General features: G+C 30.4%; 55 protein-coding genes and 2 pseudogenes (2 of these 57 only partly in view). 7 read left to right on the top strand and 50 right to left on the bottom strand.

Going from position 1 to position 57,671, the window contains the following annotated elements; translation table 11 throughout:
* The 9 genes from cas7i to DYE58_RS04455 all read right to left on the bottom strand — a co-directional run.
* Positions 1-32: the beginning of a type I-B CRISPR-associated protein Cas7/Cst2/DevR gene (gene cas7i / locus DYE58_RS04415; RefSeq protein WP_004820503.1), read on the bottom strand. The gene continues 853 nt to the left of window position 1, outside the view; 32 of the gene's 885 nt are visible here — the first part of the coding sequence; the start codon lies at positions 30-32; its stop codon lies beyond the left edge, outside the window.
* Positions 29-1,735, bottom strand: coding sequence for a type I-B CRISPR-associated protein Cas8b1/Cst1 (cas8a1, locus tag DYE58_RS04420; RefSeq protein WP_115312054.1), 1,707 nt, complete (start codon positions 1,733-1,735; stop codon positions 29-31). Before cas8a1 ends, cas7i begins: the two co-directional genes overlap by 4 nt.
* An 8-nt stretch (positions 1,736-1,743) precedes the next feature.
* Positions 1,744-2,463 carry a CRISPR-associated endoribonuclease Cas6 gene (cas6, locus tag DYE58_RS04425; RefSeq protein ID WP_040552280.1) on the bottom strand — a complete coding sequence of 240 codons (720 nt, stop codon included), beginning with the start codon at positions 2,461-2,463 and terminating at the stop codon, positions 1,744-1,746.
* A 272-nt stretch (positions 2,464-2,735) separates the two neighbouring features.
* Positions 2,736-3,923 (bottom strand): M20 metallopeptidase family protein, encoded by a 1,188-nt coding sequence (locus tag DYE58_RS04430; protein WP_115312055.1) that lies wholly within the window; start codon positions 3,921-3,923, stop codon positions 2,736-2,738.
* Positions 3,924-3,977: 54 nt separating this feature from the next.
* Positions 3,978-4,907: a glutaminase A gene (gene glsA, locus DYE58_RS04435; protein WP_172463318.1), complete on the bottom strand. Its 930-nt coding sequence runs from the start codon at positions 4,905-4,907 to the stop codon at positions 3,978-3,980.
* 20 nt (positions 4,908-4,927) lie between these two features.
* On the bottom strand, positions 4,928-5,638 hold the full coding sequence (locus tag DYE58_RS04440; protein WP_004820489.1) for a hypothetical protein: 711 nt from the start codon (positions 5,636-5,638) through the stop codon (positions 4,928-4,930).
* Between the two features lie 10 nt (positions 5,639-5,648).
* Positions 5,649-6,368, bottom strand: a complete 720-nt coding sequence (locus DYE58_RS04445; protein WP_040552278.1) for a DUF5058 family protein — start codon at positions 6,366-6,368, stop codon at positions 5,649-5,651.
* A gap of 168 nt (positions 6,369-6,536) precedes the next feature.
* Positions 6,537-7,934, bottom strand: coding sequence for an amidohydrolase (locus DYE58_RS04450; RefSeq protein WP_004820485.1), 1,398 nt, complete (start codon positions 7,932-7,934; stop codon positions 6,537-6,539).
* Between the two features lie 29 nt (positions 7,935-7,963).
* Positions 7,964-9,322 carry a sodium/glutamate symporter gene (locus tag DYE58_RS04455; RefSeq protein ID WP_115312057.1) on the bottom strand — a complete coding sequence of 453 codons (1,359 nt, stop codon included), beginning with the start codon at positions 9,320-9,322 and terminating at the stop codon, positions 7,964-7,966.
* 763 nt (positions 9,323-10,085) lie between these two features.
* Between DYE58_RS04455 and DYE58_RS04460 the strand changes: the two genes are divergently transcribed.
* Positions 10,086-10,763 (top strand): GntR family transcriptional regulator, encoded by a 678-nt coding sequence (locus DYE58_RS04460; RefSeq protein ID WP_115312058.1) that lies wholly within the window; start codon positions 10,086-10,088, stop codon positions 10,761-10,763.
* 243 nt (positions 10,764-11,006) lie between these two features.
* Here DYE58_RS04460 and DYE58_RS11325 read toward each other — a convergent pair.
* The 18 genes and pseudogenes from DYE58_RS11325 to DYE58_RS04545 form a co-directional block, all read right to left on the bottom strand.
* A pseudogene (locus DYE58_RS11325) lies at positions 11,007-11,168 on the bottom strand (LysM peptidoglycan-binding domain-containing protein); the annotation flags it as partial.
* Positions 11,169-11,466: 298 nt separating this feature from the next.
* A complete protein-coding gene (locus DYE58_RS04465; RefSeq protein ID WP_004820477.1) occupies positions 11,467-12,735 on the bottom strand; it encodes a TRAP transporter large permease in 1,269 nt (422 codons plus the stop codon).
* On the bottom strand, positions 12,732-13,202 hold the full coding sequence (locus tag DYE58_RS04470; RefSeq protein WP_004820475.1) for a TRAP transporter small permease: 471 nt from the start codon (positions 13,200-13,202) through the stop codon (positions 12,732-12,734). The genes DYE58_RS04465 and DYE58_RS04470 overlap by 4 nt, the downstream gene beginning before the upstream one ends.
* 9 nt (positions 13,203-13,211) lie before the next feature.
* Positions 13,212-14,249, bottom strand: a complete 1,038-nt coding sequence (locus tag DYE58_RS04475; RefSeq protein ID WP_004820473.1) for a DctP family TRAP transporter solute-binding subunit — start codon at positions 14,247-14,249, stop codon at positions 13,212-13,214.
* Between the two features lie 15 nt (positions 14,250-14,264).
* Complete coding sequence (locus DYE58_RS04480; protein WP_004820471.1) at positions 14,265-14,936, bottom strand: DUF2848 family protein; 672 nt, start codon at positions 14,934-14,936, stop codon at positions 14,265-14,267.
* A gap of 11 nt (positions 14,937-14,947) precedes the next feature.
* Positions 14,948-15,715: a carbon-nitrogen family hydrolase gene (locus DYE58_RS04485; protein ID WP_004820468.1), complete on the bottom strand. Its 768-nt coding sequence runs from the start codon at positions 15,713-15,715 to the stop codon at positions 14,948-14,950.
* Positions 15,716-16,966: 1,251 nt separating this feature from the next.
* Complete coding sequence (locus DYE58_RS04490) at positions 16,967-17,578, bottom strand: sortase (protein ID WP_115312059.1); 612 nt, start codon at positions 17,576-17,578, stop codon at positions 16,967-16,969.
* Positions 17,565-18,512 carry a Cna B-type domain-containing protein gene (locus DYE58_RS04495; RefSeq protein ID WP_115312060.1) on the bottom strand — a complete coding sequence of 316 codons (948 nt, stop codon included), beginning with the start codon at positions 18,510-18,512 and terminating at the stop codon, positions 17,565-17,567. The genes DYE58_RS04490 and DYE58_RS04495 overlap by 14 nt, the downstream gene beginning before the upstream one ends.
* Before the next feature lie 22 nt (positions 18,513-18,534).
* Positions 18,535-19,365 carry a class C sortase gene (locus DYE58_RS04500; protein ID WP_115312061.1) on the bottom strand — a complete coding sequence of 277 codons (831 nt, stop codon included), beginning with the start codon at positions 19,363-19,365 and terminating at the stop codon, positions 18,535-18,537.
* A 65-nt stretch (positions 19,366-19,430) separates the two neighbouring features.
* The gene (locus tag DYE58_RS04505) at positions 19,431-20,930 is read right to left on the bottom strand and encodes an isopeptide-forming domain-containing fimbrial protein (RefSeq protein ID WP_004820465.1); all 1,500 of its coding nucleotides are present in this window, start codon (positions 20,928-20,930) and stop codon (positions 19,431-19,433) included.
* Complete coding sequence (locus tag DYE58_RS04510; RefSeq protein ID WP_115312062.1) at positions 20,918-25,558, bottom strand: Cna B-type domain-containing protein; 4,641 nt, start codon at positions 25,556-25,558, stop codon at positions 20,918-20,920. The genes DYE58_RS04505 and DYE58_RS04510 overlap by 13 nt, the downstream gene beginning before the upstream one ends.
* Before the next feature lie 7 nt (positions 25,559-25,565).
* Positions 25,566-26,045: a signal peptidase I gene (gene lepB, locus DYE58_RS04515; protein WP_050794616.1), complete on the bottom strand. Its 480-nt coding sequence runs from the start codon at positions 26,043-26,045 to the stop codon at positions 25,566-25,568.
* 178 nt (positions 26,046-26,223) lie between these two features.
* Positions 26,224-27,678, bottom strand: coding sequence for a hypothetical protein (locus DYE58_RS04520; protein WP_115312063.1), 1,455 nt, complete (start codon positions 27,676-27,678; stop codon positions 26,224-26,226).
* Positions 27,679-28,420: 742 nt separating this feature from the next.
* Positions 28,421-29,419, bottom strand: a complete 999-nt coding sequence (gene tsaD, locus DYE58_RS04525) for a tRNA (adenosine(37)-N6)-threonylcarbamoyltransferase complex transferase subunit TsaD (protein WP_004820454.1) — start codon at positions 29,417-29,419, stop codon at positions 28,421-28,423.
* Positions 29,420-29,432: 13 nt separating this feature from the next.
* Positions 29,433-29,864, bottom strand: a complete 432-nt coding sequence (gene rimI, locus DYE58_RS04530; protein WP_004820452.1) for a ribosomal protein S18-alanine N-acetyltransferase — start codon at positions 29,862-29,864, stop codon at positions 29,433-29,435.
* Positions 29,845-30,504 (bottom strand): tRNA (adenosine(37)-N6)-threonylcarbamoyltransferase complex dimerization subunit type 1 TsaB, encoded by a 660-nt coding sequence (gene tsaB / locus DYE58_RS04535; protein ID WP_004820451.1) that lies wholly within the window; start codon positions 30,502-30,504, stop codon positions 29,845-29,847. Before tsaB ends, rimI begins: the two co-directional genes overlap by 20 nt.
* Complete coding sequence (gene tsaE / locus DYE58_RS04540) at positions 30,504-30,950, bottom strand: tRNA (adenosine(37)-N6)-threonylcarbamoyltransferase complex ATPase subunit type 1 TsaE (RefSeq protein WP_004820448.1); 447 nt, start codon at positions 30,948-30,950, stop codon at positions 30,504-30,506. The genes tsaB and tsaE overlap by 1 nt, the downstream gene beginning before the upstream one ends.
* The gene (locus DYE58_RS04545) at positions 30,928-31,449 is read right to left on the bottom strand and encodes a nitroreductase family protein (protein WP_004820447.1); all 522 of its coding nucleotides are present in this window, start codon (positions 31,447-31,449) and stop codon (positions 30,928-30,930) included. Before DYE58_RS04545 ends, tsaE begins: the two co-directional genes overlap by 23 nt.
* Positions 31,450-31,551: 102 nt before the next feature.
* On the opposite strand from DYE58_RS04545, the gene DYE58_RS04550 reads away from it, so the two are divergent.
* A complete protein-coding gene (locus DYE58_RS04550; RefSeq protein WP_004820445.1) occupies positions 31,552-32,127 on the top strand; it encodes a xanthine phosphoribosyltransferase in 576 nt (191 codons plus the stop codon).
* A 52-nt stretch (positions 32,128-32,179) separates the two neighbouring features.
* Here DYE58_RS04550 and DYE58_RS04555 read toward each other — a convergent pair whose 3' ends face one another.
* The 5 genes from DYE58_RS04555 to DYE58_RS04575 are packed head-to-tail and all read right to left on the bottom strand — an operon-like array spanning position 32,180 to position 37,009.
* On the bottom strand, positions 32,180-33,082 hold the full coding sequence (locus tag DYE58_RS04555) for a nucleoside hydrolase (protein ID WP_040552496.1): 903 nt from the start codon (positions 33,080-33,082) through the stop codon (positions 32,180-32,182).
* 10 nt (positions 33,083-33,092) lie between these two features.
* Entirely contained in the window at positions 33,093-34,094 is a 1,002-nt protein-coding gene (locus DYE58_RS04560; protein ID WP_004820439.1) for an ABC transporter ATP-binding protein, read from the bottom strand.
* A complete protein-coding gene (locus DYE58_RS04565) occupies positions 34,087-34,896 on the bottom strand; it encodes an ABC transporter permease (RefSeq protein ID WP_004820438.1) in 810 nt (269 codons plus the stop codon). The genes DYE58_RS04560 and DYE58_RS04565 overlap by 8 nt, the downstream gene beginning before the upstream one ends.
* 3 nt (positions 34,897-34,899) lie before the next feature.
* Positions 34,900-35,748 carry an ABC transporter permease gene (locus DYE58_RS04570; protein ID WP_004820436.1) on the bottom strand — a complete coding sequence of 283 codons (849 nt, stop codon included), beginning with the start codon at positions 35,746-35,748 and terminating at the stop codon, positions 34,900-34,902.
* 13 nt (positions 35,749-35,761) lie between these two features.
* A complete protein-coding gene (locus DYE58_RS04575) occupies positions 35,762-37,009 on the bottom strand; it encodes an ABC transporter substrate-binding protein (protein WP_040552273.1) in 1,248 nt (415 codons plus the stop codon).
* 289 nt (positions 37,010-37,298) lie between these two features.
* On the opposite strand from DYE58_RS04575, the pseudogene DYE58_RS11670 reads away from it, so the two are divergent.
* Positions 37,299-38,371 (top strand): annotated as a pseudogene (locus DYE58_RS11670) (ISL3 family transposase).
* A 213-nt stretch (positions 38,372-38,584) separates the two neighbouring features.
* Here DYE58_RS11670 and rplA read toward each other — a convergent pair.
* From rplA to DYE58_RS04630, 9 genes are all read right to left on the bottom strand, one after another.
* Positions 38,585-39,283 (bottom strand): 50S ribosomal protein L1, encoded by a 699-nt coding sequence (gene rplA / locus DYE58_RS04590; RefSeq protein WP_004820431.1) that lies wholly within the window; start codon positions 39,281-39,283, stop codon positions 38,585-38,587.
* A 39-nt stretch (positions 39,284-39,322) separates the two neighbouring features.
* The gene (gene rplK, locus DYE58_RS04595) at positions 39,323-39,748 is read right to left on the bottom strand and encodes a 50S ribosomal protein L11 (RefSeq protein WP_040552271.1); all 426 of its coding nucleotides are present in this window, start codon (positions 39,746-39,748) and stop codon (positions 39,323-39,325) included.
* Between the two features lie 57 nt (positions 39,749-39,805).
* On the bottom strand, positions 39,806-40,369 hold the full coding sequence (gene nusG, locus DYE58_RS04600; RefSeq protein WP_040552489.1) for a transcription termination/antitermination protein NusG: 564 nt from the start codon (positions 40,367-40,369) through the stop codon (positions 39,806-39,808).
* A gap of 20 nt (positions 40,370-40,389) precedes the next feature.
* The gene (gene secE / locus DYE58_RS04605) at positions 40,390-40,608 is read right to left on the bottom strand and encodes a preprotein translocase subunit SecE (RefSeq protein ID WP_004820425.1); all 219 of its coding nucleotides are present in this window, start codon (positions 40,606-40,608) and stop codon (positions 40,390-40,392) included.
* Between the two features lie 18 nt (positions 40,609-40,626).
* Entirely contained in the window at positions 40,627-40,776 is a 150-nt protein-coding gene (gene rpmG, locus DYE58_RS04610; protein ID WP_004820424.1) for a 50S ribosomal protein L33, read from the bottom strand.
* A gap of 172 nt (positions 40,777-40,948) precedes the next feature.
* Positions 40,949-41,731 (bottom strand): MerR family transcriptional regulator, encoded by a 783-nt coding sequence (locus DYE58_RS04615; RefSeq protein WP_004820422.1) that lies wholly within the window; start codon positions 41,729-41,731, stop codon positions 40,949-40,951.
* 268 nt (positions 41,732-41,999) lie between these two features.
* The gene (locus DYE58_RS04620; RefSeq protein WP_004820420.1) at positions 42,000-42,221 is read right to left on the bottom strand and encodes a hypothetical protein; all 222 of its coding nucleotides are present in this window, start codon (positions 42,219-42,221) and stop codon (positions 42,000-42,002) included.
* Positions 42,222-42,239: 18 nt separating this feature from the next.
* Positions 42,240-44,738: a bifunctional lysylphosphatidylglycerol flippase/synthetase MprF gene (gene mprF / locus DYE58_RS04625; RefSeq protein ID WP_004820418.1), complete on the bottom strand. Its 2,499-nt coding sequence runs from the start codon at positions 44,736-44,738 to the stop codon at positions 42,240-42,242.
* Between the two features lie 112 nt (positions 44,739-44,850).
* Positions 44,851-46,056: an MFS transporter gene (locus DYE58_RS04630; protein ID WP_004820417.1), complete on the bottom strand. Its 1,206-nt coding sequence runs from the start codon at positions 46,054-46,056 to the stop codon at positions 44,851-44,853.
* Positions 46,057-46,412: 356 nt separating this feature from the next.
* Here DYE58_RS04630 and thiM point away from each other — a divergent pair, with 356 nt between their 5' ends.
* Genes thiM through thiW form a run of 3 tightly spaced genes read left to right on the top strand, consistent with a single transcriptional unit; the run spans position 46,413 to position 48,337 of the window.
* Complete coding sequence (gene thiM, locus DYE58_RS04635) at positions 46,413-47,210, top strand: hydroxyethylthiazole kinase (RefSeq protein WP_115312066.1); 798 nt, start codon at positions 46,413-46,415, stop codon at positions 47,208-47,210.
* Positions 47,188-47,844 carry a thiamine phosphate synthase gene (thiE, locus tag DYE58_RS04640; protein WP_425452006.1) on the top strand — a complete coding sequence of 219 codons (657 nt, stop codon included), beginning with the start codon at positions 47,188-47,190 and terminating at the stop codon, positions 47,842-47,844. The genes thiM and thiE overlap by 23 nt, the downstream gene beginning before the upstream one ends.
* The gene (gene thiW, locus DYE58_RS04645; protein WP_004820409.1) at positions 47,834-48,337 is read left to right on the top strand and encodes an energy coupling factor transporter S component ThiW; all 504 of its coding nucleotides are present in this window, start codon (positions 47,834-47,836) and stop codon (positions 48,335-48,337) included. The genes thiE and thiW overlap by 11 nt, the downstream gene beginning before the upstream one ends.
* 242 nt (positions 48,338-48,579) lie before the next feature.
* Here the strand turns inward: thiW and DYE58_RS11335 are convergent, their stop codons facing one another.
* The 7 genes from DYE58_RS11335 to DYE58_RS04670 form a co-directional block, all read right to left on the bottom strand.
* Positions 48,580-48,792, bottom strand: coding sequence for a transposase (locus DYE58_RS11335; RefSeq protein ID WP_004820408.1), 213 nt, complete (start codon positions 48,790-48,792; stop codon positions 48,580-48,582).
* A gap of 437 nt (positions 48,793-49,229) precedes the next feature.
* A complete protein-coding gene (locus tag DYE58_RS11540) occupies positions 49,230-49,391 on the bottom strand; it encodes a hypothetical protein (RefSeq protein ID WP_004820407.1) in 162 nt (53 codons plus the stop codon).
* A 52-nt stretch (positions 49,392-49,443) separates the two neighbouring features.
* Positions 49,444-49,722: an IS110 family transposase gene (locus tag DYE58_RS11545; RefSeq protein WP_004820405.1), complete on the bottom strand. Its 279-nt coding sequence runs from the start codon at positions 49,720-49,722 to the stop codon at positions 49,444-49,446.
* 283 nt (positions 49,723-50,005) lie between these two features.
* Positions 50,006-51,154 (bottom strand): iron-containing alcohol dehydrogenase, encoded by a 1,149-nt coding sequence (locus DYE58_RS04655; RefSeq protein WP_004820404.1) that lies wholly within the window; start codon positions 51,152-51,154, stop codon positions 50,006-50,008.
* A 378-nt stretch (positions 51,155-51,532) separates the two neighbouring features.
* Positions 51,533-51,721 carry a transposon-encoded TnpW family protein gene (locus tag DYE58_RS11675; RefSeq protein WP_083827207.1) on the bottom strand — a complete coding sequence of 63 codons (189 nt, stop codon included), beginning with the start codon at positions 51,719-51,721 and terminating at the stop codon, positions 51,533-51,535.
* Positions 51,722-51,831: 110 nt separating this feature from the next.
* Positions 51,832-52,596: a class I SAM-dependent methyltransferase gene (locus DYE58_RS04665; protein WP_218563702.1), complete on the bottom strand. Its 765-nt coding sequence runs from the start codon at positions 52,594-52,596 to the stop codon at positions 51,832-51,834.
* A 579-nt stretch (positions 52,597-53,175) separates the two neighbouring features.
* Positions 53,176-53,682, bottom strand: coding sequence for a hypothetical protein (locus DYE58_RS04670; RefSeq protein WP_115312068.1), 507 nt, complete (start codon positions 53,680-53,682; stop codon positions 53,176-53,178).
* 445 nt (positions 53,683-54,127) lie between these two features.
* Between DYE58_RS04670 and rd the strand changes: the two genes are divergently transcribed.
* On the top strand, positions 54,128-54,292 hold the full coding sequence (rd, locus tag DYE58_RS04675) for a rubredoxin (protein WP_040552270.1): 165 nt from the start codon (positions 54,128-54,130) through the stop codon (positions 54,290-54,292).
* Between the two features lie 75 nt (positions 54,293-54,367).
* Here the strand turns inward: rd and murA are convergent, their stop codons facing one another.
* Positions 54,368-55,624, bottom strand: a complete 1,257-nt coding sequence (murA, locus tag DYE58_RS04680) for a UDP-N-acetylglucosamine 1-carboxyvinyltransferase (RefSeq protein WP_115312069.1) — start codon at positions 55,622-55,624, stop codon at positions 54,368-54,370.
* 52 nt (positions 55,625-55,676) lie between these two features.
* Positions 55,677-57,671, bottom strand: partial view of an FtsX-like permease family protein gene (locus DYE58_RS04685; protein WP_004820397.1) — the 3' end only. It continues 2,097 nt past the right edge of the window; only the last 1,995 of its 4,092 coding nucleotides appear in the window; the start codon falls outside the window, past its right edge — the gene reads right to left on this strand; the stop codon is at positions 55,677-55,679.

The following is a 57,671-nucleotide window of genomic DNA, read 5'->3' on the forward strand; positions in this document are numbered from 1 at the left end:
GTTAATCCCTTAGGATTTAATTGATTATTCATATTTCTCCTCCATTATCTTCAGAATCGTTCTTTGAATTATTTTGTTTTCCTAACATCCCCGCTATAAATGAATATCCTGCATTTTTAAACTTCAAATCATCTTCCATAGTATTTGAAAATACATCATCTATTTCTTCGTTTGCATACATACTCGCCTTAATCAAAGTATCCATGAATGCATGTTTATTAGAAGTTTTTAGTGCATTCAACATTCTATATGCTATTCCGTTCAACTTTTCTACAGCATTCATTTTTTTATATGAATCTCTTAATTTCTCTCCTGATAACCTGGAAAAATATAAATATTTTCCATTACTCTTGTCATTCATATATCCAACCTCCCTCAAATAACTATTATTAATTCTAATGACATTTTGAATATGTTCACTGCTATACCTAGTTTTATCTGTATTTGATATCTTATAATGAAGCATTTTATGAATAATTAAAAAATCATTTTGATTATTAAATAAATTGTTCATTACTTCATTATAAACATATACATTTTTCTTACCTTCTTCAAAGTAAGCCCCCCTGATAAATTTCAAACTGCCTGAACACTCATTAATAACTCTCTGAATTGGCCTATTCAAAATATTGAAAGAATACTTTACCTGGTCCGAATCAATATTTCTAAAAAATCTTACTATTTGAACATCGGATAACTCATACTTCATATCTTCATTTGACTTTTCATCCATATTTTTTTGAATTGCATAATAAATTGAAGTATTTTTATTGATTTCTTTGAATACATCCTCTTTGATATTATTATTTATTTCTATTAAGTTCTTAAAGTTGCTAGAATAATTTACAAATAGCCCTCTATTATAGGCGTAAGTAAATCCAGCTGGAATACAAGTGTACACAAGTTTACACATTGGACATATTCCTACATAATTATTAAAATCATATACGTGACTATTTTTTTTCTTTGTATCAAATCCTAATTCTCTTATAAAGCAAATATCATTATTCAAAGATGAAATCCTTGAACCACATGACATACATAAATATCTTGATTTATTTTTCTTTTCTTCATATTCATCTAAATATTCAATTGCCGGTTTTACAAAATAATTTGCAATTTCATCATACATATCAGGATTTTTATTTTGTCTATTAAGTATGCTAACATTGTCCCATGCATTACGAATTATATTATAAATTATATTTTGGGCTCCTATATATTTTTTAGTATCCTTAAACTTAAAATAATCTATAGTTTCTTTGAGTAGTGAAATTTGATATTTAATTTCTGACATCTTACTTTCTACAGTATCTTTTTTAGAGAGCTTAATCTTTTTTAATTCTTTTTCCTTAACTAATGGATTGAACTCACTATCTATCAATGAGTATGCTTTTTTATATGAATTACTTATCATGTATTTCTTTACATTATCTATTTGTATGTTAAGGTTTTCCAATGACTTATCATTAAAATTTTTAAAATCTTCTGACTCCCAATTTAAAATACTATTTTCAAATGACACTATCCTATTAATTGAAAGTGTTAAATAATATGTGTCAATCAAATACTTAAAATAATATTCTTCAAATTTTTCAAGTGCTTCAAGTTCAAAACTAATTCCCTCTTTTGATACTTCAACATACTCATCTTTATACTTTAATATATTATATAATCCGAGCAATCCTGTATTGTACAACCAATCTCCTGTTTTTAACTCAATTCTTTTCTCCATACCTCCTCCTATACTACTGTAAGCATTCCAAAACCACTATTTTTAAAATTCCCTGCTCCCGCATTCAACATATAACTTAATATGTATGGTTTTGCAGTTACTTTCAAAGTTGTCAAATTGGAAAGAACTTCTATTCCATAGTGTTTTACTTTTACCGTTTTATTGGATATCACTTTTACATCAATCTCATCTAAATCATAAATACTTTCTGGCAAATCTTCTAAAATTTGATTTTTTAAATTTTCAATAAACAACTCATAGCCTTTGTTATCACTTAATGAATGATACCAATCAGTATTATTTTCCTTGTGATGCTCTCTCACCACAATTGGAGAGCTAGTTTTAAAGACTACACACTCCCCAGTAAATAGCTTTTCATTCAATAAAGATATATTCACTATCTTTAATTCTAAATCTTTGTACGAAATCACATCTCCTTTTGACCTTACAAAGGCATTGTAAAATACAATCCCCAACTTCAAATCAGCCGCTGAGAAAAATAGACTCACCTTTTTCCCTGGAATAGTAATGCTTTCTCTATTAAATTTACATTTAGGCATGTTTAGCGAGAATGTAAACTTCTTTCTTTTAGCACCACTTTCATATAACTCACGATATACCTCTTCATCTGATTTTAATAATATTGTCTTAAATAAAGATATAAAAATTCTATTTTTATCTTTTGGAATTTCGTCTTTATTTAATAATAAATCTACTTTTAATCTCACTTCCCCACCTCCTCTTTTGATTAGCTTAAGCTTACTACTAACATTATTTTTTGTCAACCATATTTGGTATATAAATTCTTTGATTTAAATTATATATTTTTTAACTCATATTGTGCTATAATGAACAGTAAATATAATCAATGTGAAATGTAAATTATTTTGTATACAAAAACATTAATAGAATCAAATTGAAAACATAATTTAAAAACTTATTTAACTTAAAAATGGTATTGTGTAAAAATCAACTTCAAACACAATACCATTTTCTAATTTTATTTATTGCTTTCTGTAAACTCAAATGCCAACTTGGCTAGCATTGCACTTCCTCTATACAGCACTTCATCATTTGGTGAGAAGTGAGAATTGTGCAAAGGCCAATAGTCTTTATCTTGTTCCGCTGTTCCCAACCAAATAAATGATCCCGGTTTTTCTGCTAAATAAAATCCGAAATCTTCAGCTTTTAAAACAGGTTCTTTTACATCTTGAACATATTTTTCTCCAAATAAATCTAAAGCCACTTTTTTTGCATACTTTGTCATTTCAGAATCGTTTATTAAAGGAATGTACCCTCTTTGATAGTCTAGCTCACCTTTACAACCATATACCTTGCATATTCCTTCTAAAATTTCTTTTAACCTATTTTCAACTAAATCCCTAATTTCTGGAGATAGAGTTCTACAAGTTCCCTCAACCTTAAAATCTTCGGCTACGATATTATATCTAGTCCCTGCATTTATAGTTCCAACTGTTATAACAACATTGTCAATTGCTGAAATATTTCTACTCACTATATGTTGAATAGCGCCAACATATTCGCACCCTGCAACTATTGCGTCCACTCCGTTTTCAGGTCCAGCTGCGTGAGATGCTTTACCCTTTATATTTACATAAAAGTGATCTGATGCTGCCATCAAAGGACCTTCTTTAAATCCCATAACTCCAAATGGTAGCTCAGGCCATACATGGAACCCAAAAATAGCATCCACGTCCTTCAATGCACCTTCAAGTATCATAGACTTTGCTCCGCCTTCTGGAGAAAGTTCTTCTGCTGGTTGAAATATCAATCTTACACTACCTTTTAATTTATCTTTATTCTGATATATGATATTTGCCGCTCCAAGTACCATTGCAACATGATTATCATGTCCACAAGCGTGCATGTATCCTTTATTTTTAGAAGTACATTCTAAATCAGTTTCTTCTTCAATAGCTAAAGCGTCCATATCTGCTCTTAGGGCTACTTTTTTACCTGGCAAACCACCCGCTATGTTTGCTATAATTCCATGCTTTCCATTCCCTAAACCTGTTTGTATGTCTGTAATCCCAATATTTTTTAGTTCCTTTAATATTATCTGAGATGTAATTTCTTCAAAAGTTGAAGGCTCAGGATTACTGTGTAACTCTGCTCTTAAGCTCCTTAGATGATCAGATATTTTTTCTCCAAATTCTATATAATTCACATTTATCACCTACACATATTTAATCTTTAAATAAAAAATCAATTCTATAACTGTTTAATAAATACTAAATTCTAATTCATTTGATATTTTTTCTAATATTTTTATTCCGACTAAAGAATTCCCTTTAGAGTCTAAGCCTGGGCAATAAGTAGCTATACTCATTCCATTCTTTATAGTGGCTAATATGCCTCCTCCAACTCCACTTTTTGCCGGAATCCCTATATCCACTGCAAAATCTCCTGAATAATCATAAGTTCCACAAATTGCCATAAGAGTTCTTAAAATTCTTGAGTTTTTCTTAGATAGTATTTTTTCACCTTTTAAATTAACACCATCTCTTGCCAGTACACTTCCCATATATGCTAAATCTCTTGTATCTATCATAATAGTACAAGCTTTATTATATATCTCTAAAACATCTTTTACGTCAACTATTCCTGGAATTACTCTATTCTTTTGCATTGTGTACATTATTGCCAAGTTAGTATATCCTGTATCTTTGCTACTCTCATAAATTTCAACATTGTATTCTAAATTGTTATTATCGGTTAGTTTTTTGGTCATATCTATTACAGCTTTAAATGCCTCATCTTTGTTTCCATTAAATTTTTTTAATATAAAGTATGAAGTCATCAGAGCTCCAGCATTTATAAAAGGATTAATAGGTAATTTTCCTTCTGATTCTTCTAAATCTACAATACTGTTATATGCTTTTGAAGAACCCTTTACTCCAATATACTCCCTTATATAATCAAGTTCATAATTTTCTAACAAGACTGCATATAAAGAAATTTTAGCTATACTCATGATGCTAAATTGTATGTCCGTATCTCCTACTTCATATAGATTACCTTTATTGTCATAAACTGCTATTCCAACTTTACTCTTATCTACATTTGCTAAAGCAGGAATATAGTTTACCAAATTTCCATCATCAACAAATTCTTTGCCATAATCATATGCTTGTTTTAATATTTCTTTCACAAATATTCTCCTTACATAAATTATACTTTCTCTTTTTTTAACAGTTTTATTACATTAGATTTATATAAAATATACGCTATAAGAATGGAAACTCCAAGCATTACCAACATCGCATAACCTTCTTTCCCAGCTAAATTCATCACTAAAAAGTTAAATGCAAACACTAATACCAAATCTAATACTGCAACTAGAGGTTTCTTTGGAACGTTATAAGAACCCGCACTTGTATTTATAAATGCTGAAATCCCCATACTTCCATAAAGAGCTGGCATTATATATGATGTCGCTGTAGTTACTACTTCACTAGTTAGAATTGGCTCTAACGGAACTAACAGTATAAGTCCTATAAACACTACTATCATAGTCACCATACCTGAAATACATACTGCTATCATACCTATTACGTCTGCCATTTCAGACCCCGGAGTTGCATCAACTGAATTTATAGCTGATAAATAACAAGGAAACTTAATATTAGTTACATTTCCCATTATAGAATTTATATAACACGTATTCCCTCCCATAGGTATCATTGAAAGCTGTTCTGCCAACGCTGTTGGAACATATAATGCAAGTAAAGGTCCTGCTACAGCAACTATTGCGCTTCCATCAGGCCACATATTATAAAATGTACACATAATTGTAGGAATAATGAGCATTATTCCAAGAGCAATTATCGTTGCTATCTTTCCATATAAATAAGTTTTTTCCATATATTCACTATGTTTCATATAAATCCTCCTATCCTATTACTTTAGTCAATACAACAGCAATAAACATTCCTATTATTAAGGCAAATGACATTACATAATCATTAAGCCACTTCATATTTAATTTTTTAGCTAAAATTGTAAGTATAAATGTAGTTACTGCACTCACAATTAAAGTTATTGCATGTATCTTTGATTTAGTCATTTGTACTACAACAAATACACTCATCATACCTGTTATCAATACTGATAGAGCTAAATCTCTAAAAGGAGTTTCTTTTTTCCCCGAAGTTGATACACTAGTGTGTAATTTTTTCAAAAAGAACACATTAAAAACCATACCAGCCATAATAGCTATACTCATCACAAACATTATTACTCCAACAGCTTTTAAATCTCCCGCCGCTTGGAAATCTGTAAAGTCTGCATATCCAGCCCCCTTTACAGATAAATCCGCAGCTGTGAGTTCATATGGCAAAGACCCTACTACTGATAATCTAAACCAAGGCCAAGGAGCTCCCAGTAGAGGTTTTAAAGTTATTAATCCTATTATTATTGAGATTGATGGCACAATTGAAAATACTACAGAACTCTTTATTACCGAATTTAATTTCTCTTTTGAAACATTTAACTCAAGCGCCCTCTTATATGCTCTTCTAAAAAAGAATAAACACATTAAAAATATACAAATTAAACCTATCCCTACAAGTAAGTACAATAACTTCCCATTCAAAACTTTATAAATATCCATATTAACCTCCCACTCAATATACTTAAGCATTACGCTATCTAATTAATATTGTACCATATGATTTTTCATGATATAAATTAATTTATTTTAATAATTTTTTTAATGCAACTAAAAAGCTAAATAGCTTATTTGATTTATAATCTAACAAACTATTTAGCTTCTTTAAACTTAGTCTTTTATATTAGGTTTTTTATTGTCCGGTATAGGACTAATAAATTCTGCACCTCGACTTTTTTCTAATTCTTCTTTAGCTTTTAAAATTAAATCCGGATCTTTTAATAACTTTTTAGCTGCCGTATATAATACTTCTCCTGCCTTATGCATTCCTTTCATCGCTATTGAAGACTTTCCTTGAGCAACCTCTTCCCAAGAATGTCCTATTGTGCCAAATGCAAAACAAGCAACTGCTATCTGAGCTGTGGGTACAACATTTGAAACATCTCCAACATCAGAAGAACCCATCATTATTTTATCTGTACTTAAATACTTAGAAATTTTTTCATGAAGAGAATGGTCCTTCATATATTCCATTTCTTCATTTGGATCTAAAACCATAGGTAAAACAATTTGGTTAGCAAAATTTATTTCCGGGTAAGTTTCTTTAAATTTAAAAGCATACTCCTTCTCTTCTTCAGTATATTTTACCGGTCCCACTTCTAAAAAGGCTTCATATAATAATTTTTCTAAAACTTTATTTGATATCATATTAGAACAAGCTTTATCAAATTCTATTTCATAATCAACGCCTGACATAAGCGCTGCACCTTTTACAATATCTTCAAATCTTTTATATAATTCTATAACAGATTTATTATTTTTAGATCTTACTAAATATAATCCTTCCGCTTCAGCTTGAACAACATTTGGAGATTTACTTCCTCCATTTAATATGGAATAATGAATCCTATCAGTATCTTCCATATGCTCTCTTAAAAATTGAATACCTATGTTTGTTAATTCCAAAGCATCTAATGCCGAACGTCCAAGATGTGGACTTGAAGCAGCATGTGCACTAACTCCCTTAAATCTAACATAGCTTTGAATATTAGACAGCATAGAGCCTGTTATTACATGATTGTGATTAAATGGATGCCAAGAAAATGCCACATCAACATCATCAAATACACCATATTTAGCCATAAAAGCTTTACCTGAGCCGCCTTCTTCTCCAGGACAACCATAATATATGACAGTAGCATCTATTTCATTCTCGATAATATAATCCTTTAGTTTGAGTGCAGCTTCCATTGCACCTACACCTAATAAATGATGTCCGCATCCATGTCCTGAACCGCCACACGTTAATTCTTCTTTTTTCAAACTATCAGCTTTTTGGCTTAATCCGGATAGTGCATCAAATTCGCCTAAGAATGCAATTTTAGGACCTGTTTTTCCATAAGTTGCCGAAAAAGCTGTGGGCATATACGCTAAATTATCTACAACTTCAAATCCATTATTCCTCATAAACTCCATTTGCAACTTAGCAGATTCAACTTCGTTAAACTTTAATTCTGCCAATTCCCAAATTTCTTTAGACAGCTTTTCCAATTCTTCACTATAAGTCATTTTAATCCTTCCTTCTAAAAACTATAAATTTATTTTATTAATTTCCTAACTATTATAGCTCCAATTGTTGATATAATAGTTATTCCGGATGTTAATATTAATGCATACATGGTCCCTTTAGTCAAAATTATATTCAAAATTAATGGCATTATCGCAAATGTCACAGCTGACATTATTGAAAAAGATATTGAATAATTTCCTATTACAGGACTTTTATATTCCGGATCACAAACTCTTAACAATAATAAACCTGTTAAAAATACGCCTGTACTCATTCCAAAAGTTGCCACCATATGTTCTAACCAATATTCAGATAAATACTTCTTACACATAATCAACAAATAGAAAGTTGTAAAAATATATCCCAATATACATAGAATTAATATAGGAACTATATAGTCTAAAACAGCCTTAACAGGTAAAGAAGCTATAGCTGCAATTACTGCAAACTCTGTAAAAGGCCCTGTAATTTTTCCTTTAGCATTAGAGTCTATTAAAAACCCTAAATTAAGTTTATTTATAATACCCCAAATTACAAACATCACTATAATTCCATATGCCCAAACTGAAATTGACTTAAAAGCAGGAACTTCATATTTCTTAGCCAATCCAAGTAACATATATGCAAAAAAACAACCTAAAAATATAATTGCTGCATGAAATGAAATTGTATCAACTGATGAAGGCTTTGTTGTTTCACGACCCAATGATTGTTGTAAGTCTACGTTTTTTTCATATCCAAGAGCCATATTTTCAGGTATGTCAGATGGTTTTTCTAAAATTTCTGTATAACCTTTTCTAGCACCCCAGTTTATTACCACCATACCTATTAATATACCACCAACAATTCCAAATGTAGCAGTTGTTATTGCCACTCCTTGCGCAGTTTCCCAATATGGCAAATTCATCTCTTGTAACATATTACCTAAAATGCCAGCTGTTCCATGCCCTCCTGAGTAACCTATCGGCAATTCCCATCCAAATGTAGGATACATATTTCCTCCACTATTAAATATTAAATTTACAACAAAGCCTACTATGTGTTGTAAATAATAAACTCCTAACATTATTAAAAGAAGAGGTAGTATGTTAAATAATTCTTTTTTTGATTTTACCCCCAATTTTAATCCTAAAGGAGTTGCTGTTACAACAGGTACTATTAAAATCCCAGGCAATAAAGACCAAGTAGTTATCCAATCTTCAGGTATAGGTAATACTTTTAATCCTATCGGGCCTAAAATCAATAGTATAAATCCTCCTATTACACTAGCCGGCATAAACGTTTTTTGCAAAAATTTTAATTTTGCTCTTAAAGCAAATCCCATTAATAGGAAAAATCCCAATACTCCTAAACTTTTTAGCAATTCTCCCAACATTGCACTTGTCATAATATCATCACCCTTCTTTTTAGTATATTACTATAGTAATACAAAAAACATGTTATTTCAAATTCAAACTTAAAAAACTATTATTTATTAAACTAAAAAATGACAAGATTTAAAAACTGATAATGCCCATTTAAGTATGAAAAAAAGAAAAGGTTACTTACCCCCTCATAAACGGTATAATTTTTAAAATTAAATAAAAAACAAACAGGTGAATTTATTGGAACTAAGTCCAAAATATTTAAAAAAGGATCTCATTATCTTAGACGTGCTGTTTAGTCTACAGAAACGGTTGCTCCTTTTAATGATCTGTCTCTTTCTGTTTATTACCAAGATCTAAAAAGTAGAGGTGAGTTTCAAAACACCGCTGTCGGTGCTGTTGCCAGAAAATTAATCAACATAATTTTTGCTGTTTTAAGAGACAACAAAGCTTATATCCCACATATTTAATTTTCACTTTATTTAATTATTTTTTGACCTATTTTGATAGGTCTGTTTTCCATGTTATTGTTTACATATTTTAGTTTTTGGTTTATTATTTATTTGCAAGTAGAAGGATACAACGCTAATGCTAAATTCTTACATCTACTTGTGATTTACAGATATTAAGAGTGCAGATAGCTTCCTCTTTTTACACATTGTATCTACATGCGATACACTAAAGATATCTATTGCCATTTAATAGCTGGTCTTTTGTTTCTTATATTAAATTTAACTAATATTTAGTTTGATTTTTATGATATAATATATTGATAGGAGATTAAATATGTTAAACATAAAATCATTTAGTGATGCCGCTTATGATGAAATTAAAGAACGTATTTTAAATGGTTTTTATACACCTGGTATGTCTTTAAATGAAAGAACTTTATCGGAAGACTTCGGAGTTAGTAGGACTCCAATTCGTGCAGCGTTACAAAAATTATCTATTGAGGGTTGGATTATAAACGAACCTTATAAAAAAAACGTTGTTAAACAATTTAATTTAAATGAAATTCTAGAAGCTCAAAAAGTAAGAACTGCATTAGAACTTATAGCAATTGTTGATGCAAGTAAAAATATTACAGATGAGGATATCCTTTATTTAGAAACATTAGTTGATGAACAAGAATATACTAAAGACTATAGTAAATCATTTAGTATAGATAGAATTTTTCATACTTTTATTTATGAAAAAAGTGGTAATACAATCTTGCTATCTGTATTAAATAATATTAGCGATATTGTCAGATATTTTGGACTCATGGCAATGTATTTACCTGGAAGAGATTCACAAACTATTACTGAACATAGAAAAATTGTATCTGCTCTGAAGACTAAAAATTTAGATAAAATTAATGAGGCTATGGAATATCACATGTCTCAAACTACATCTGCTCTACTACAACGTTTAAACATTAAAGAAAATTTAACAAAAAAAAAGATAGTGCCAGAGAATGATTAAAAATTGTTTTAAGATGATAACTGGCTTCTAATATGATATTTTTGTCATTATTTTTGATATATAGATTTATATCTTAAAAAGAATATCCAAAAAACACCTTAGACATATTAACGTTTTTATCTAAGCAACTTTTTGTACTTAATAGGGTCTGTTTGATTTTTTAATAGTTTCCTATGTAATTAATTCAAATTTATATCTGGCGCAATTAATTAAATATATCACAAATTACTGCTCTTATACCTCTAAATGTCTACGGTACTCATCTTTAAGAGATTCTTTTGTCCCATCAAAATTTTTATTCCATCTCATTAAAGATGATTTAGAAAGTTTATATATTCTTAATATAAAGGATAGAGAATACCCTCTCATATAAGATTTAACAACATGATATCTTGTATCTAAAATATGCGGTAAATATCTTTATTTTTTTGTATAATTGTATTCCTATGGAGCGTACTTTCTTTTTTTAATTTTAGTTAATTTAATTATATAGGTACTCTCTCTATTTTTCTTTTATTTAGTCTCGCATCTATTGTAATGCTACATAAAGTTCTGTATTAAAATTCATTTTTACTTTTAACATTAAAATATTTAGTACAAGCTTTTTATGATTAATTAATGCACTGATCAAACATTTCAAAAAAACGGCTTTCTCATTACAAGTTAACCGTTTTTATTTGAACATTTTTCAGCAGCTCTCATTTTATTTTACTAAAATATTAGGTAGTATTAAAACTAAATCTGGTATATATGTTATCAATAATAAGACTACTAAAAGTACACATAACATAGGTAATAAATCTTTAAATTGGTCTTTTAAAGAAACTTTAGCTATTGATCCAGCTACAAATAAACATACCCCTAAAGGTGGTGTACACATTCCTATAGTTAAATTAACAGCCATTATTAAGCCAAAATGGACTAAATTAATTCCAAACATTTGAGCTAATGGTAAAAATAAAGGTGTAAATATTACTACAGCAGAAGTTGTATCAATAAAGGTTCCTGCTATTAATAATATTATATTTACTATTAGTAATAATACTATTTTAGATGATACATTAGCAGATAAAAATGCACCTACTGTTTGAGGAATGTTATTCACCGTAATAACCCAAGTAAATAGTGAAGCAAAAGCTATTACTATTAATACTTGTCCTGTAGATTTAGCTGCATCCAGTAATATTTGCGGTAAATCTTTTATCTTTAATTCTTTATAAACAAACATTCCTGTTATTAATGCATAAAATGTTGCAACTGTTGCAGATTCTGTAGGACTAAATACTCCACTCATAATTCCACCTATAATAATTATAGGCATCATTAATGCTAATATTGCATCCTTTCCTGCCCCAATAATTTCACTAAAACTAGCCTTTTTATCTCTGCCTATGTAATTTCTTTTTTTCCCTATATAGTAAGAATATGCTATAAGTGCAACTCCCATTATTATTCCTGGAATAAATCCTCCTATAAATAGTTTCGCAACACTGACATTAGCCATTACCCCATATATTAGTAATGGTATACTCGGTGGAATAATGGGGCCTATTGAGCCTCCTGTCGCTAATAACGGAGCACAAAACTCCCTATCATATCCTTTCTCTACCATTATTGGTGTCATAATACCCCCTATAGCTGCAGTTGCAGCAATAGCTGAGCCTGTTATTGCCGCAAAAAACATGCAGGCTAAAATACTTACCATTGCTAGTCCACTAGGATGATGTCCTAACAATAAATCAGCAAAGTTTACAAGTCTATTGCTCATTCCTCCCTTAAACATTAATCCTCCTGAAAGTATGAAAAGAGGTATAGCAGTGAGTGCAATACTGTCCATTCCAGTAAACATTCTTTGCACAACCACAACTAATGGATACCCATCACTTATTATTTGTCCAAGTGATACAATTCCTAAAGCAAATGATATTGGGATCCCAATTAAAAATGATAAAAATAATATAACTATAATCATTTATTGTCCTCCTCTTTTAAATCTTTTAATAATTTAAATATATTCTGTATGTTATACATTATTAAATATATAGCATTAAATTGTATTGCTGTATAATATATATACATAGGCCAATTAGTATATGGAGCTTTTTGTGTGGTGCCTGTTAGTGTAAATTGAACTCCATAAACGATTAAGAAAATAAAAAATATCATTAAAACTAAATTTATTAATATATATAATATCTTTTGCTTCTTTTCAGATATAAAGCTAAATATTAAATCTATATTTAAATGATCTCCAGTTTTTAAACAATATGCTCCACCTGTTAAACATAGCCAAATAAAACTTAATCTAATTACATCTTGTCCCCATGGAACAGGTAATTTAAGTATAAACCTCATAATAACTTGATAAAATGTTGTAATAGAGAGCACTATTGTGCTCACTATCATTATCAATTGTATTATCTTGTCTAAAATTTTCATATTTCCCTCTTATTTTATAAAATCTCGAACTTCATCAACAAATTTTGGATCTACCATTTTTGCTACTTCATCTTGTTCATAGATGTCTTTTGTAACTTCCTTAAATGCATCTTTATTTACTTCAGTGACTATCATACCTGTTGATTTTAAATCGTCTAAATACTTAGCTTCATTATCAGCAACTATTTTTCTTTGTTCAATAGCAGATTCTTTAGCAGCGGTTTTGATATTTTCTTGTTGTTCTGGAGTTAATTTATCAAAAAAATCTTTATTCATTACATAGCTTATAGCACCATAAGTATGACCATCTAGTGAAAGATATTTTTGTACCTCATTAAACTTCATTGTGGCAATTGAAGCAACAGGATTTTCTTGTCCATCTACCATCCCTTGTTGTAATGCTGTATATAGTTCATTAAATGCTACTGGAACAGCTGATGCATTTAATGATTTCATCAATTCAAACCAAATTGGAGCTTCTTGCACACGAATAGAAAGACCCTTTAAATCTTCAGGATTGGATATTTCTAATTTTGAATTTGTAAAATGTCTAAAACCTAATTCTCCATAAGCTAAGTGTTTAAATCCAGCAGCTTCAAACTCTGGATCTAATTTTTCTGTGATTATTCCATCTAAAGCTTTATATGCTTGTTCAGAATTTTCAAATAAATAGGGTATTGTTAAAACTTGAATTTTTGGAACCCATGCTGGAAGTGTTCCATCCGATGTAACTATTGTCATAGGAATTGTTCCTAATTTTACACCTTCTGCAGCTTCTCTTTCTCCCCCAAGTTGAGAATTAGGATAAATGTTAACTATAAAATCTTCAGAACTTGATTCTAACTTTTCTTTAAACAAGTTTGCTGCAATTGTAGATTGATGTTCTTCATTTCCAGTTACAGCTATTTTAATTTCAACCTTATCTCCTTTTACCTCAGTAGTTGAAGTATTAGAAGCCTTTGTTTCCGTTTTTTGCTTATCATTACTACCACAAGCTGTCATTAACAATAGTCCTAATAAAATAATTCCTATTAACGTTTTTTTCATAAATATCCTCCTAATTTATCTAGCTACCTCTGGAATAATATTCACAGAATACTCAGTTGTAATTTTTCTACCTAATACATTATCAATTAACTCTAAATAAAACTTTTCTCCATATACATAATCATCTACCAATGGAACAGTTCCCGAAAAAATTATACAATCTTGAAGTTCGCCTACTCTATCACTTAATTCTTTTATAATTTCTTCTAATGATAAAATATCCGCCAAAGTTCCTTTTTGATAATATTTTCCATCATATTTAGAATTTAACTCTATCTCTTTAATATGATCTTTTATTTCATCATACTCCCAAATTCTTTTTGCAATAGGTTTTAAACTAACTTGTTTAGCTTTTGTTATAGATACAGACTCTAAATCTCTATCGGTATGATCACTTCCTAAACCTATGTAGAACTTTCCATCTTTTTTTAGAATTACATATTCACATTCTCCAGATGTTTTTTCTCCTACAAAATATAAATCGCTATTACTTGTTACAATTTCTTTTGATACCTCAAAAATTGTTGGAATTTTTGCCGGTGGCTCAACACCCAATTTTTCTTCCAATTCTTTTATATGTTCCATTATTTTTTCCATATTACTTCCAGAATAACCTATTACAAAAACCCTACTTGGATTTATATCTATAGGATACTCTCCACTTTTTGTTTCAACGCAAAACTGCATCACATTCCTCCTTATAATTTATATAATTCTTTTTTCCTATCCCTAAACACATTTATATTTTTTCTTATATCTTCTATTATTGATAAATCAATTACTCCAGTTTTTATTTCATTTTTAGTATCAGGAGTTATTACATATTCTCCCCAAGGATCTATTATCGCTGAATGTCCCCCAAAGTCTCCTGTACTATTTACGCAAACTACATACATTTGATTTTCTATAGCTCTAGCTCTATTTAACGTATCCCAATGTAGTTGTCGTTTTTGTGGCCAGGCTGCCGGTATAAATAATATTTGTATATCCTCTAGTGCATTCATCCTAGTCCATTCTACAAACCTTATATCATAACAAATACAAAGCCCACATTTTATCCCGTCTAATTCAAATGTGCATAATTTATCTCCGGATTGAAAAACTTCATCCTCTCCTGATGGAGAAAACAAATGAACTTTATCATATGAATTTACTAAATTCCCTTTTCTGTCAAAAATATAAGATGTATTATATAAAGTATTATTTTTCTTTCTTGCAATACTACCTCCAACAATATTCACATTATTTATTATTGCAAAATCACTTAAAAATTTTTGCGTTCTTTTTCCGTCAATATCCGCTAAATCTAGAACATTTTTTGGAAAAAAAGAAGTATTCCACATTTCTGGTAAAACGATTACATCTGGGGTTTTTTTAATAGCTTTTTCAAGTTCACTCTTTATTAATTTAAAATTTTCATCCACATTTCCCAGAGTTAATGAGTTTTGAATAAGTGCTAATTTCATATAACTTTACCTCCTTGTATTTGGTATACCATATTTAACGGAAGTTTGTCAATAAATTTATTAAACGTTATCCTATTATTGTTTTTAATTTTAAAATTTATTTCTTCATATGTTTATTTATAATTTACTCTCATATTTTTAACTTTCTATTATTCTATATTTTAATCTTTATTTCTATTGACTATTTTTTAATTAAAGGATTGCTTTTATTATAAGTTTATTTGAAGATTTTTTAATAATCTACCTAAGAAATATATGTATAATCTAATTTATACAGTCATTATATAAACACATTAAACTAACTAAATTAATCCAATTGCACTTAACTGCAATTTATAATATATTCAATACAGCTCAAGCAATAATCTATCTAAAAGTTCTAATTCTTAAAAATAAGCCCTTGGTAAACCGAGGGGCAAAGTGAATACATCCCCAGAAAAAATCTCCTGAGTTTTCTAATATTATTAAATTTTTAATGAATAGCATTATATCCGGACTGTTTGTTCCTGTTTTCTTATACATTTTATCTTGAAATAATACTAATTTTTATATTCATACATGCAAATGTAAGAGTTGATTTTAATTCCATTTCTCAGACCTTTTATGTTTGTGTACTTAAAAGCATGGAATCCTTTGGCATTTCCAAATTATCTTTCTCCAGTTTCTTTTATTTGTTTATATTCTTTTTCCCTTAATTCTGTATATAGTCTTCTGCTATATCTACATATCCTTGCCATATCTTTCTTGTGATTATTTTTTTGTGATTTTTACTTATTATGCACCTATATAATTTACATTTTTGGTTATTAACTTTATATATTGTAACCTTCTCTATCTGTTATACTATATGTCTAATATTTAGTTTCCCCGGCAGACATAATAATTACAATATTAGACATGTGCAAATTCTCTTTTGTAAACGGATTTTCTAATTTTTGTTTTACTTTTGAGATTGTATATGTTAATACTTATATTATTCCATTTTCTAGTAGTTTTTTTTGCTATTGTTTAGTATATGATCCCATGGTACTGATTATTCAATTGATATCATTTTAAATTGTTTTATTGTTTTTATTTGGCATTTCCCCACCACTTATATTATATATTATACTATTAAATGGCTTCTTTTACTGATTCTTAAGTAATAGAAAAATCACTAGAGTTTTATTTATCTAGTGACTTTGTCTATATTCTATAATAAGCTTTAAAAAGCTTATCATTTTACCTTTGATTATTATTTTTAGTAATTCTTTATACTCCATTAATAATTTCTTTTAATCTAATTACAGTTCTCTCTTTCCCTGACAAGGTACAAGTAAATATGGTCAAATCCCATTCTGCATTTTCATTATTAATAAGCAATTCAATATTAGTAGGATCTAATTTCTCAATGTTAATAACTTCAAAATTAAAAATATTTTTATTTACATCCAAAAACTCAACCCGATCTCCTTTATTTAGTGTATATAACTTTCCAAAATGACTTTTGTAATTATGTCCGGCTATTACCATATTTTTATCATATATTGAACCACTATACCTGCACGGAGAAATTTTTAATCTGTCATAATCCCATTCTTCCATTACAGGTAATCTGGTATTTAATTTCTCAATTGATAATTCCCCTATATAATTATACTTTCCAATTTTTACTGTCGGCATTGGAATGCCATTTAAATTTCTATACACATCAGCCTCATCAAGATATCTATTAGTTTTGTTCTCTATTTCATTTATCACTTCACTTGACTTTTCTCCTGCTGAATAATCCTCATAAATATTGTAAAAAATTAATAATACAGCTAAAAAAAAGAAAATATATCCTATTACAAAATATTTATTTTTAAATTCATTTATTCTCATTTTTCTTATCAGACATCTTTCCTATTATAAAAAATACTGATGCTAAAATTAATAAAATAATCACCGGATACCATAGTTGTCCTGTTTGAGGAACTTTTTCTTCCATTATTTTAAATGGCTCTTCTTCTTTTTCATTTTCTTCTCTTGTTAAATACTCTCCTTCAATATTAGATAATGTATTACAAATTTTTATAACTTCTCCATCTCTGTTAACTGTAACATAGTAATTTTTAGGTACATCTTTTTCAATTACATCATATGTGAAATCCGGAGATAAATTCTTCCATTCTATACACCAGTTGTTATATTTACTTAATTTTTCTTCTTCAAGTACTTGTCCATTTCTCAGTAGCTGAACATCTATACTATTAGGTCTATCTATACTATCCCCATCATCCCAAATTTTATAGACAATTAATTTTATTTTTTTATCTATTTTATTTTTTTCATATTTTAAATCCATTACAATTTCTCTATTACTATTTTCAGTAACTTCAAATAAAACAGGGGTTGGGTAATATCTATAATCTTTATTTAATTTTGTTTCTCCCATTATTAAATACAAGCCTGAATCTAAGGCTGTAAAATTTACACTATTAAAGCTATCTGTCACACCTTTTCTTAACTCTTTTAATCCATCCCTTTTTATATACGATTCTAAGGTATTAGCTACAGCTGCCTTATCCATAGAGCTATAATTAGATAAATCTACCCTATAATTTATAAATTCATTTACTAAATTATACTTACCTTCTTTACTTTTTTCAGCAATCTTATATAATTTAAACTCTGTATTCTCCAATTTATATTTTACACTAACAGTAGATTTGTAATTTCCTGCTTCAACATTATCTACAAACAAGCTTATAATAAGTATTTGGAGCAATACGAAAGCAGAAAAAAAGTTAAGTATATTTTTTAATTTTTTATTCATATATTTATCCTTTATCTATAAATCATCTTTTAGAAAGTAGTAATTCAACTAAAATCATAATAAACTTAACAATGTAAAAAATTAGTATCAAAATAATTAAACACACTATATTTATAACAATAGAGTTAAGCTCTATAGCATCTGCTGTAACTTTTATATTTGATAAATCAGTATTAATTCTACTCCCTCTTACCAAAAGTCTATGAGTATTCACCCCATATGGAGTACAAGTTTGTAAAGTAACATAGTCTTTCCCCTTGTCAATATTTAAATCATCCACTTCTTGTGGCAGTACTACTCTTACTTGATCAACTTCGTAGATCAAAGTTTCATTTAAAGTATTTAGTGTAAAAGTATCTCCATTTAAGAGTTTTTCAATATCAGTAAATAGTTTAGCAGAAGTAAGCCCCGTATGGCCTGAAATAACACTATGCGTATCCTTACCTCCAACAGGCAAAGATGTTCCCGGGATATGTCCAATAGCAACTTGTAAAACAGCTTCATCCGTTCCATGATAAATTGGAAGTCTCAAATTAATTTTTGGAATACTAATAACAGAAATAATTTCAGAGTCTTCTATTTTAAGCATAGAATTATATTTATCTAATTCTTTTTTACTCAATCTCAATCTATCGAGTGACTTGTCAACTAAACTTTCATTATATTTCCTAGCCTCTTTTAAAATATCTATATACTCTGTTTCATCTGATTTTTCTACTTTAGATACATAACTTTCTATTGCTATTGACTGGTGTTTGGCATTCCACCAATTACTAACCGTTGGATACAGTAATAAAACTATACCCGCTAAAATCACTATAGATACTACAATTGTTGACTTTCTAATTCCCATTTACAACATTTCCTTAAAATTTAAATTACGGAGGGATTTCTCCCTCCTTCTATAATAATTATTTATTATCTATTAATTGATAGTTTTCTTTTTGTTACTAAGTATATAACTCCGCCTAAAACCAAAGCTGTTCCCACGGTATAGATAATTTTAGTTCCCATACCACCAGTTTCCGGAAGTTCAGGGCCTTGTTTGTTAACTATATCTGTTGATAAAGAACCTTCTTCTTTATTTGCTGCCATTACCAAATTAACAATTCCTTCAATTAGCTTACCATTAAGATCAGTCAGTGTTAAGCTATCATCATCATGACTTGCAACAACATTAAACTCTATTGGCTTAATTGTATTAAAGCCTTCTGGAGTTTTTGTTTCAGTCAATTTGTATTGTCCATCATCAAGACCTTTAAAAGTAAATTTTGTATCTGCTTCTTTTGTAAGTCTTGTGATTTCCTTCCATTTACCATCTTCCATTTTCTTTTCCAGCTTAAATTCTGCTCCTGCTAACGGTTTTGTTGTATTCTCTGTATCTCCCGGTTGAACTTTGTTCACAATTACTTTATAAGTAAATACAATTACTTTGTCCTTTGGAGTTTTCCCTGTGCCGTCTCCGCCTTTGTTAGGATTGTTTGAATATTCAAGATAGACTTCATTAGGATTTCCTTTTGAGCCAATAACTGCTCGTTCATTTAATGTAGCCGTATACTCTACAGTAATTACGCTATCTTTAGTTACTCCTGAAACATTTTTCAAGTTATCAAAAGTTACTGTAAATCCATTTGTTGTAGTTGCAACCTTAAAGTCAGTTTTTATTTCTTTGTCACCAACCAAAACTTTTACAGATTCTTGGTCAAATGTTAATCCTGTTGACATTTCATCATGGAATACATATTTGTATGTTTCATATTTATCAAAATTTGATGGTAATGTACCAGTTAACTTAAATGGAACTTTATCTCCAATATCATGGTCAGCTGTTTTTGCCCAATCTTTATAGTCTTTATCTTCTGAATCGTTAATATCTTTTACATGTTTTGTAACAGTTGGCACATCAAGTTTTGTTCTTGCTGTTACAGTTCCTACTACTTTTAATAAGTAAAGTGTATATGCTCCATTTTCTTTATCTTTAGCATCTTGTGAGGCATCAACGTCTTTTACTAAATAATATCCTGCTTCAAGATTATCAAATTTATGGGAATTATTTGGTTGCACTAATTCTGATTCTACTTCACTTTGTAACTTTGTACTAATTTCCTTTGCAAATTGCTCTACATTATCTCCTGTCAATGAATTCGCTATTTCAGAAGCGGTACTTTTCCCACTAAAACTAATATTTTTAGTATCCTTTACTCCATTTCCCCACTCAATATTTGATAATTTTAACTTTCCATTTTCGCCATTTGAAACTTCACCTTTAAAAATTTGATAGAGTTCAAATTTATGAGGTGTCTTCCCTGTATTTTCTACCGTTAAGCTACTAGTGCCCTGTGCAAAAGTAGGGTTTACTGTACTTATAATCATCAGTAAAGTTAACATCAATCCCATTAATTTTTTTAATTTTCCCATTTCTTATGTCCTTTCATTAATTGTATTTTTATTTTATATCTCTTTCTTTGATATAACATATATATGCAAGAAGAAAATAATAAAACTGTACCCATAGCATAAATTCTATTTGTGCCAATTCCCCCTGTTGCGGGGAGTTCAATTTCACTACTCTTTATTTTTTTATTAAATATATTTATCTCTCCCGATTGAATGCCGTCGTTATTAAAATAATATGTTTCATATCCATTAACTTCTACTTCTTTTACTTTATAGAAATATTCAGCCCCTTGCTCATCTCTTGCCGGTAATCCTGTCCAAGATTCTGTATACTTATTATCTTTTGTCAAAGTTTTGGAGTGATTTTCAAGCTTTTCAAAATTCCCATCTTTTCCTGTTTTTCTATAAAGATCTACTCTAACTTCTATATTTGGAATATTTTCATTTTCATATTCTAATCCATCATCATCCTGCCAAAACTTGTTAACTCTTATTTTTGTATAATCATTTTTTATATACATTATCCCGCCGGAATTTTTCAAAAATGATATTTTCCCCTTATCTACTTTTGATAAATCCGGTCTGTTGTCTGAACGATGGTACGAACTATACTCATCACTTCCCGCTTTCATCCAAATAAAGTAAACAGGTTCTGTTAATTTTGTATATCCATCGAGACTTTCGATTTCTGTTAACCTATAGAGTACATCTGCTTCAAGTCCCGGATTTGCACCTGATAAAGACCAGCTAATATACCCCGAGTCTGGAATTGTAATTTCGTCACTGTCCTTATACTTGACAATATGCCATGCATTACTTAAATCATTCCATTTACTAGAATCAAATTTTTCAAGTTTAAATTTTGTCCCCGGCAAGAATTTCTTTATATCTTTTGAATCTACCTTATATATTTTTATTTCTTTTACAGTAACTGTTGCAGATGATTGATTATCTCTTAAAATTGTAGTATCCTTAGAACTTGCAATCCCTGACAATTCCGCCTCATTTTTTATAGTGAGAGAGTCTGCAAAATTAGTAAATTCATATATATACTCAAATACACAGGCCAGTTCATCAGGTATTATAAGCGTTAGTTTCAATTCTTTTTCATCAAAAGTGATCTTATATCTGCCCTTTTCTATTTCCCTACCTTTGTTATCAGGTTGAGAATCATCGTATTCATATAGTTTCGCTTTATCTATATCAAATCTAGGGATTTTACCTTGGGAATTAAGTTTATCAACTAGAGTAACCTCATTTCCATTTTTGATTAAATCCTCTCCTTTTGGATTAATAACTAAGTTATACTTTACATTTCCTGTTGGATTACCAATAGGTTTGTTACTATCATTAATTTTTATAGGTTGTCCTTTATCATCTAGTTGCCAGCCTTTCTTAGTGAGTTTATCCAACTTCTTCTCAACTGTTACTTCATTTGATGTTTTTTCTGAATTCCAAGAGACTTCATTGATATAAGTCTTATTTACATTCTTGTTGTCTTTCCAAAATTCATCTTTACTTACATCAAGTTTGTAGAAAATTTGAACTATAGGGAAATAGTCATCGTATATATAATTATCTATTTTAATCGTAGCAACTTTTTTATTTCCTTCTTGATTTATAGTAATAGTAGGCTTACTATTCCCTTGAAAATTGGTTCCATATCTATTTGACCTGTCATATTTGGGATAAGCTAAATTATCTGCTCTAAAAAATGCTGCTTCAAGTGAACCGTCAACATACTCTGCTCCATCAGGAAGAGTATCATTGATAACTAGTGTTCCATTTTTAGTTTGATTTCCATCTACTTCTGATGTTGTGAGCATAATCCTATACTCAATCTGCCCCTTATCCTTTGAGTAATCTACTGCTGACTTACCATTTTTGTATATTGGAATATAGTTCTCAATCCCTGTTAGAACTCCTTTTTCTATCTTTCCTCTCTTTTCATATTCTGTTTCTGCTGTAGTTGTTTTATCTGCAACAGTTGCCTTATTTATAATCTTAATTTTTTCATTGTTAGAAATTTCACTTAAATCTGAATATGTGTGATATTCTCCAATAGCAAAGTCTTTCGGATTAAAGCTAGACTCATAATTTATATCAACTTTAAAGCTTTTTACTTTTCTTGTAGTATCAGTTTCCGGTATGTTTTTCCCTTTTGAGTCATAGTAGGTTACTTTTATACTTTTTACAGTTCTATTCTCAGCTCTATTCTCAGCTTCTCCACTATATTCAGGGTCTTTATCATTCCCCCTATACCTATAACTCTCACCACCATAGCTTCTAAAGAAAAGTTGACTTTGTAACTCTTTATCAATCTCACTTGCATAAGCATAGTGACTATCATTGCCCAAACTTTCTTTATTTGGTAATTTTTTTAGATTTTCAAATGTATCTGTGAATGTGAATGTATTTGAATTGTTCGTTCCAATATTCACACCTACTTGCCATCTGTTTTTAGTTCTATTTTTTTTATCATCAAGGTTTATTACCTTTGCAAATTTATTCAGAGCAAAGTCTTGAGTTGTTTTGATTGTTGTAGTATCTTCTTCATATTCGTTACCATATTTTTCAACTTTATTAGTTACGGAACTTTCTCCTCGTGAAACTAATGTCGTATATTCCAGTCTATATGTAGAATTTCTATTTTTAATCTTATAGTTATTAAAACTAAAATCTATTAACCAATTACTATCACTGTATTTAATTAACTCATTTTGTTCCAGTTGAATTATATCTCCCGAATCTAAATCTATAAGTCTTACAGAACCGTCTTTTATTTGATGATTTATTTGGTCTCTTATTCTCCAACTACTCAAGTCCTTTTTATCGGGGTTGACAGTAATTGTCCAATTCACTTCTCCATATCCTTGTCCATTAGGATTAAAGTAACCTGATTTTTTTACACTTTTACTCCATTTTATAACGTCATCTGTTCCATGTTGATCCGGACCACTTATAGTCCAAGCAGTATTATTAAGTCTAATTTCCGAGATATCTTTTGGTGTACTGTTAATTTTTACTTCATAAGTTACCTTATAGCTTTCATTAGCTTCTAGTTTTGGCAACTTTTGTAAATCAAATCCTATAGTCTTTCCATACCCATTAGTTTGTTTAACAAGATTTATTTCAGTGCTATAACTATGCCCATCGCTATATATCGTCGTATTCCCGTTCTTTTCAACTCTCAAAGTACTTAAATCAAATTCATAGTCCAAATTACTTGGTACCACCCAATCTATTCTGTCTGTAACTCTAATTTCTTTTTCAGTGCCTTTTTTCGTAGTTATATCTACAGTGTAAGTTACTTTCCTTTTATCAGGACTCAACTCCCCTTTTTTCTTAGAGCTTATATCTGTATTTCTCTCTTTTGGCACTAAAATTTCAACAGTTGTTCCACTCCCCGGGAAAGTAATTCTATCATTGTTATCTACAGAATTTTTTGAAACTGTTCCTAAAAATTGCACTGTTCCATCGAATCCGTTTACTATTCCATTATGATCTTTATTCTTATTTAAAAACTCTTGATCAAATGTTATACTTATGAATCCATCAGTAGATATATTGTATCGACCTGCATCTTCCCCGCTCAATGTTTTTACCGTGCCTTCAAGTGTTCCCTCAAGTTTTATAGATTTTGGAACTTGATATGTCACCGTTGAATTTTCAGAAGAAACAAACCCTCTAGGTATAGCATATTCTATATTTACTTTTACTTGCTCTTTATCATAAACTTGATCTGTAGGAATCCATTCTTGATTTCTTCTTGTTAAAACTTCAACTTTTCTTACATATTGTGTAAAATCATTGCTGATATATTGCGCCATCATAGGTAGTGCTCTAAGCTCTTTATCTACACTCATTTCAACAGTATCTTGACTGCCGACTTCAATTAGTGCAAATTTAGAAAGTTTATTTGTAAAAAAAGAAACACTTGATAAAACACCATCTTCGTTATAATTTATTTTTGTTCTTTCATCATTAGAGATATCCCTTAATTGTATATTTAAATTTATATCTAATGCATCTAAATAAAAACTTCCTTCTTCTACCATCTCAACTAATATAAACTTGCTTTGCTCAGCTTTTTTTATATTTTCTTTTAATACTACATCAACATAAAAATCACCTTGAGTTTCAAAATCATCTAACAATTGAAGATTATATCCATGTATATCTATTATTTTTTCTGCAGAATATGCATTTTGAATTTCAAAAGTTCTAGCTATTTGAGATTTATCTAACTCATCAATTTTATGCACTCTTAATTCTGGATTATTTGCAGTTTTTTTAGTTTTATATCTTACAAAAATATCTGCATTATCTATGCTGCTTTTTAATACTTTTAATTCTTCTCTATCTTCTAAAAACTTGTCTTTTTCTTCTCTAAGCTCCACTTCATCATCATTATTATCTCTATTAACCAATTCCGTCTTGTTGTTTAATGTTTGATTCATCATATTTGAAATGTCGGATGTAGGCAAATTTTCATATGTTCTCTTTATATTTGTTTCATCATCTATTGCAGAACCCATTACCGGACCACTATTAGATGTAAAAAGAATGGTAATTACCAATAAAAACATAATAACTCTATGACTTAATATATTTTTTAAAACAAACTTTTTCTCCAGCTTTTTCTTCATAATTTACTTATAATATCCCTTCTATATTAAATACTACTTTCCCCAATATTTCTTGAATTTTTATATCTTTAATTTCATTAATCCTTGAATCATAAGATTCCGCCCTATTATCTCCCATAACAAAAAATTCATTTTTTGTTATTTTATGTGGTAATTTTATATTGTATGGTTCCAGACTTTTTTTATTGGCATACGATTCTCTCTTAAAATCTCCATTTACAAAAACATTTCCATCTTTATCTATGTCCACGGATTCTCCTGTTTCTGCAATTATCCTCTTAACTAAAATTTTATTATCTCTTTTAAATACCACTATGTCCCCTTTTTTATATTTATTTAATTTTACTGCTACTATATATTCACCTTTCTTTAGTGCCGGGTGCATTGAATCATTAAAAACTCTATAGTATGAGAAATGTTTAAAAATCCCTAAATAAATTATTAATAAACAAAAACTTAAAAATATTATTTTATTTTTTATTTTCATCGTTTCATCCATTCTAAAAATATCCTATATTTTGTCCTTACTTATATTTACCGTATGATTATAGTATACTTTTTTCTATGTTCTTAATTTTGTCCATTTTTTGTCATTTTTATCTACTTCTCATCAAAAAAGAACTTATAGTAGCTTCAAATAAAAGTCTATTATAAGTTCTTTCTCTTCATTTTATTAGTGATTCTAAATAATTTATTACTTCTATTTTCCCTTTAATTCTAGCATTTTTGATTTTATTAAATGTATATTTAACAAATTGTTTATTTAAATTATGATCTGTAATTTGTATAAGCTTGTTTGAACTATTATAACTTTCAATAATCAATCCACAATTTTCATTAATAGTTATTGATACATTTTCTCTTAAATTTTCAGATCCATATAACTCATAGTTATCATATTTTTTTAGTAATCTTATTATTTCTAATATATGTTTTTTAAAATCTTCTTTTGTATACTCTATTACTCTACCGGAAAACAAGATATTGTATTTTTGTACGTTTTGTATTTGAAATATCTCTATTCCACCTTTGCTTTCCAGCATAAATATAAATCCTTTTCTAGCTTTTACATATATCTTCCAAAAATTTAAATTTGGATTTTCTCTATCTATTTTTAATGCTGTTTCCTCAGGTAATGTATAAAACGAAAAATAACCTTCTATCAAAAAATATCTTCCTTCATTATCGTAAATACTACTATATATATTGTCATAATTTTCAAAATCTTCATAATTCACTACATTTATAAGCAATACGCTATCTCTTATATAATTATCCAATAAACCTTTATTATATTCTATAATTCCCTTTTCATTAGTTAATATACTCACTCTATTATCTAAATCATCATAATTAGAAAATTCTAAAGCTGTCATTTCACCATCAACTACAACCATGGTATTTACAGTATTAATTTTTTTATTTTTGCATAAATATGGAGTAATACTTCTTGTCATAAATAAAGTTAACATATTATATAGTAAAATTATTAATTGTATATGGTAATCTTTATCAGAAAAAATAAGTTTTATATCTCTACCATTTTTTACTAATTCTCTAGTTAACTCACTATATTTGAAATAATAATTTTCTATTTCAAAATTTGAACTGTCTGATTGCGCTAAATTCCAATATACATTGCTATCCGTTTTAGAACTCAACACAGCCTTGATTACATCCTCTATACAATTTTTATTTCCTTGACTACCATAATAATATTTTGTTTCTACATTCTCTATACTTTTATCTAATATCTTGTGCTCTTCTATTTTGTATGTATTAAAATTCTCCTCAGAAATATCTCCTATTAATTTATTTATAATTTCTGCTACTGAATTTTTTAATATTAGCCATTCATACATATTCATAGAAATTTCTTCCAAATTTTTTTCTTCCTTACAAGCTAGCAATTCTTTAACTAAATTCAATCTATTCTTTTCTATAGCTACAGATACTAAATAATCGCATATATCAAATAAAAATTCACTGTTTCTTGGTAATTTTCTTTCTCCTTTTCTAAATTTAGAAATATATGATGGATCTATATATACAACTTTTGCAAGTTCTACATTGGAAACGTTTAATAATTTCATCAAAACATCTAATTTTTTACCAAACAATCTTTATACCTCCTATTCATCATTAATAAATCTTTTAAATCTATAATAAAATCATTCAAAATAGGTTAATTATAAAATATTAAAAATAAATTAAATATTTTTCATTTCATTCTCTTATTCTTTAATTTAAGTCTTTAATTAACTTATCATTATATATAAAAAGACCCAAGTATTTTAAAATACTTGAGTCTTTAGTAATAACTTATAATTATAAAACTTTAATATATTATATGACAGTATATTCCTGTTTGTTTGTTTGTTTGTTTGTTTGTTTGTTTGTTTGTTTGTTTGTTTGTTTGTTTGTTTGTTTGTTTGTTTGTTTGTTTGTTTGTTTGTTTGTTTGTTTGTTTGTTGCGATTATCATCTATTTTTGCCTCATTGTCAAACATTTACTTTTTATAATTATATCATAATTTTAACTAAATTTCTATTATTAATGTTAAAAAAATTGAATCACCACACACAAAAATAGAAATCTATTGAACATAATAAAACAGTAAAAATAGAAATGTTACATTTAATGTTTAGGAACAAATACAAAAATCGTCATACAAATAATCATGGAGAAAGAAGGGATAAACTTATAATAAGTAACTTATACAGTTAATCTAGTCCAGAGGGTGTGTTGGACATTGGGAAGCTGATACTATTTTATGACAAACAAGTACTGCGTTTACTGATCAATGACATTGTGCTTGATTCCACGATTCAAGTTATAAAAAAAGAGAGCTATCTAACTCCCTTATGTCAACCCCAAATTAGGTGTCGCATATGCTTTTTTATCGTAATTACCTGAAAGGTATGTGAAATATCCGGCTGATGCTATCATGGCTGCGTTATCTGTGCAGAGTTTAAGGTCCGGATAATATATTTTTATTCCTTCTTCTTCACCTCGTTTTTCTAGTGCATTTCGAAGCCCTGAGTTAGCTGCAACACCACCAGCTAAAACTATTTTATCCATATTTTCTTCTATAGCTAGTTTAAAAGATTTTTCCACCAGCACATCTATTACGGCTGTTTGGAATGACGCTGCAACATCTTCAACTTTATATTCTTCGTTTTTTTGTTCACATTGGTGTAAGTAGTTTATAACTGCTGTCTTGAGTCCACTAAATGAAAAATCATAGCTATCTTCTTCAAGCATTACTCTTGGAAAATTTAATACATCCTTTCCTTCTTTTGCAAGTTTGTCTATTATAGGCCCGCCTGGGTATCCTATCCCCATCTTTCTTGCAACTTTGTCAAAAGCCTCTCCGGCTGCATCGTCACGAGTTCTTCCAAATAATTCAAAATCTACATAGTCCTTTACTTTTACAAGATAAGTGTGCCCACCTGAGACTATAAGCCCAATAAATGGCGGTTTTAAATCTTTATGAGCTATATAATTTGCACATACGTGTCCAAATATATGGTTTACTCCGACAAATGGCACGCCTAAAGAATATGCAACTGCTTTTGCTCCCGAAAGACCAACCAATAGAGCTCCTACAAGTCCCGGGCCTCTCGTTCCAACTACTAAATCTATATCCGAAAACTCAAGTCCACTTTCTTTCATTGCTGTTTCAAGCACTCCATTAAATGCCTCAACGTGTTTTCTTGAGGCAACTTCCGGTACAACTCCTCCAAACTTTTGGTGAGTTGATATTTGAGATGAAATTATGTTTGAATAAACCTCTCTGCCATCTTTCACAACGGCAACTGATGTTTCATCACATGAACTTTCAATCCCCAATACGTTCATTATTTTCCTCCAATTATCTTCTTCTCCACATTATATAGGCATGTCGTCCCTTACCATAGTAATTCTCCCTCATACCCTCTATTTTAAAACCTAACTTTTGATATATTCTCTTTGCCACTTCGTTGTCGTGTTCAACTTCTAAGGTTATGTCCTTTTCTTCTGCAAAGTCTATAAGCTTTTCTAATAATTTGACTCCAAGTCCATGCCCTCTATAATCTCTTAATATAGCTATATTATCTAGACTGGCTTCAAATAATTTTGAACATATCATAAATCCAACTATTTTATCTATTTCTACAACCCAAACTTCTGTCAAAGAATCTGTCAACGCAATCTTAATCAAACTCTTAGACCATGGGTCGGTAAATGATTCTTCTTCAACTTTGTGAATCCCATCTAAATCTGAGAATTCAGCTCGTCTTATTTTAATGTCCATTTCTTTCATTAAATTGCGCCTCTGCTTGAGAAACTGCTAAATAATTTGGAAGCACTTCTTCTAAATTATCTGCGCCTCTTTCTAAGTAAAGCATTTCTCCAAGTTTAGCTATGTTGACTCCTCTTATATTTCGAGTCACTATATCATCTTCGTTCAATTTTTCTTCAAATACCTTTGTACCTGTTCCCGTAACTTTAAAAGGCTTTTCCATATTTGCAAGAATTTCATCTATATCCTTGATTCCATCTTCTATGATTACTTCTTCGCCATTGTTAGAATAAAGACCATAATATGCTCGCTTTCTCTTTGCATCAACCAAAACTAAGACATCTTCTTTAGAGTCTATCATACTCATAGCTCTTAGCGAAGAAACTCCTATAACTGGTTTTTTTAAAATTTGAGCAAAAGTTCGCGCCATTGTCACAGCAATTCTTGTTCCGGTAAAAGAGCCGGGTCCAACTCCAACTGCAAATAGCTCAATATCTTTAATTGTGTATTTAACGTGAGAAAACATATCATCAATCATATCTGTAAGTTCTTCAGAATTAAATACTCCTTCTGTAATTTCATAAGATACTATTTCCTTTTGACCATCTGAAAGACCAACAGTTGCCGTCATAGTAGATGTATCTATACCAAGTGTCAACATTATATATTCTCCAATAAATTTTTAAATCTCTCTCCATGAGCTATTAACTCAGCATTTCTATCCTCAGCAATATTGATTTCTAAATATTCTTCAGGCAAAAAGGCCGCTATCCTATCTGCCCATTCTATTACACAAACTCCATCTCCATAAAAATACTCATCAAATCCAAGGTAAGAAACCTCTTCAACATTTTCAAGACGGTATGTATCAAAATGGTACAAGTTCAATTTTCCATAGTATTCATTGATTATGCTAAATGTCGGAGATGTCACGTAGTCTTCTATCCCCATACCCTTAGCTATGCTCTTTGTAAGAGTGGTCTTTCCAGCTCCAAGTTCTCCATTCAAACAAATTACATCTCCTGCTTGAAGTAAACTGCCTAAGTTTTCTCCAAACTTTTCCATAATTTCTAAATTATCTAATTTAATATTTTTCGTAGTGCACATCTTCTTTAAAATTCTTTTCCTTTTTATTCTTAGGCTCTTCAGCCTTATATCCCAATGCTATCACACACTCTACATTATATTTTTTAGGAATGTGTAGTATCTCTCTTATTCTCTCATCAGCAGGTTTGCCTGTTTTGTCAAATTTGTTATATACATTCACCCAACAAGCTCCTATATCCAAATCTTCAGCTTGTAACAATATAAAAGTTGCCGCAATGCAAGCGTCTTGTCTGTTGTGTTCAGGAGATATTTCTGTATTGGATATAACTGCTATCCCACAGCTTGCTCCTTTTAAATGCCCCGCAGCAGTTTCTCTAAAATCAGATAAATCAGACAATGTATCTTTATTTTCTACAACTATCAATTCAACTGTATCTAAATTTTTTGCAGTTGGCGCTTTTAGTCCCGCCGCCACTAAACACTCTATCTCTTCAGCTTTTAAAGGTTCATCTATATATTTTCTAATAGTTCTTCTCTTATTGACTAAATCCTTAAACATACCTACCTCCTATAAATTATTATAACAGAAATATTATAAATGTTATTAAACCTCTTTTAAAATAGTAAATTTTCTGTAATAATATAACTTTAGGAGGATTCAATGAAACTATTAGAAGACAGAATTGAAAAAGATGGATACATACTTGGCGAAAATATCATAAAGGTGGATTCTTTTTTAAACCACCAACTTGATATAAAGTTTTTATCCGAGTTGAGTGAAGAAGTTTACAACCACTTTAAAGACAGAGGAATTAACAAAATTTTGACAATTGAAGCTTCAGGTATAGCTTTAGCTACTGTAGTTTCAGAAAAATTCGGCTATTTGCCAGTTGTTTTTGCTAAAAAACAAAAGACAAAAAATATCGGTGGCGATGTTTACGAATCAAAGGTTCAATCTTTCACAACTGATAAAGAATATACTGTTACAGTATCTAAAAAGTTTTTAAATGAAGGCGATAAATTACTTTTAATAGATGACTTCTTAGCTGAAGGTAATGCACTTAATGGATTGATATCCATTGCTGAACAAAGTGGAGCTAAAGTTGAAGGAGTTTCTGTAGCTGTAGAAAAGGGATTCCAAGAAGGCGGAAAAATCATAAGAGAAGAAGGATATGACTTACTATCTCTTGCCATAATCGAAAGCATTGACAATGGAGAATTTACTTTTAGAAAGTAGATAAACTAAAAAATGTAGTGTGTCCGAAATCGCTCTCGGATATACTACATTTTTATTTAAACACAACTTCTATAAGCTTTTTATTTACTTGCGATGAATTTTTTGCACTTGGAATATTTATCTTTATTCCCAAGCTATTATCTACTAATACCAACTTACCTGTATTTAAATCTTCTAAAGTCGAATTAATATAGGTTGTATTATCTTTAAACAAATCTGAATCAGTTAAATATATAGCTGCTATAACATCCCACAACACTATTGAATCATATCCATACATCTCTTTAAATTCATCCATCCAAACACATAATTTTTCAAATACAAATTTATTTTTAAACTCACCAATGTTTTCAATCTCTTTTAAATCACTCTGAGTAAACTCAATCTCCATACAACTATTTCCCGTTAAGATAGATAAATTTTTAAATTCATTTATAACGCACTCAGCAGCCCTACTACATACAGAAAAATTAAGTTCATTCATAACCTTATTATTAAAATATAATGGCTCAGTTATTCCGCCCATTACTACAACTTCTTTTATTTTTTCCACAATAGATTTATCAATTTGCCAAGCATCATATAAATTCTGTAGAGAACCCGTTGCCAATATAGATATTTCATTTGGATATCTATTTACCATTTCTACAATAAATTTTGCTGCGTCATTATCTAGATAATTCTTAGTTTCTTCAGTTTTAAATTCACACTTGACATAATCTATCATATCATAATTACCATTGCCTTTAAAAACCGGGATTTCTAAACTTAAATCATCTATCAATTTAACTGTTTGAGTAAAAACTTTATCCAATCTATCATTTCCGTAAGTGCAAGTTACACCTTTTAATTCAACATCCAAATTATTTATCAAATACAAAAGTGCCAATCCATCATCTATATCTCGATTTTTTATTCCCATTGTGTTATCACAATCAAAAATAACTTTCTTCATTACACACATCCTAAAAAACTATATAATTTTTAATCTCCATGCCAACTTCCGAACCAATTTCCAAATCATTTTTTCTATAATCATCTACTATAAGTTCCATACCGTTTATTAATAATTCATATTTTATTTTCGCCATAGAATATTTTTTGTCTAATATTTTTGCTACTATACCATTTTTCAAATCAGTTTTTATACAAATATCTTCAGGTTTAATTAATACAACTTTATTCGTATCTAATTCTTCCTCAATTAGTCCATTTGCCATTGCTTGATCTGTAGTTATAAAATTTTCACTAATTAAAAATTTAGCAACATCCAGAGATTTAGGAGATTCATAAATTTTTTTAGGAAAATCTAACTGTTCAATTTCTCCATTTAACATAACTCCTATTCTATCACTAAACATCATCGCCTCTTCTTTGTCATGTGTAACTAAAATTGTAGTTATATTGTGTTTTTTCTGCAATTCAACTGTTAGCTCTCTCATTTTAAACCTCATATTTGTGTCTAAACTTGAGTAAGCTTCATCTAAGAGCAACACTTCAGGGGTGGCCGCCAATGCCCTTGCAAGTGCAATTCGTTGCTTTTCACCACCCGACAACTGATTTACTTTTTTAGTTTCATAGCCATTTAAATTTATATCATTTAATAATTCTCTAACTCTATTTTGAATCTCGCTATTTTCAAGCTTTCTAACTCTCATTGGAAAAGCTATGTTTTCATAGACATTCATATGTGGGAATAGATGATTTTCTTGACTTACCATAACTATATTTCTCTTATTCGCCGCTTTATTAGTAATATCAATTCCATCTAAAAATATAATTCCCTCAAAGTCTATCAACCCAACTATTGTATTTAATAAAGTACTCTTGCCACAACCTGATGGACCCAACAAACTTATTCTCTCTCCATCATAAACTTTTAATCCCAAATTATTTATAACTATCTTTTTACCATATGATTTTTGTATTCCAACCAATTCTAATTTGACTAAATTTTCTTTAGACATAATAATCTTCTATCCCCCCTTTATAAAATTTTCTCAATATATATTCCATTAATATTAGTGAAACCATTGTACTCATTATAAATATAACACTATACACAGCGCCCATCATCCTATCCCCTGATTGTATAAATGGAAACATCTCCATTGTAAAAGTTATTATCTTACCTCCTCCTATTAAATACACTAAAAAATATTGGCTAAATGAAATTATATAACACATCATTCCAGCTGATATTATCCCTGGCAACAACAAAGGCATAACTACTTTTCTAAATGTATAGGTCTTGCTCGCTCCCAAAACCATTGCCTGTTCTGCATATCCATTCCCAACTATTATAAAAATTTCCTTTAATAACCTAACAGCATACGGAATACAAGGCACTATACTAACCAATACAACACCTGTGAAAGTTCTTGCAAGACCAAACTTAATAAACTGTATATTAAGTCCCATTCCAAGAGATACTGGTGGAATAACCAATGGAGAAAGCACTAGTAACTCCACAAAAGTTTTGCCTTTAAATTTTTCAAATGCCAATGCTTTTGCACATGGCACTGAAATTATCAAAGTTATTAGCGTTGTGAAAAATGATATATACAAGCTGTTTTTTAAAGAAGTTAAAACTCTATTTGAATTTTGAAAAACATACTCCCAACCTCTAAATCCATAATTTTTAGGTAAAATATCGGGCCATAGATAGTTATTTGTAAAAGACCAAATAATTAAAGTGCAGAGTGGAATTAATATTGCAAAAATAGTCAATACAAGAAATGCTTTAGAAATAAAATTAAATTTTTTCATATTCTATCTCTCCACTACCTTCTTCAAAATCCAATTGAATATAGCTACAAAACCTACACAAAATAAAATCATGACAATATTCATTGCCATTGCATAAGGTCTATTTTCTAAATTAGGGTTTTGATATTCTATAAATGATTGTACAGACAATGCTCTAGGTTGAGTTGCCCCAAGTAACATTGGTATCTCATAAGCTCCAAATGAAAATGAAAATATTATTGTAAATGTTGATATTATTGTCGGCATTAACATAGGTAATGTAACATGCCAAAAGGCATATATTCTACTTGCACCTAAGTTAATTGCAACATCTTCATATCTCATCTTCACTCTCTTTAAAACTGCCAACACTGTCAGAGCAACATAAGGAGTCTCTTTCCAAATGTATGACAATATGACTCCAATTCCATTTTTATTAAATAAGATTTTTGAAAACATCTCCTGTGCATTTTGTATTCCTAAAAAATATAACACCCTTGCAAAAACTCCGGTATCTGACAAAAATGTCACGGCAAATAAAACCACAATAATATGCGGAATAATGATTGGTATCTTATAAAAACTTTCCATCTTGCCATTGCTCTTTAACAAACTTCTTGCTATTAATACACCTAAAACTATTGATACAAAAGATGAAATAAATGTCGTGTACAATGTATAATTTAAACTTTTAAAAAATGTCTTTGATTGAAAAATTTGAATATAATATCTCGGTGTAAATTCTTTTAGCCCAATAATAGGAAAATATCCGAAACTTTGTACTAAAGCTCCGATTATTCCCATTATCAAAATGAATAATAAAACAATCACAATTGGCACTACTTCCAAATATGGTTTTAATTTTTTATTCATCGTCTTATCCTATTTAGTTAGGTATTTCTTCTGCCCATATCTCTTCAATTACAGGCACCATAGCTGCTGGAAGTTCTGGTTGTCTCTTTGAAAGCAATTCATCTTGTAGAAGAGTCGCAACACCTTGCTTTACTTCTCCTATAGCTTTCTTTTCTTCATCAGAAAGTTTTGAATTATCTATTACAGGCAAATCTCCCCAAACTTCTGGTTTGTATTTTTCCATTTGAGGTTCAAAGTTTAAAATCTCATTTATAACTACCATTGCCCCTTCTTTATTTGGCGCATTTTTTGCAATCGCTAGGAAATGAGTATTACCTATTGTACCTTTATCAAATACAGAAGTTCTTGTTGTATTTGCGAATACACCTTTTTCTACCATGTTTGAAGCAAAGTTTGTATTATAACTTACATTAAAATAAACAGTACCATCTGCAAACATATTGTCTAACTGAGTTGAATCAGCCGGATAAGTCTTTCCTTCTTGCCATAGATATGGTTTTAATTCTTTTAAATAATCTAGGGCAGGCTTCATAGCTTTTCTTATCTCTTCTTTATTATTTGGTTCTATATTTTTTAAATTATCATATCCAACTTTTTCATACACAAGATTTCTGACAAAAGCTGATCCAGTAAAATCCGGAGGTGCAGGATATGTCAACTTTCCAGGGTTTGCCTTTGCAGCTTCCATAAATTCATCTGCACTAGTTATCGGACTTAATTTATCTGAGTTGTATATCATAACTAATTGTGCCTTTCCGTAAGGTGCTTCATATCCATTAGTTTCATATCCAAAATCAAATTTTATATCATCTGATTCTGTGTCTATATATTTTTCAAAATTCGGCAATTTGTTTACAAATGGTCCAAATAGTAAGTTACCTTCCATGGCTGTATAGAAATTTTCTCCATTAATCCAAATTACATCAATATTACCTTTTTCTTCTTTGGCTTGAACACTATTTTGAAGATTGTTTAATATCTCATCTATGTTCATTCCAGTTCTTTTTAGGTTTATATTGTATTCTTTCTTTAACTTATCTGCTAAATAATGGTCAATCCAATTATTTGTTTGGTCTGAACCACCCCATCCATAGAATGTAACATCAGTTCCATTAGCATCTTTTAAATAATCATCAAAACTTAAACTTAAAATTTCATTTTGAGTTTCTTCTTTACTTGTATTTACTTCTTTCTTAGAAGCACATGCCGTTAAAAGTAAAACCATAAAAAAAACAATAAAATACTTTGAAAACTTTTTCATATTTCCTCCTATTACTTTAACTAATTGCATCTTGTTCAGTGTATCATAAATAACATGAATTTTAGGTTCTAAAATATCTGTTGGGGAGTAAATCTCTAACAGATATTTTTGTAAAAAAATTGCACTTATATGCATTTAGTCCTAAACTTTAATTAGTAACACCAAAGATTGGAGGTACATATAAGTGTAAAATAATAATATCATGAATTTGTTTGGTTTTAAAGATGTAGTTTTTGATAGTTTTAATGAGGATAATGAATTTGTCCATTTTCATGTTTCTGTTTCTAAGATGTCTGTCTGTCCTCATTGTGGTTCTAAAAGGATTTGGGTTCATGGTCATAGGACTCAAAGGATTAAAGATACTCATATTCGTGGTAAGAAGTCTTTAATTCATTTAAGGAAAACTAGGTATGATTGTAAGTCTTGTGGGTGTCGTTTTGAAAGGAATCTTGATTTTATCGCTAATGTTCATACTATGACTAAGAGGCTTGTTTTTGCTATTGTTCATGAGTTTGATGTGGTTTATTCTATTTCTTCTATTGCTAATAGGTATAATGTTTCTTCTAATACTGTTCTTCGTATTTTAAATTGTTTAAGTGTTCCTAGGGGTAAGTTTTCTGAGGTTTTGTGTATTGATGAGTTTAAGGGTGATAGTGGCAATAACAAGTATCAGACTTCTCTTCTTAATGGTGATACTCATAGTGTTATTGATATTTTACTTTCTAGGAGTAAGGATTGTTTGTTTGAGTATTTTAAAAGGATTTCTAATATAGAGAGGATGAGTGTTAAGTTTTTTGTAAGTGATATGTCTAATTTTTTTAAATCTGTTAGGGATAGGTTCTTTAGAAGTTCGATTCATATTATTGATAGGTATCATTTCATAAGACAGGTTTCTTGGGCTTTGGAGAATGTTAGAAAGAGGATTCAAAGGGATGTTTCTTCTAAGCTTAGGGTGTTTTTAAGAGAAGTAAGAGTTTAGTTACAAAGCCTTCTTCTATGCTTAGTTCTATGCAGGCTAGTGAGGTTTCTTTAATGCTTGGGTTAAGTGAGGATTTAAGGTTAGCTTATCAATTAAAGGAGTTGTTCTACCAATATGTTCTTACTCAGCCTAATAAAAAGATGGCTAGTATATGTTTGAGTGAGTGGATAAGAAGGGCTAAGGAGTCCGGTTTAAAGGAATTTAGTTCTTGTATTACTGCTTTTAATAATTGGTTTGATGAGATATGTAATTCTTTTGATTATCCTTGGTCTAATGGTCCTCTTGAGGGTACGCATACTAAGATAAAGACTTTAAAGAGAAATTGTTTTGGTATGAGGAATTTTGATTTATTTAGAAAACGAATTATGTTTTCGTGTAAATAGTTGGTAAAAGGGTATTAAATTTTCTGAAAACTCCTAGGAGTTTTGTTTGCTATGCTTATTTTTAGTGGTTTTTGTTTTATTTTAGTTTTGGACTTATTTTAGCTGCTATGTGTTGATTTTTACATATAATGAGAGGCTCGATTTTATGAGCCTCCCCAATGTTTGACATAGAGCCTTAAAAAAAGAAGCGGAATTCCGCTTCTTAAGATGTTTTTATTCAGCTAATTTTTGTCCGTTTACTTTGATTCCAGGACCCATTGTAGTTGCAAGAGTTACTGATTTTAAGTATCTTCCCTTTGCAGCAGCTGGTTTAGCTTTGATTATAGCTTGCATAATAGAGTTGAAGTTGTCAGTAAGTTTTTCTGTTCCGAAAGAAACTTTACCAATAGCAACGTTGATTATAGCAGCTTTGTCTACTCTATATTCAACCTTACCAGCTTTAGTTTCTTCTACAGCTTTTTGTACATCAAATGTAACTGTTCCTGACTTAGGGTTTGGCATAAGACCTTTAGGTCCTAAAACTCTACCTATTTTACCAACTACACCCATCATATCAGGTGTTGCTATCATTACATCAAATTCAAACCAGTTTTCTTGTTGAATTTTTTCAACAAGTTCTTCTCCACCTGCATAGTCTGCACCAGCAGCTTCAGCTTCTTTTACTTTATCTCCCTTTGCAAGTACAAGTACTCTAACACTTTTACCTGTTCCGTGAGGAAGTACTGTAGTACCTCTAACTTGTTGGTCTGCATGTCTAGGGTCTACACCAAGTCTTACTGCAAGTTCAACAGTTGAGTCAAATTTTGTAGTTGGAGTCTTTGTTACAAGTTCCATAGCTTCAGCTACATCATAAAGTTTAGTTCTATCTACAAGTTTAGCACTTTCTAAATATTTTTTACCTCTTTTTGGCATTAATTCCCTCCTTGTGGTATTAACGGAATACTCCTCCCACTAATCTATTACTTCTACACCCATACTTCTTGCTGTACCAGCTATCATGCTCATAGCTGCTTCAACACTTGCTGCGTTTAAGTCAGGTAATTTAGTTTCAGCTATTTCTTTAATTTGAGCCTTAGTTATCTTGCCTACTTTTTTCTTGTTAGGTTCTCCACTTCCTGAGTTTAAATTAATTGCTTTTTTAATTAAAACTGCAGCTGGTGGAGTCTTTGTTACGAATGTAAAAGATCTATCTTGATATACTGTTAAAACTACCGGAATTATAAGACCAGCTTGATCAGCAGTTTTTGCGTTAAATTCTTTTGTAAACTGCATAATATTTACACCGTGAGGTCCTAATGCAGTACCTACTGGTGGTGCCGGTGTTGCCTTCCCGGCAGGAATTTGTAATTTTACAAGTGCGATTACTTTCTTTGCCATTTTATTTCCTCCTTGTGGTAAATCGGGATTACCCTCCCACTTCATAGAATTCTTATTCTACTTCTTAATAATTTGATTGAAGCCCAATTCGACTAAAGTATCTCGACCAAACATTGATATAGAAACTTTAACTTTACCTTTTTCATAATTTAAAGAGTCTATCTTCCCCATAAAATCATTGAAAGGTCCATCAATCACTTTGACTTCTTCTCCAACTTCATAGTTCCCATATAACTCTTTGTCATCAGTTACTCCAAGAACTCGTACTTCTTCATCTAAAAGAGGGACAGGTTTAGATCCGGGACCTACAAACCCTGTTACTCCCCTAGTGTTTCTAACAAGGTACCAAGATTCATCATTCATAATCATCTTCACCAAGACATATGAAGGGAACATTTTTCTCTCTTTGACTTTTCTATGTCCATCTTTACTTTCTACATATTCTTCAAGTGGAACTTGGATGTCTAAGATATAGTCCTGCATATTTCTATTTTGGACCATTGCTTCCATATTGTCTTTTACCTTATTTTCGTGCCCTGAGTAAGTATGAATTACATACCATTTTGCCTTATCTTCTTTCTGATATGATTGTTCTTCCCCGTTAGTTTTTGGTTCGCATATTTCTTGATCCAAAATATCACCTATCCTATGATTAGGTTTAATAAGAACATAACAATCTTATCGTATATTGTAAGAAGAATAGAAAAAGCTATAACTGCTGTTATTACAATCATAGATAAGTTAACTATTTCTTTCTTTGTAGGCCAAACAACTTTTTTGAATTCTGATTTCACGCCTCTGAAATATTTTCCTAGGCTCTTGTCTTCTACTTTTTGAACAGATTCCTTGCTAGTTGCCATTTCGTCCTCCTATTAAAGTTACTTAGTCTCCTTATGAGTTGTATGCTCCTTACAGAACTTACAATACTTCTTTAGTTCTAACCTTTCAGTAGTATTCTTCTTGTTCTTATAAGTGACATAATTTCTTTGTTTACATTGTGTACACTCTAAAACCACTCTATCAGCCATAAAAACACCTCCTATAAAAAAGGGCCTCTTGAGAGCCCTTGCTGGTCAATGACCTTCGTGTTAAATTTACTCATGTATATTATCACAAAGCCGTTACTTTGTAAAGATTATTACACGATTTTTTGCTATTTTTAGATGAATATATGCTTTTTCTCACTCTCAAATTTATAGTTTAAATTTTAGCATTATTTTTCAAGTCTAAATATTTTTCATCGGCTATAAGTAAATTTTTATAATATTCATTATAACTTGGACTAATCTTTCTGAGTAGATCAACAGCCACTGTATAATAGTTGTTGTCTTGCATATATCTTTTTAATTTATCATCAATGGATTTTAAATAGCTATTTTTATACTCATCACTTGCCTTATACGCTTCATACTCTTCGATTTTACTTTGTTTATCCGACAGCCAACTTTCCACATTGTTTATAGCTTCTACTTTATTTCGATTGACTTCGTCTAACATATATACTGTTATTTCACTTGATACTTTCTCGATATACTCTATCTCTTGTTCTGATAAATCAAGTGTTGGCAAGCTATCCATAAATGAGATATATTCTTCAAAATATTTTGTATTCTCTTCATTTAAAGACTCTTCTAAAAATGGTTTATACGCACTAAAAAACACCTGACCTAAATAACCTGGAAATGCTCGCTCAAGTTTGTCATAAATAGAATCTGTTATCTCTAAAATAGCTATCTCATCTTCTATTTCTTCAATCTTAACTCCACTCGCCAATTTATTTAAGAGTTCGTTTTTCTTATTTTGCTTTCTCAGCTTCATTTCTTTTTCTATAGCTAATGAACCAATTGAATGACCACTGTCTAAACTTTTTATTTCAGAAATACTAAGTCCCAATTTTCTATAGACAGCTATCTTTTGCAGTTTCTCTACATCACTCTCTGAATAATCTCTATATCCATTTTCAATCTTACTTGGATTTATCAAACCCTTTTTCTCGTAATATTCTATAGCCTTTCTGGTAAGTTTGTTATCTTTTCAACTTCATTTCTAAGCATACTACCACCCCTTAACAAGAGAATAGCATTGTCCCCAGAGGACAGGTCAACCTCGACTTAAAACTTTAATTTTCTTCTACAAAATTAAATCCATACTTTGCAAATATGTCTGCTGATTTTAAGGCAAAATTTGAGTTAGCACCCCAACTAATATTAAAAACGCCCTCTCACCCGGGAGATCCTATTATATCCACCTCTTACATATCTTTTCTTTCAGTAAACAATATGGTTAAATTTGCATAGCTACTGGTTCTAAAGTAAAATTTTTCAAAAGTAGCCATTGTGACAGTTGAGTCGTCAAAATTTTTTACAATTTTATATAGCATTTCCTCTCCTAACTCTTTTTCTAACACTGCACAAATTTCTTCGAAGTCAGCTCTGCTGCTCTTGTTAGTCATAGATGCCAATTTTGAACTCATATTTTCTCCTAATAAACATCAATCTCTTGGCACATGACAAAGTTTAAATAAGTCGATCAACACTTTTGTTATCACCTTATTGTCCTTATACGCCAAGTACACATTCGACCAATTAGGTCTAAATTTTTCTTTATATGAACGAAGTCCTTTAAAACTATATATTTTATTTCCAAATTTATACGCCAAATTTAACAACTTTTCATATCCATCAGAATATGGTTTCTCTCCCAAATTAGAAAGTGGTGAAATACCTATATTAAAATACTCATAACCCTCTTGTTTAGCCCAAATCATTATACTTACAAATAAAATATCCATAATTCCATTTATGCTATCTCTTTTGTGGCGCATTAAATCTATGGCGATGCCACTAGTGTTTAAAACTTCAATAAGGTTTGAAAAAGCGACTATATCTCCATTTTTGTCTTTTATAACAAAAACTTTATTTCTATTCAGATACTCCTCGTCGAAGACTCCAATAGAAAAGCCCATTTCCTTTCGCCCGTTTAGCCACTCATCTGACACTTGTTTTAATCTTTGGAATGTCTCATTTGAAAGCGGCGGTTCCAAAACCTCAAATGTGCATTGTTCAGTTGCCATCTTATTTAATGTGCTTCTATTATTTCTTCCCTTCTTACCCTCTGTTGTAAGTTCACTGAGATCAACCTTTGCCTCTTCGCCCAACTTTAAAAGTCTAAATCCATTGGCAATATATGAATCTAAATATTTATTACTAACTTCATAAAAGCTCACTAGCATATCAATTGAAGTTCCCCAAGCTACAAACTCATCTATGGCATGAACAAAATACTCTGAATCTCCAATCGGATCACCGAGTGCAAATAAATTGTTTCCATAAGGTGTGTAAATTATTGCCACATTCTTTTCTTGATTAAAGAATAGATATTTATCTCCTGAATAGAAAATTTGTGAATACATGGTATTAGGATACTCCTTTTTTAAATCCTCATACAATTCCATCTGTTCTTCGGTCAATTCAAACATATTGCTATTATCTCTGCTAATATAGATTACAATTAGAGAACTGATTGTAGTAATAAATAGAAAACATAGTATCCAATACCAATTTTCCATAATAAAACTTAAAGAATACTTACCTTTTGAAGTAAAGAAATTAATTTTATGGAAGATGTTGTAAATCACTCCGTATACTACCATTCCAAAAACTGTTATAAATAGAGCATTTTTTAAATTTTCCACTTTAAATTTTATAAACTTATTTTCAAATGCCTTCTTGTTTAACACGAGAGACATTGCTATTAACAGTAGTAATGTGGACATCAATATACTATATCCCTCGATAAAGTAATATATGCTCGTTGCAGCCATAATAATGATGACTATATAGTAGCCCTTTTTTATTCCTGTGAATATAGTCTTTGAAATAACAGCTAACACCAAACCTATGTAAAGTGAAATTATAGGTACATTTCTCTCTATCAACACACCGGCAAAACTATACCTTAAAAATTCTAACCAAACTGGCAGATGAGCACTTAGCATCATCATAATCCCTGAAATTAAAGTCAACGTTCCAAGTAAATTACGAGTCATTTTTAGATATAGTGCATAGTTTTTATTTTCTGTTTTGAATTTATATTCCGTCAATCCAAATAATACTATTCCTATCAGCCAAGGCACTATATAATATCCCAATCTGAAAATTATAAGCACAGGAAAAAACACATCCGTACTTACACCATACAATCTTCCAAGCATTAAAACAGTTCCTTCAAAAGAACCAAATCCACCAGGTATCATTGATATTATTCCCGCCATTGTAGAAACGGAGTATATAAGAGCCAAGTCAACTATGGACAAATCACGTCCTAGCAGTTTGAACAGTATTGAAAAATAAAGTGATGCAAAAATCCATTCTACAGCTGATATTAGAATAAGCGGTAATTTAGTTTTAAAATCTAAAAATTCAAAGCTTACAAGTTCTCGTTTAAAAAAACGCTGCAACTTATCTATAAAGAGATATACCATTAAAAACAAAATATCTACCAAAATAAAAAGTGCTTTGTAGTTGGTTCCTATCTCTTTAAAGTTTATTATAGAAAGCAAACTCAACACAAACAGTCCCGAAGCCGAATATATTATTACCGCTATAGAAACTTTGTCAGCTTTCTTAGAATCTTGCCCCTCTTGTGCATACAGTGATTTTCTGATAGAGAATCCGGCTATCCCTGCCATTCCAACTGTATAATTAAAAGACTGACATATCCAGCCTATATTTATGATATTTTTCAAACTCAATTTCATATCCAACTTTCGAGCCATAAAAATATCATATACAATACTAAAACTAAACAAGAACACACCCAATAAAATCATTATAACTAAATTGTCTACGCCTATATTGTCTATTATATTTTTAATATCTGACCTTTGAATGTGACCAACTTCATTTTTTAACGTGATTATAGAAAAAATAAATATAGTGAGTATTAGTAAATTTTTTAAATTCTTTTTTATCTTATCATTAACAAACATCTTTCGCCCTCCACTATATATTATAGTATCTTTTTCTATGAATATTTTTAGTTTTAGGTTTATTTTTTATAACAATTTGTCTAAGAAATAATTTATTTACAGTTCACTTACTTCAATAATCTTCTCTTCTCACAAATATACATATCCCATAAGAAACTATCACCAATATTTGAGCTACTATTGAAACCACTACCAAGTAAGTTATATTTACATCGTAGAGGTATCCCAGTAACCAACTTCCCAAAAACCAAGCCACTCCAAATCCCGTTTCAAAAATCCCAAAACCCATACTCCTTGAAGATCTTGGAATTATCTTGCTGACCTCTGCTTTCATAATACTTTCTTGAGTTCCCATTCCAATTCCCCATAGAACAATACCTGTTATTATCATAGACTTGCTTTCTGTCAAAAATATAAATGCAGAGAAAAACGCACTCAAAAAAGTTGATAACATAAGAGCCTTGAGACCAACTTTGTCAAATAGCCAACCAAAAAACAGAGCTGCAATTGCATCCACTGCCATTGCCAATGCATACAGCAAACTCAAATTTGAAATATCAAACACATTTACCCTTGCAACATGAAATGTTATAATTGTGAAATCGGCAAATCCAAATGCAAATAGACAAATTGCAACCATATATAATACAAATGACTTTTGAAAGCTAAACTCCTTATGTTGCTCAACTTCCTTTTCAAATATTTCCGGATTAGGGTATTTTAATTTTGCCAATAGAACCAAACTTATAGTTATAACAGCCGGAATTCCCAAAACTATAAAACACAATCTATAAGTTGATATCAAATCATCTGTTCCCTTTATAATATTTATTAAAAATAAAATCACAGGCCCTATAAAAGCACCCAATTGATCTAAAAATTCTTGATATGCAAATCCCTTTCCAACTCCAATTTCACTTGCAGCAAAACTTACCAAAGTATTCTTAGCCGGCTTTTTAATTGCCTTTCCTATTCGTTCAAGCGCTATTAATACACAAGCTATTATCCATCCTTGTTCCGGCACAAATGCAAGAGCCGGTATAGCTAAAACTTGCAACGAATATCCAACTATAATTATCGTCCAATACTTTTTTGTCTTATCAGCAATAAATCCCGAAACTATCCTAAGAGAATAACCTAGTAGCTCTCCTATCCCAGATACAAAACCTATAGTGGTTGCAGACGCACCTGTTAAATTTAAAAATTCTCCCAATATACTTCTTGCACCTTCGTGTGTCATATCCGAAAACAAACTGACTATTCCCATTAAGAAAATAAATGCCATTGCACCTGAAACAACTTTTTTATTACCTTTCATACACAACCCTCTTTTTGATATAAGTTTAAATACATCTTACCATTTATTTGTAAAAAGTCTGTGAATCCAACTACTTTATTATAAATCTCGTAAGAAAATTAAAATTTATTACTCTTAATCACAATTTTTCAAAAAGCAGTCCTTATCTTGCTTTATCATTTTCATATTTCAATTTCTTAGTAATTGTTAATTCTTAAAATCTATGGTAGTATGGTGACATGCAGGGGGACTCTTTGAGTTGAGAAGGCTAAAACCTGACCCTTAGAACCTGTCGGTTAACACCGTGGAAGGAAGCATTACATAATTTTTGCGTGCTTACTCCCACAGGGAGTATTTTTTATTTTAAGGAGACTTTAATGGAAAAAATTTTTGAGAGGGAACTTAAAACTATAAAAGAAAAAAGACCTTTGATTGAGTGTCTTACAAACAATGTCACAATCAATGACGTTGCAAACGCCATACTTGCCATAGGCGCCTCACCTATTATGGCTCACTCAGTACTAGAACTTGAAGATATTATAAAAAATTCAGGCTCTGTCTATATAAATCTAGGTGGAATATGTGAAGAATCTTTGAAAGAAATGAGATTTGCCGCAAAAATGGCTGAAAAATATCAAAAGCCATTAGTGCTTGACGCTGTTGGCGCTGGAAGTTCTTCAATAAGAAATGAATTTACAGATGGATTTATAAAAAATAAAATTTCTATAATTCACGGTAATTATTCTGAAATAGCTTATATAGTAAATAAATCTTCAAACTCTAAAGGAGTTGATGCATCTGTTGATGAGTCAATATCCATGGTAGATGTTGCAATAAAAGCAAGTCAAATTACAAATTCAGTTATTGTTGTAACCGGAAAAATTGACTATGTAACTGACGGCAAAACTTGCTACTCAATTGACAATGGCGTTGCAGAAATGCAATTGGTAACAGGTTGTGGTTGTATGCTAACCGGACTTCTATCAGCCGGAGCAGCTGCAACAAATAACTTTTTAGAATCTGCTCTTACAATAACAACACTTATGTCCGTAGCTGGTGAACGAGCAAAGAATGGAATACGTGGACTTGGAGATTTTCACATCAATTTGATTAATGAGCTATCTACAATCAATTATAAAATTTTGAAAGAAGGTGCAAAAATTGAAAAGTGTTGATTACTCAATCTATCTTGTAACAGACAGAGACCTAATTACAGGAGATAATTTATTAAATGAAATTGAAGAATCTTTAATTGGCGGAACAAAATTAGTACAACTCAGAGAAAAAAATGCAACTACTCGTGAATTTTTAAAATTAGCTACAGAATTAAAAGAACTTTGCCATAGATATAATGCTAAATTGTTGATTAATGACCGAATAGATATAGCACTTGCTATCAACGCAGACGGAGTTCACCTCGGACAAACTGATATGCCCGCTGATATCGCAAGAAAAATCCTTGGAGAAGATAAAATTATAGGCGTCAGCACTCAAACCATTGAAATGGCAAAAGAAGCCGAATCTTTAGGTGCTGATTACATTGGAGTTGGTGCAGTCTTCCCAACTCAAACTAAAGATGTAATTTATGATATGAACCCTGAAATTTTAAGTTCAATTGCAGTTTCTGTAAGCATCCCTGTCGTTGCAATAGGCGGAATAAACAGAAATACAATAGATGATTTAAAAGACATTGATGTCGCTGGATACGCAGTAGTCACAGGAATACTTATGGCAGAAGATAAAAAATCTGAAACAGAATACTTACTAAATAAATATAGAGAAAACACGAGGTCATTTAATGCAAAATAAAAAATTAAAGAAGATGATTTTAGCAGCGCTTTTTGCCGCAATTAATATAGCCGTTTCAAGCGTGGCATTTATAACAAACTTTGTTCCATTCCAACATGCTACAAATGTAGTCGGAGCAGTTTTCTTAGGACCAACTTATAATTTGGCACAAGCTTTTATCAGCGGCACAGTTCGTATGTTCATTTTTGGTAGACCTTTTACAGCTTACACCGGCGCTGTCTTCGGTGCTGTGCTATCTGCTATTCTATATAAAAAGACAAAATCACTTTTTGCAGCCGGCATTGGAGAAGTTTTTGGAACTGGTATAATAGGTGCTTTAGTTTCATATTATCCTATGAGATATTTTTTCACTTATCCCGGTCTAAGCTTAGACAGTGAACCAATTTGGTTTTTTATGCCAATGTGGATTCCGGCAAGCATTACAGGAAGTATCTTAGGAATAATAATTGCCAAAATACTTTTAAAAGCAAACTTATTTAACAAGTTAGTATAGATTTAGTATCTATTAAGGAACAATTTTAAATAGACATAAAAACCTGCTAACAAAAGTCAAACTTAACCTGAAATTAATTTCAGGTTATTTGATTGTTTGAATAATTAAATTAGCGCATGGCAAATAAGCCGAAGTAAATAATCAGCTTTTTTTAGTGTTTTTCCAAATCTATGCTACTTTTAATTCTTTTTTCTCGGCTTTTGCCTCCATAACTCTTGCGTAGTAGATTCTTAAGAATTTGTTTAAGCCTGCAAATTTGAAAACTTTTTTGACTTTACCTTCTTTTTCTTTTTTATCATATAGTTATATATTTCGTTTTCTGAATTTTTTGCACTCATCATACATTTCATTGCTTGGTAGCCTACTTTTCTTAGTATTGCGTTTCCTCTTTTACTTATTTTCCTTTGGTCTGCTTTAAAATTTCCTGATTCATATGGTGGTGAGTCTATTCCCATAAATGATATTAGACATTTTTTATTTTTAAATTTTAATAAGTCACCAAATTCTGATACTATTTATACTGCTAATTTGTCTGATATGCCTGAGATTTTTTTTTACTTCTTGATATTCTTCTACGGGCTCGGATATTTCCATCATTTATAATAAAATGTTATTTAAAATCTGATTTATTTGCTTTATCAGGTTTATTCCTTCTCTGATATTTGTTCCTATTTTTGAGTTATGGGAAGGTTGTGTTGAGATACTATCCTCTGCTAAGCTGTAAATTGTTTTTGCTTTGTTTACATTTAGATGGTATCTCTTTTCTTTTGCCCACGCTTTATATTCTTCTACAAATTTTTCTTCTGTTTTTTCTAATACTAGGTCTTTATGCCACCATTTTTCTAAAAGGTCTAATAATTTATCTTTTGAAAAGTCTCCTGATCCATGGGGATTAGTTTTTTATTCCTGGAAATGTTTGATATATTGTTTGGTCTATGAAGTTCATTTGGTTGATTCTTAGATCCATGTAATGTTGATAGTTTCTATTTAATTCTTTTAAGACTCTGTAGTTTTCTTCATCTAATTTGTAGTCTTCTAATTCTTTCCAATACATTAGTCCATATTCTGCTATTTGTTTTGCATCTATGTTGTCATTTTTTGCTTTTCTAAAAGGCTCGGCAAAATTGTTTCATCTTTAATGGATTTATTACTGAAACAAAGTATCCTCTATCTTTTAATTCATAAAGTATCGGTAGATGATATTTTCCTGTTGCTTCCATTGTTATTTTTACTTCTTCCTTTATTTTTTCTAGCTTCTCTAGAAGTTCTTCTAGTTTTGGTTTGTTTATTGAAACATCAAATGGTTTCCAAATTATTTTGCTTCCTTGTTCTAATGCACAAACTGTAAATTTCTCTTTTGATATGTCTATACCTACAGATATCATGTTTTGCCTTCTTTCTTTTTTCTTTTGTAGTTTCTACCTGCACCATTAGACTCATTTTAACTTGTGACACGGACGTTTTGCCCAACCTGCTTAACCGAATATGAATAATGAAGAGGTAGTTGACAGTTTTTATGTCGGATGTTTTAACCCTAAAAGACGCTCGTCATACTACTTCTTCATTATACAAAAATAGTGCAAGATAGGAATTACTTCCTTTCTTACACTATTTATGGTACTAAAAAGATAGTGCCTAAAAATTTCACGCTATCTTTTTAAATTTAAATTAAAAATCTATTTTTTCTCCATAGTAAGCTGCTGTGTAGATTTTCTTGATATCTTCAGGGCTAGTCTTTCTTGGATTAGTTAGAGTACAAGCATCTGCAAATGCATTAGCTGACATTGTATCTAACACTTCAAGGAATTTATCTTCTTCAATTACTGTGTTCTTTCCATCTTTAATATTCAAAGTCAATCCAACAGCTTCGTTAAGTTTTCTAACTTCTTCAGCTATGTCATCTATTCTTAAAGTATCTTCTAACATATCATAGCTATCACTTTCTTTTCTATTGTAGTCGATGATGTATGGTAGCATTATTGCATTTGCTTCTCCATGAGTTAAGTGAAATATACCACCAATCTTGTGAGCCATACTGTGTACAATACCTAATGAACAATTTGAGAATGCCATACCGGCAAGAGTTGACGCATCATGCATTTTAGTTCTTGCTTCCATATCGTCTCCATCTTTAACGGCTCTTTCAAGATATTTAAGAACTAACTCAACCGCTTTAACTGCCAAAGGAGTAGTATAATCATCAGCTGCAGTTGAAGCAATTGCTTCAATAGCGTGAGTCATAACGTCCATACCTGTTTGAGCTGTGATAAGTGGTGGCATTTTTTGTGGTAGTCTTGGGTCTATAATAGCTATATCCGGAACAAAGTCAGGATGTACTAATGGATACTTTATTTGTTTTACCGGATCAGTTATTACAGAAAAAGCTGTGATTTCAGAAGCTGTTCCTGAAGTTGAAGGTATACATACCATACGAGCTTTTTGTCTTAGTGGTGGGTTGTCAAAAGAAACTAATTTTTCAAAATCATAGTTTGGATGTTCATAGAATACCCACATAGCTTTTGCTGCATCCATTGCAGAACCGCCACCTATGGCAATTATCCAATCAGGACCAAACTCTTCCATTTTCTTTCCGCCTAGAAGACATTCTTCCACAGTTGGGTCAGGATTTACACCGTCAATAAGTTGAGTTTCAAATCCAGCATCTTCTAGTATCTTAGTAACTTCATCCAAGAAGCCAAAACGCTTCATTGAACTTCCACCAGTTACTAAAGTTGCTCTCTTACCTTTCAAAGAAGATAAAACTTCTAATGAATTTTCCCCATGTACTATTTTATTAGGTACGCTAAAAGTAGCCATAACATTTCCCCCTTAATATAAAACGTTTTCTCTTTGTATGTTAAAAGTTTAACATATTTTGATAAAATTTAAAAGCCTTTTATAAAATATTTTTTATTTTCAAAGAGTATAACAAGTGATAATAGATTGAAACTTAACAATTTAGCAAAATAAAAAAAGAAATTTATATATGATGTATATTATTCTCATCAAAACAACACCAAGGAAAAAAACAATAAAGAAATAATAGTCTAATAAGTAAATTCTTACCCCAAAAAATTTCTATCAGACTATACTCAAGATAATGATTTAAAGATAATAAATTGAGTGAACACTCTACCAGGGAAAATCTTAGATTACTAAAAGCCTCTAACAATATTTACAGAATAGCTTAATAAGTCAAAGCTTATTGAAATTTTTGGAAAAATTTGTTAAGGACATAAACTTTTCCGTCTCTCTCTTGATTAGCTTTGATATTTTGTCTTTATATGTTTCGCTTGTACCCTGCTTGAAATGTAGGTTTACAGTATATTTTGTTTTTCCATTATCTATAATTAACTGTTTATTATGTAGTGTTTTTATTTTTATTTTTCTTCTACGTGTTCTCCTTTTCGTTTTTAGACAAAGAAAAACAGTAAACTTTTTTGGTTTACTATTTCATGAATTGCCATGTTATATTTTATGTTTAATTGTTTGATTTAGACAAACTCAATCTTATTTATAGCCATCTTCATCATATCATCACCTATCCTTGCAAGTAAACGATGAAAGAAGTGAATATTAGGGCTTTTCATATCATTGTAACCTAACATATATCCCTTTGAGGTAATTTTTATTTTATCCGACCAGTTAAGGTCTTGTATTGGACTACTTGTATAGAATAATCCGTCTACATCGCTGATACCCATACTCTTTAGTGTCTTTGACATCATTAGCTTTAAACCGAGCTTACCTACACTATCAAAAATCAAACAACCCCCTACATATCTTTTAGAAAGTTCTAAAACTAAATCTTTCACTTCATTTTTCTTAAAATAATGAAATACCCCTGCCGCAAAGAAAATAACTCCTTTTGAACCGTCTACTTCGTTCATCCATGAGTAATCTTTTAAATCACAGGCAACATTTCTTTCTCTTTCATAATTTGAAATAAGCTGGTTACGAATCTCTATAACATCATGAAAATCTACATTTACTATCTTACAACTTCCATTATCACAGGCTTTTCCCGTTTCATCCAAGCCGCAACCGAGATTTACAACAGTTGCCTTTGGATAAATCTTTAGATATTCTTTGATTTCCCACATAATATCCAACTGACGCATTGCTGCTTCAAGCGATCCGAATTCATATAAGAATGAATTGTTTTTTCTATCTAATTTGGAAAAATCATAATCCAATCCATCACACAGCTTCTTTGCAAAAATATCTGTATAAAGTTCAGGAAATTTTTCAGAACACATTTTTCTACCATATAGTGGCACAAACAATGTTTCCTGAACGGTATTCTTTTCTATCTTTACTTTTTGTATTTCAACACACCTCCTTGAGTTAATTAAAATTTTATTTCACTCAACGCTTATGATAAAATACCATATTTAAGCCAAATTTTATAAATATAACTCGTTACTTTTCATCTTTTTTAGTACATTTGAAGCTTCCTGTAACTACTCTATAAAGATTTTAACTTTTTCTGCTTAACCCACTTCTTTCGTATATCTATGATTTTAAAATATAGCTTGTCTTTTCTTTCTTAAAGGTTATTACTTCTTATTTACAATCTTATATATTTATTCTCCTAAATGTCCTACGTGATATTTTTAATCTCTTTAATAATATTTGCCATATGCTCATTTTAAAAATTATCTTATTTGCCTTTCTTTAACTTGATATAGGCTTTGTATGTGTCTTTATACTTCAAATATTTTTCTAATACTTTGTTCTGGTGATGGATAGGACTTTCTAAAAAATCAGATAGCTTTTTATCTGATTTTTTGTTGATTCTTTATCAAATTGTTAAATTAATTTATGCAACTCTAAATTTATCTTCCTAAAAAGCCAACAAACAAAGCTTGAATTGTAGCTATAATTGGTACAAGAAAAAATGGAACTAATAAAAAATGTTCTCGAATTGCCAAATGTTTCATCCAATTATTAAACTCATAATCTTTGTGTCCCTCTGTTCCCGGAATAATTATCTTTTCTTTATATTTTCCTTGAAATAAGAGACAATCCAATAACAAAAAGTCTCCTATATTTAATATACTCCACTGAATGTATCCCATCCAAAATATATTCCAAAAGCCAACAACTCCTGAATGTAAAATACTTATTGTTGAATAAATAAAACAAACTCCCACAATAATGATAGTAAATGTCATGTTTATTTTTTTCTCTTGCTTTGTCATTTGTTGCGGAGCTGTTTTCTGGATAGCCTTTGGATAAGAATCCAAAAAGAATCTTGGATTAATAAGTACCAAAGAAGCCACTGCACCGTTAAAAATAGCTGCTATAGCAATTCCGTAAAGAATTGCATCTATTAGAGCCATAAAATCATCTTCCTTTTCGTATTTAAATTTATCTTGCTTTGCAAACTTAAATTTGTTTCAGTCAATATCTATATTATTATACTATTTTTAAGCCATTTTTCCTATATCGGCTTTCTGTGGCAACTGACAGTTGTGTGAAAATTAAAGTGCACATCAACTTATCCTTTTCTGTCTTTGCCTTTTTCTCCGCCTGTTGATTCATGGAATACTGCTTTTCCTATTTTAATATGAAAACTACTTCCTTCCCCAATTTTATTATTTTCTCTGTCCCTAAAAGGTTAACTCTTTCGGAAAATTAGTTAAATTTGATATTGCAGTTTAAACAAAATATTTTTAAGGGAAAGATATTTTCTTTATATTTATAATTTTTAGTTATATTTAAAATTTTGTGGGTAATAATTAACTATAAATTTTAAATATTTAAATTATGAAAGGAGAACACCCCATGCAAAAATTTGAATGTACACTTTGTGGATATATATACGATCCAGCTTTAGGAGATCCTGACAACGGAGTTGAACCTAACACAGCATTTGAAGATGTTTCTGAAGATTGGGTTTGCCCACTTTGCGGAGCTGGAAAAGAAGACTTCGAAGTTTACGAAGACTAATTAAAAATTTTTAAGAGCGCTAGTCGCTCTTATTTTTTTACTCCAAAATAAAAAGCTATGGATTTCTCCATAACTTTAAATTTCAACCCTTTCAATATTTGCTCCAAGGTTTCTAAATTTTTCTTCTATATCCTCATATCCTCTATCTATATGGTAAATTTCGCCTATCTCAGTTTCACCTTCTGCAATAAGACCGGCAAGAATTAAAGCTGCTCCTGCTCTTAAATCTGTAGCATTTACTTTTGCACCTTTTAATTGACTTGGCCCTACAACTCTTGCCTCTCTATCCTTGGTGTTTATATCTGCTCCCATTTTCACAAGTTCATCTGCATGCATAAATCTATTTTCAAACACAGTTTCCTTAACTGTGCTCTTCCCGTTTAAAGTTGTTGTAAATGCCATAAACTGCGCTTGCATATCTGTTGGAAATCCCGGATAGGGCAATGTCTTTATATTTATAGGACGTTTAATTGAATTCCCTATTACTCTAAGGCTGTCGTCTTCTTCAATTACTTGTGCCCCCGCTTCTTCAAGCTTTGCAATAACAGGTTTTATATGAGATGCTATCACATTTTCAATTTTTATATCTCCTTCTGTCATAGCTGCCGCAACCATAAATGTTCCAGCTTCTATTCTGTCAGGTATTATTTGATGAGTACAGCCTTTTAATTCTTTTACTCCATTAATTCTTATAGTTGATGTGCCGGCTCCCACTACTTTAGCCCCCATCTTTCTCAAAAAATTAGCTAAATCTACTATTTCAGGTTCCATTGCAGCATTTTCAATTACAGTTTCTCCTTCAGCTAACACAGCTGCTGTCATTATGTTTTCTGTAGCCCCAACAGATGGAAAATCTAAATATATTGTACCACCTATTAGTTTTTCACAACTTGCTGTAATATCACCAACATTATTTTCAATTTTTGCTCCAAGAGCTTCAAAACCTTTTAAATGTAAGTCTATAGGCCTTGCACCTATATTGCAACCCCCTGGAAGAGAATTAACAGTTTTTCCCATTCTGCCAAGAAGCGGTCCCATAACTAAAAAAGATGCTCTCATCTTTCCCATTAACTCATAATTGGTCACGTATGAACTCAAATTATTAGAATTTATTATTATTTTGTTTTTTTCTACTCTCTTTACAGTACTCCCCAAACTTTCAAGCACCTGACACATTATATCTACATCTTTAAGACCCGGTACGTCTTCAAGAACTACATCTTCTGTTCCAAGTAAAGAAGCAGCTAAAATCGGTAGTGCTGCGTTTTTAGCTCCACTTATGCGAACTGTCCCTCTTAATGGCTCAGATTTTTTTACAATTATTTTTTCCAAGTTATATTCCTCCGAACTATTGTTATAAGTATTATAACACGTGTTATATCAATTATTCATTTGATTTTAAAGATTCTACCATATTTATGCCCTTTAGTTTATTGTGGAAAATCAACATTATGACTAAATTCACAAATAACGTTATAAAAATTGAAACAAAGTATGATTTTAATGTCAATACAGGGTCCAGCATGGCTTCGTTTGGAACTACTATTTGAATTACAATGTAGTGAAGTAATTTTCCTACAAGTGCTCCAAAGATTATACCTAACACAGTGAGTAGACCTGTTTCACGATATATATAAGCTGTGGTTTCATACGAATAAAATCCCAATACCTTTATTGTTGAAATCTCTCGCAATCTCTCCACTATATTTATATTCGTCAAATTGTATAGGACTATCATAGCTAAAAGAGCTGATGCAACTGTTATAATCACTTGAACTTTTTCAATTGAATTCATATATTCATTCATTATTTCTTGTACTGAATTCATATTTACAACTGACACAACAGATTTATAATTTTGAAATTCATCTTTAATACTCTCAACATCTTTATCTATTTTATACAAGTCTGTATTGTTTTGTAATTCTTTTTTAAATACTCTATTATAATAATCCTTACCCATTACAGCATAATGTCCCATATACATTTCCATTATTTCAGAAACTTCTACTTCAAAAGATATCCCCTCACTACTTGTTATCTTTAAAGTATCTCCTATTTTTAATTTTTTTAACTTTGCTGTTTTCTCACTTATTATCACACCATTTTCAGGTATGTCTATTTTTTCGCCACTCTTTCTATCCCTTATGTTTACAAAGTCTTTTATTGTTTTGTCAGATTTTACACTCATCAGTGTCAAATCTTCAATGACGTCTTTGTAATCAAATTCAAATTGTTCTAAATTTACTCCTGTTCTTTCAAACTCTTTTTTATTCTTACTAATGATGTATTGTTGATATGAATCTTCATCTAAAAGTTCATCATAAGTTACAGATAGGTCATAATTCATAATCTCATCGAATTGTTTATTGCCTATTCCATTTACAGAGCCTTCTATACCAAATCCCAAAATTAGAAGTGCGGTACAGCCCATTATACCTATTATTGTCATAATCATACGCTTCTTGTATCTGAAAATATTTCTCGCTGTAACTTTAAATAAAAAGTCCATACGATTCCAGATAAACGGAATTTTTTCAAGTAAAATTCTATTTCCAGCTCTTGGCGTTTCCTTTCTGAGTAGGCTTGCTGTGTTTGATTTTAAAGTTTTTCTAACTGATATCAGAGCTGCCACACCACTGAACACTAATCCAACCAATATTGATAAAATCGCCTTGCCAGGGTAGAAATAATAGTTCAAATGATTTTCAAATATAGTTGTTGTAGAGTATGCATTTCCTATTATACTAGGTAACAGTGTTGAACCTACAATAGCCCCTATTACTCCTCCTATTATGGCTGCACTACTTCCATACATGAAATATTTTTTTGAAATTTCTCCAGTTGTATACCCCAAGGCTTTATATGTTCCTATATTAATTCTATTGTCTTCAACCATTCTGGTCATAGTTGTAAATGTAACCAACATTGCTATCAAAAAGAAAAATATTGGGAACACAAGGCTCAATGTGTCTACACTGTCAGCATCTTTTAAATATGCATTTAAGTATGCATTTGAATATCTTGGAGTTATTTTGTATCTCGGTACCTTTAAAATTTTCAGCACTCTCTTTGCATCTTCTAAATCACTCTTGCCATTTTGTATTGCTTCATCAGCTTCAAGTTTTTTGCTTTCAAATTCTTTTTGACCTTTTATAAGTTCCTTTTCATTTTTATAGAGTTTTCTCTTTGCTTTTTCAAGTTTGTCTCGTGCAGAATTTATCTCAGAAAAATAAGTGTCTTCTGCTTTTTCATAAGTATCTAGGCCTTCTTTATATGCATTCTTTCCGTCATTTAACCTTTCAACTCCGGATTCGTATTCACTCCTGCCCTTTTCATACTCTATCTTTCCATCGTTATATTTAGAAAGATTTTCATC

The sequence above is a fragment of the Peptoniphilus indolicus genome, assembly GCF_900454665.1.
In the GTDB taxonomy this organism is placed as follows: Bacteria; Bacillota; Clostridia; order Tissierellales; family Peptoniphilaceae; genus Peptoniphilus; species Peptoniphilus indolicus.

Bases quoted from the DNA above. Each gene is read 5' to 3' on its own strand.
- DYE58_RS04620 (WP_004820420.1), bottom strand. From the start codon at position 42,221: ATGAGTTCAAAATTGGCATCTATGACTAACAAGAGCAGCAGAGCTGAC.
- rpmG (WP_004820424.1), bottom strand. From the start codon at position 40,776: ATGGCTGATAGAGTGGTTTTAGAGTGTACACAATGTAAACAAAGAAAT.
- DYE58_RS04455 (WP_115312057.1), bottom strand. From the start codon at position 9,322: ATGACAAGTGCAATGTTGGGAGAATTGCTAAAAAGTTTAGGAGTATTG.
- DYE58_RS04465 (WP_004820477.1), bottom strand. From the start codon at position 12,735: ATGATTATAGTTATATTATTTTTATCATTTTTAATTGGGATCCCAATA.
- DYE58_RS04655 (WP_004820404.1), bottom strand. From the start codon at position 51,154: ATGGCTACTTTTAGCGTACCTAATAAAATAGTACATGGGGAAAATTCA.
- DYE58_RS04510 (WP_115312062.1), bottom strand. From the start codon at position 25,558: ATGAAGAAAAAGCTGGAGAAAAAGTTTGTTTTAAAAAATATATTAAGT.
- cas8a1 (WP_115312054.1), bottom strand. From the start codon at position 1,735: ATGGAGAAAAGAATTGAGTTAAAAACAGGAGATTGGTTGTACAATACA.
- DYE58_RS04670 (WP_115312068.1), bottom strand. From the start codon at position 53,682: ATGGCTCTAATAGATGCAATTCTTTACGGAATTGCTATAGCAGCTATT.
- tsaE (WP_004820448.1), bottom strand. From the start codon at position 30,950: ATGTGCACTACGAAAAATATTAAATTAGATAATTTAGAAATTATGGAA.
- DYE58_RS04550 (WP_004820445.1), top strand. From the start codon at position 31,552: ATGAAACTATTAGAAGACAGAATTGAAAAAGATGGATACATACTTGGC.
- lepB (WP_050794616.1), bottom strand. From the start codon at position 26,045: ATGAAAATAAAAAATAAAATAATATTTTTAAGTTTTTGTTTATTAATA.
- DYE58_RS04460 (WP_115312058.1), top strand. From the start codon at position 10,086: ATGTTAAACATAAAATCATTTAGTGATGCCGCTTATGATGAAATTAAA.
- DYE58_RS04630 (WP_004820417.1), bottom strand. From the start codon at position 46,056: ATGAAAGGTAATAAAAAAGTTGTTTCAGGTGCAATGGCATTTATTTTC.
- DYE58_RS04475 (WP_004820473.1), bottom strand. From the start codon at position 14,249: ATGAAAAAAACGTTAATAGGAATTATTTTATTAGGACTATTGTTAATG.
- DYE58_RS11545 (WP_004820405.1), bottom strand. From the start codon at position 49,722: ATGATATCTGTAGGTATAGACATATCAAAAGAGAAATTTACAGTTTGT.
- rplK (WP_040552271.1), bottom strand. From the start codon at position 39,748: ATGGCAAAGAAAGTAATCGCACTTGTAAAATTACAAATTCCTGCCGGG.
- DYE58_RS04500 (WP_115312061.1), bottom strand. From the start codon at position 19,365: ATGGGAATTAGAAAGTCAACAATTGTAGTATCTATAGTGATTTTAGCG.
- DYE58_RS04560 (WP_004820439.1), bottom strand. From the start codon at position 34,094: ATGTCTAAAGAAAATTTAGTCAAATTAGAATTGGTTGGAATACAAAAA.
- rd (WP_040552270.1), top strand. From the start codon at position 54,128: ATGCAAAAATTTGAATGTACACTTTGTGGATATATATACGATCCAGCT.
- DYE58_RS04495 (WP_115312060.1), bottom strand. From the start codon at position 18,512: ATGAATAAAAAATTAAAAAATATACTTAACTTTTTTTCTGCTTTCGTA.
- DYE58_RS04445 (WP_040552278.1), bottom strand. From the start codon at position 6,368: ATGGATATTTATAAAGTTTTGAATGGGAAGTTATTGTACTTACTTGTA.
- DYE58_RS04480 (WP_004820471.1), bottom strand. From the start codon at position 14,936: ATGCAGTTTTGCGTTGAAACAAAAAGTGGAGAGTATCCTATAGATATA.
- DYE58_RS11335 (WP_004820408.1), bottom strand. From the start codon at position 48,792: ATGGGAATAGACTCACCACCATATGAATCAGGAAATTTTAAAGCAGAC.
- DYE58_RS04575 (WP_040552273.1), bottom strand. From the start codon at position 37,009: ATGAAAAAGTTTTCAAAGTATTTTATTGTTTTTTTTATGGTTTTACTT.
- tsaD (WP_004820454.1), bottom strand. From the start codon at position 29,419: ATGAACGTATTGGGGATTGAAAGTTCATGTGATGAAACATCAGTTGCC.
- thiM (WP_115312066.1), top strand. From the start codon at position 46,413: ATGGAAAAAATTTTTGAGAGGGAACTTAAAACTATAAAAGAAAAAAGA.
- DYE58_RS04490 (WP_115312059.1), bottom strand. From the start codon at position 17,578: ATGAGAATAAATGAATTTAAAAATAAATATTTTGTAATAGGATATATT.
- rimI (WP_004820452.1), bottom strand. From the start codon at position 29,864: ATGAAAGAAATGGACATTAAAATAAGACGAGCTGAATTCTCAGATTTA.
- mprF (WP_004820418.1), bottom strand. From the start codon at position 44,738: ATGTTTGTTAATGATAAGATAAAAAAGAATTTAAAAAATTTACTAATA.
- tsaB (WP_004820451.1), bottom strand. From the start codon at position 30,504: ATGTTGACACTTGGTATAGATACATCTACTATGACGGCAACTGTTGGT.
- DYE58_RS04505 (WP_004820465.1), bottom strand. From the start codon at position 20,930: ATGGGAAAATTAAAAAAATTAATGGGATTGATGTTAACTTTACTGATG.
- DYE58_RS04665 (WP_218563702.1), bottom strand. From the start codon at position 52,596: ATGTGTTCTGAAAAATTTCCTGAACTTTATACAGATATTTTTGCAAAG.
- DYE58_RS04565 (WP_004820438.1), bottom strand. From the start codon at position 34,896: ATGAAAAAATTTAATTTTATTTCTAAAGCATTTCTTGTATTGACTATT.
- DYE58_RS04485 (WP_004820468.1), bottom strand. From the start codon at position 15,715: ATGAAATTAGCACTTATTCAAAACTCATTAACTCTGGGAAATGTGGAT.
- DYE58_RS04555 (WP_040552496.1), bottom strand. From the start codon at position 33,082: ATGAAGAAAGTTATTTTTGATTGTGATAACACAATGGGAATAAAAAAT.
- thiW (WP_004820409.1), top strand. From the start codon at position 47,834: ATGCAAAATAAAAAATTAAAGAAGATGATTTTAGCAGCGCTTTTTGCC.
- DYE58_RS04440 (WP_004820489.1), bottom strand. From the start codon at position 5,638: ATGAAACATAGTGAATATATGGAAAAAACTTATTTATATGGAAAGATA.
- DYE58_RS04545 (WP_004820447.1), bottom strand. From the start codon at position 31,449: ATGTTTAAGGATTTAGTCAATAAGAGAAGAACTATTAGAAAATATATA.
- DYE58_RS11540 (WP_004820407.1), bottom strand. From the start codon at position 49,391: ATGTATTGGAAAGAATTAGAAGACTACAAATTAGATGAAGAAAACTAC.
- rplA (WP_004820431.1), bottom strand. From the start codon at position 39,283: ATGCCAAAAAGAGGTAAAAAATATTTAGAAAGTGCTAAACTTGTAGAT.
- DYE58_RS04470 (WP_004820475.1), bottom strand. From the start codon at position 13,202: ATGAAAATTTTAGACAAGATAATACAATTGATAATGATAGTGAGCACA.
- secE (WP_004820425.1), bottom strand. From the start codon at position 40,608: ATGGCAACTAGCAAGGAATCTGTTCAAAAAGTAGAAGACAAGAGCCTA.
- DYE58_RS04450 (WP_004820485.1), bottom strand. From the start codon at position 7,934: ATGACTTATAGTGAAGAATTGGAAAAGCTGTCTAAAGAAATTTGGGAA.
- DYE58_RS04570 (WP_004820436.1), bottom strand. From the start codon at position 35,748: ATGAATAAAAAATTAAAACCATATTTGGAAGTAGTGCCAATTGTGATT.